The 57671-nt window shown below is 38.9% G+C and carries 54 protein-coding genes and 2 pseudogenes (1 of these 56 running past the window's edge); 15 read left to right on the top strand and 41 right to left on the bottom strand.

The genetic code is table 11. From position 1 onward, the window contains the following. Positions 1-1491, top strand: partial view of a TonB-dependent receptor gene (locus KZZ04_RS16360; RefSeq protein ID WP_257903651.1) — the 3' portion only. It extends 627 nt beyond the left edge of the window; only the last 1491 of its 2118 coding nucleotides appear in the window; its start codon lies beyond the left edge, outside the window; it ends in the stop codon at positions 1489-1491. Between the two features lie 138 nt (positions 1492-1629). On the opposite strand, the gene epmA is transcribed toward KZZ04_RS16360, so the two are convergent. After that, positions 1630-2604, bottom strand: a complete 975-nt coding sequence (epmA, locus tag KZZ04_RS16355) for an elongation factor P--(R)-beta-lysine ligase (protein ID WP_219423254.1) — start codon at positions 2602-2604, stop codon at positions 1630-1632. Between the two features lie 87 nt (positions 2605-2691). Beyond that, on the bottom strand, positions 2692-3258 hold the full coding sequence (gene efp, locus KZZ04_RS16350; RefSeq protein ID WP_219423252.1) for an elongation factor P: 567 nt from the start codon (positions 3256-3258) through the stop codon (positions 2692-2694). Positions 3259-3299: 41 nt separating this feature from the next. Here efp and epmB point away from each other — a divergent pair, with 41 nt between their 5' ends. Beyond that, complete coding sequence (epmB, locus tag KZZ04_RS16345; protein ID WP_219423251.1) at positions 3300-4313, top strand: EF-P beta-lysylation protein EpmB; 1014 nt, start codon at positions 3300-3302, stop codon at positions 4311-4313. Between the two features lie 8 nt (positions 4314-4321). On the opposite strand, the gene KZZ04_RS16340 is transcribed toward epmB, so the two are convergent. After that, positions 4322-4531 (bottom strand): hypothetical protein, encoded by a 210-nt coding sequence (locus KZZ04_RS16340; RefSeq protein WP_058403279.1) that lies wholly within the window; start codon positions 4529-4531, stop codon positions 4322-4324. Positions 4532-4602: 71 nt separating this feature from the next. Here KZZ04_RS16340 and KZZ04_RS16335 point away from each other — a divergent pair, with 71 nt between their 5' ends. Next, a complete protein-coding gene (locus tag KZZ04_RS16335) occupies positions 4603-4893 on the top strand; it encodes a hypothetical protein (RefSeq protein WP_010555634.1) in 291 nt (96 codons plus the stop codon). A gap of 40 nt (positions 4894-4933) precedes the next feature. Here the strand turns inward: KZZ04_RS16335 and KZZ04_RS16330 are convergent, their stop codons facing one another. After that, a complete protein-coding gene (locus KZZ04_RS16330) occupies positions 4934-5425 on the bottom strand; it encodes a DUF3016 domain-containing protein (RefSeq protein ID WP_219423249.1) in 492 nt (163 codons plus the stop codon). A gap of 272 nt (positions 5426-5697) precedes the next feature. Here KZZ04_RS16330 and galE point away from each other — a divergent pair, with 272 nt between their 5' ends. Then, the gene (gene galE, locus KZZ04_RS16325) at positions 5698-6714 is read left to right on the top strand and encodes a UDP-glucose 4-epimerase GalE (protein WP_219423247.1); all 1017 of its coding nucleotides are present in this window, start codon (positions 5698-5700) and stop codon (positions 6712-6714) included. A 46-nt stretch (positions 6715-6760) separates the two neighbouring features. Here galE and zapE read toward each other — a convergent pair whose 3' ends face one another. Continuing rightward, complete coding sequence (gene zapE, locus KZZ04_RS16320; RefSeq protein WP_219423245.1) at positions 6761-7870, bottom strand: cell division protein ZapE; 1110 nt, start codon at positions 7868-7870, stop codon at positions 6761-6763. Positions 7871-7929: 59 nt separating this feature from the next. On the opposite strand from zapE, the gene rsuA reads away from it, so the two are divergent. Further along, a complete protein-coding gene (gene rsuA, locus KZZ04_RS16315; protein WP_058403283.1) occupies positions 7930-8628 on the top strand; it encodes a 16S rRNA pseudouridine(516) synthase RsuA in 699 nt (232 codons plus the stop codon). A 69-nt stretch (positions 8629-8697) separates the two neighbouring features. On the opposite strand, the gene KZZ04_RS16310 is transcribed toward rsuA, so the two are convergent. Then, positions 8698-9471 (bottom strand): YggN family protein, encoded by a 774-nt coding sequence (locus KZZ04_RS16310; protein WP_058403284.1) that lies wholly within the window; start codon positions 9469-9471, stop codon positions 8698-8700. Between the two features lie 148 nt (positions 9472-9619). After that, the gene (locus tag KZZ04_RS16305; RefSeq protein WP_219423243.1) at positions 9620-12049 is read right to left on the bottom strand and encodes a zinc-dependent metalloprotease; all 2430 of its coding nucleotides are present in this window, start codon (positions 12047-12049) and stop codon (positions 9620-9622) included. A 154-nt stretch (positions 12050-12203) separates the two neighbouring features. On the opposite strand from KZZ04_RS16305, the gene KZZ04_RS16300 reads away from it, so the two are divergent. Further along, positions 12204-13172, top strand: a complete 969-nt coding sequence (locus KZZ04_RS16300; protein ID WP_138529534.1) for a class 1 fructose-bisphosphatase — start codon at positions 12204-12206, stop codon at positions 13170-13172. A gap of 62 nt (positions 13173-13234) precedes the next feature. Here KZZ04_RS16300 and KZZ04_RS16295 read toward each other — a convergent pair whose 3' ends face one another. After that, positions 13235-13561, bottom strand: a complete 327-nt coding sequence (locus KZZ04_RS16295) for a hypothetical protein (protein ID WP_219423241.1) — start codon at positions 13559-13561, stop codon at positions 13235-13237. Between the two features lie 43 nt (positions 13562-13604). Here KZZ04_RS16295 and KZZ04_RS16290 point away from each other — a divergent pair, with 43 nt between their 5' ends. Further along, entirely contained in the window at positions 13605-13964 is a 360-nt protein-coding gene (locus tag KZZ04_RS16290; RefSeq protein ID WP_219423239.1) for a DUF5522 domain-containing protein, read from the top strand. Between the two features lie 255 nt (positions 13965-14219). Here KZZ04_RS16290 and KZZ04_RS16285 read toward each other — a convergent pair whose 3' ends face one another. The 8 genes from KZZ04_RS16285 to KZZ04_RS16250 form a co-directional block, all read right to left on the bottom strand. After that, the gene (locus KZZ04_RS16285; RefSeq protein ID WP_138527883.1) at positions 14220-15050 is read right to left on the bottom strand and encodes a sulfurtransferase; all 831 of its coding nucleotides are present in this window, start codon (positions 15048-15050) and stop codon (positions 14220-14222) included. Positions 15051-15130: 80 nt separating this feature from the next. Next, complete coding sequence (locus KZZ04_RS16280) at positions 15131-15526, bottom strand: adenylyltransferase/cytidyltransferase family protein (RefSeq protein WP_219423237.1); 396 nt, start codon at positions 15524-15526, stop codon at positions 15131-15133. Then, on the bottom strand, positions 15523-16590 hold the full coding sequence (locus KZZ04_RS16275; RefSeq protein ID WP_219423236.1) for a CDP-glycerol glycerophosphotransferase family protein: 1068 nt from the start codon (positions 16588-16590) through the stop codon (positions 15523-15525). The genes KZZ04_RS16280 and KZZ04_RS16275 overlap by 4 nt, the downstream gene beginning before the upstream one ends. Positions 16591-16677: 87 nt before the next feature. Continuing rightward, positions 16678-17103, bottom strand: a complete 426-nt coding sequence (locus KZZ04_RS16270) for a group 1 truncated hemoglobin (protein ID WP_058403291.1) — start codon at positions 17101-17103, stop codon at positions 16678-16680. After that, complete coding sequence (locus KZZ04_RS16265; protein ID WP_219423234.1) at positions 17103-17936, bottom strand: DUF3034 family protein; 834 nt, start codon at positions 17934-17936, stop codon at positions 17103-17105. The genes KZZ04_RS16270 and KZZ04_RS16265 overlap by 1 nt, the downstream gene beginning before the upstream one ends. Next, entirely contained in the window at positions 17923-20238 is a 2316-nt protein-coding gene (locus KZZ04_RS16260; RefSeq protein WP_219423232.1) for an EAL domain-containing protein, read from the bottom strand. Before KZZ04_RS16260 ends, KZZ04_RS16265 begins: the two co-directional genes overlap by 14 nt. Continuing rightward, positions 20228-20893 (bottom strand): methylamine utilization protein, encoded by a 666-nt coding sequence (locus KZZ04_RS16255; protein ID WP_219423230.1) that lies wholly within the window; start codon positions 20891-20893, stop codon positions 20228-20230. The genes KZZ04_RS16260 and KZZ04_RS16255 overlap by 11 nt, the downstream gene beginning before the upstream one ends. A gap of 121 nt (positions 20894-21014) precedes the next feature. Beyond that, positions 21015-22118, bottom strand: coding sequence for a phosphoribosylaminoimidazolesuccinocarboxamide synthase (locus KZZ04_RS16250; RefSeq protein WP_219423228.1), 1104 nt, complete (start codon positions 22116-22118; stop codon positions 21015-21017). A 200-nt stretch (positions 22119-22318) separates the two neighbouring features. On the opposite strand from KZZ04_RS16250, the gene KZZ04_RS16245 reads away from it, so the two are divergent. The 4 genes from KZZ04_RS16245 to KZZ04_RS16230 are packed head-to-tail and all read left to right on the top strand — an operon-like array spanning position 22319 to position 25897. Next, positions 22319-23392, top strand: coding sequence for a CDP-glycerol glycerophosphotransferase family protein (locus tag KZZ04_RS16245; RefSeq protein ID WP_219423226.1), 1074 nt, complete (start codon positions 22319-22321; stop codon positions 23390-23392). An 8-nt stretch (positions 23393-23400) separates the two neighbouring features. Next, the gene (locus tag KZZ04_RS16240; protein WP_219423224.1) at positions 23401-24087 is read left to right on the top strand and encodes an ABC transporter ATP-binding protein; all 687 of its coding nucleotides are present in this window, start codon (positions 23401-23403) and stop codon (positions 24085-24087) included. Beyond that, positions 24084-25382: an FtsX-like permease family protein gene (locus KZZ04_RS16235; protein ID WP_219423222.1), complete on the top strand. Its 1299-nt coding sequence runs from the start codon at positions 24084-24086 to the stop codon at positions 25380-25382. The genes KZZ04_RS16240 and KZZ04_RS16235 overlap by 4 nt, the downstream gene beginning before the upstream one ends. Before the next feature lie 14 nt (positions 25383-25396). Beyond that, positions 25397-25897: a DUF3299 domain-containing protein gene (locus KZZ04_RS16230; RefSeq protein ID WP_138527872.1), complete on the top strand. Its 501-nt coding sequence runs from the start codon at positions 25397-25399 to the stop codon at positions 25895-25897. A 64-nt stretch (positions 25898-25961) separates the two neighbouring features. Here KZZ04_RS16230 and KZZ04_RS16225 read toward each other — a convergent pair whose 3' ends face one another. Next, positions 25962-26306 carry a four helix bundle protein gene (locus KZZ04_RS16225; RefSeq protein WP_138527870.1) on the bottom strand — a complete coding sequence of 115 codons (345 nt, stop codon included), beginning with the start codon at positions 26304-26306 and terminating at the stop codon, positions 25962-25964. A gap of 229 nt (positions 26307-26535) precedes the next feature. Next, a complete protein-coding gene (locus KZZ04_RS16220) occupies positions 26536-27009 on the bottom strand; it encodes a peroxiredoxin (protein ID WP_219423266.1) in 474 nt (157 codons plus the stop codon). A 1240-nt stretch (positions 27010-28249) separates the two neighbouring features. Between KZZ04_RS16220 and KZZ04_RS16215 the strand changes: the two genes are divergently transcribed. After that, a complete protein-coding gene (locus KZZ04_RS16215; RefSeq protein ID WP_219423220.1) occupies positions 28250-29692 on the top strand; it encodes a capsule assembly Wzi family protein in 1443 nt (480 codons plus the stop codon). Between the two features lie 888 nt (positions 29693-30580). Here the strand turns inward: KZZ04_RS16215 and galU are convergent. The 5 genes and pseudogenes from galU to KZZ04_RS16190 form a co-directional block, all read right to left on the bottom strand. After that, positions 30581-31501 carry a UTP--glucose-1-phosphate uridylyltransferase GalU gene (gene galU, locus KZZ04_RS16210; RefSeq protein WP_219423218.1) on the bottom strand — a complete coding sequence of 307 codons (921 nt, stop codon included), beginning with the start codon at positions 31499-31501 and terminating at the stop codon, positions 30581-30583. A 140-nt stretch (positions 31502-31641) separates the two neighbouring features. Then, positions 31642-32646: an NAD-dependent epimerase gene (locus KZZ04_RS16205; RefSeq protein WP_219423216.1), complete on the bottom strand. Its 1005-nt coding sequence runs from the start codon at positions 32644-32646 to the stop codon at positions 31642-31644. A gap of 96 nt (positions 32647-32742) precedes the next feature. Then, on the bottom strand, positions 32743-33909 hold the full coding sequence (locus tag KZZ04_RS16200) for a nucleotide sugar dehydrogenase (protein WP_219423214.1): 1167 nt from the start codon (positions 33907-33909) through the stop codon (positions 32743-32745). 181 nt (positions 33910-34090) lie between these two features. Beyond that, positions 34091-35446, bottom strand: a complete 1356-nt coding sequence (gene glmM, locus KZZ04_RS16195; protein WP_219423212.1) for a phosphoglucosamine mutase — start codon at positions 35444-35446, stop codon at positions 34091-34093. A 151-nt stretch (positions 35447-35597) separates the two neighbouring features. Continuing rightward, positions 35598-35957: pseudogene (locus KZZ04_RS16190) on the bottom strand (UTP--glucose-1-phosphate uridylyltransferase); the annotation flags it as partial. A gap of 8 nt (positions 35958-35965) precedes the next feature. Here KZZ04_RS16190 and KZZ04_RS21290 point away from each other — a divergent pair. After that, positions 35966-36641, top strand: a pseudogene (locus tag KZZ04_RS21290) (IS3 family transposase); the annotation flags it as partial. A gap of 133 nt (positions 36642-36774) precedes the next feature. On the opposite strand, the gene KZZ04_RS16180 reads toward KZZ04_RS21290, so the two are convergent. From KZZ04_RS16180 to rfaH, 18 genes are all read right to left on the bottom strand, one after another. Then, entirely contained in the window at positions 36775-37923 is a 1149-nt protein-coding gene (locus KZZ04_RS16180) for an O-antigen ligase family protein (RefSeq protein WP_219423210.1), read from the bottom strand. Then, the gene (locus KZZ04_RS16175; RefSeq protein ID WP_219423207.1) at positions 37910-39139 is read right to left on the bottom strand and encodes a lipopolysaccharide biosynthesis protein; all 1230 of its coding nucleotides are present in this window, start codon (positions 39137-39139) and stop codon (positions 37910-37912) included. Before KZZ04_RS16175 ends, KZZ04_RS16180 begins: the two co-directional genes overlap by 14 nt. Next, positions 39139-39615 (bottom strand): acyltransferase, encoded by a 477-nt coding sequence (locus KZZ04_RS16170; RefSeq protein ID WP_257903650.1) that lies wholly within the window; start codon positions 39613-39615, stop codon positions 39139-39141. Before KZZ04_RS16170 ends, KZZ04_RS16175 begins: the two co-directional genes overlap by 1 nt. Then, a complete protein-coding gene (locus KZZ04_RS16165) occupies positions 39612-40523 on the bottom strand; it encodes a hypothetical protein (protein WP_219423205.1) in 912 nt (303 codons plus the stop codon). Before KZZ04_RS16165 ends, KZZ04_RS16170 begins: the two co-directional genes overlap by 4 nt. 1 nt (position 40524) lies before the next feature. Further along, positions 40525-41214: an acylneuraminate cytidylyltransferase family protein gene (locus tag KZZ04_RS16160; protein WP_219423203.1), complete on the bottom strand. Its 690-nt coding sequence runs from the start codon at positions 41212-41214 to the stop codon at positions 40525-40527. After that, positions 41215-42267 (bottom strand): nucleotidyltransferase family protein, encoded by a 1053-nt coding sequence (locus KZZ04_RS16155; RefSeq protein WP_219423201.1) that lies wholly within the window; start codon positions 42265-42267, stop codon positions 41215-41217. After that, positions 42257-42916 (bottom strand): NeuD/PglB/VioB family sugar acetyltransferase, encoded by a 660-nt coding sequence (locus KZZ04_RS16150; protein WP_219423199.1) that lies wholly within the window; start codon positions 42914-42916, stop codon positions 42257-42259. Before KZZ04_RS16150 ends, KZZ04_RS16155 begins: the two co-directional genes overlap by 11 nt. After that, positions 42909-43979, bottom strand: a complete 1071-nt coding sequence (gene neuB, locus KZZ04_RS16145) for an N-acetylneuraminate synthase (protein ID WP_219423197.1) — start codon at positions 43977-43979, stop codon at positions 42909-42911. Before neuB ends, KZZ04_RS16150 begins: the two co-directional genes overlap by 8 nt. An 8-nt stretch (positions 43980-43987) precedes the next feature. Continuing rightward, complete coding sequence (neuC, locus tag KZZ04_RS16140) at positions 43988-45142, bottom strand: UDP-N-acetylglucosamine 2-epimerase (RefSeq protein WP_219423195.1); 1155 nt, start codon at positions 45140-45142, stop codon at positions 43988-43990. Continuing rightward, positions 45142-46296 (bottom strand): LegC family aminotransferase, encoded by a 1155-nt coding sequence (locus KZZ04_RS16135; protein ID WP_219423193.1) that lies wholly within the window; start codon positions 46294-46296, stop codon positions 45142-45144. Before KZZ04_RS16135 ends, neuC begins: the two co-directional genes overlap by 1 nt. A 15-nt stretch (positions 46297-46311) precedes the next feature. Then, complete coding sequence (locus KZZ04_RS16130; RefSeq protein WP_219423191.1) at positions 46312-47502, bottom strand: UDP-N-acetylglucosamine 4,6-dehydratase; 1191 nt, start codon at positions 47500-47502, stop codon at positions 46312-46314. An 8-nt stretch (positions 47503-47510) separates the two neighbouring features. After that, on the bottom strand, positions 47511-48263 hold the full coding sequence (locus tag KZZ04_RS16125) for a glycosyltransferase family 2 protein (RefSeq protein ID WP_219423189.1): 753 nt from the start codon (positions 48261-48263) through the stop codon (positions 47511-47513). Further along, a complete protein-coding gene (locus tag KZZ04_RS16120) occupies positions 48264-49274 on the bottom strand; it encodes a sugar transferase (protein WP_219423187.1) in 1011 nt (336 codons plus the stop codon). It lies immediately after the preceding gene. A 12-nt stretch (positions 49275-49286) separates the two neighbouring features. After that, a complete protein-coding gene (locus tag KZZ04_RS16115; protein WP_219423185.1) occupies positions 49287-51509 on the bottom strand; it encodes a polysaccharide biosynthesis tyrosine autokinase in 2223 nt (740 codons plus the stop codon). Positions 51510-51524: 15 nt separating this feature from the next. Further along, complete coding sequence (locus KZZ04_RS16110) at positions 51525-51959, bottom strand: low molecular weight protein-tyrosine-phosphatase (RefSeq protein ID WP_058403315.1); 435 nt, start codon at positions 51957-51959, stop codon at positions 51525-51527. Positions 51960-51970: 11 nt separating this feature from the next. Continuing rightward, positions 51971-53083, bottom strand: coding sequence for a polysaccharide export protein (locus KZZ04_RS16105; protein WP_058403316.1), 1113 nt, complete (start codon positions 53081-53083; stop codon positions 51971-51973). Positions 53084-53317: 234 nt separating this feature from the next. Continuing rightward, the gene (locus KZZ04_RS16100; RefSeq protein WP_219423183.1) at positions 53318-53686 is read right to left on the bottom strand and encodes a GxxExxY protein; all 369 of its coding nucleotides are present in this window, start codon (positions 53684-53686) and stop codon (positions 53318-53320) included. Between the two features lie 752 nt (positions 53687-54438). Further along, positions 54439-54924 (bottom strand): transcription/translation regulatory transformer protein RfaH, encoded by a 486-nt coding sequence (gene rfaH / locus KZZ04_RS16095; RefSeq protein ID WP_219423181.1) that lies wholly within the window; start codon positions 54922-54924, stop codon positions 54439-54441. Between the two features lie 294 nt (positions 54925-55218). Between rfaH and KZZ04_RS16090 the strand changes: the two genes are divergently transcribed. After that, positions 55219-56604: an MBL fold metallo-hydrolase RNA specificity domain-containing protein gene (locus tag KZZ04_RS16090; RefSeq protein WP_219423180.1), complete on the top strand. Its 1386-nt coding sequence runs from the start codon at positions 55219-55221 to the stop codon at positions 56602-56604. Positions 56605-56958: 354 nt separating this feature from the next. After that, complete coding sequence (locus KZZ04_RS16085) at positions 56959-57411, top strand: transposase (protein ID WP_219423178.1); 453 nt, start codon at positions 56959-56961, stop codon at positions 57409-57411. The last annotated feature ends 260 nt before the right edge of the window (positions 57412-57671 follow it).

Below are 57671 nucleotides of genomic sequence, written 5' to 3'. Positions count from 1 at the left end.
TACGTAGACAACTTATACTTGAACGAATCAACACAAAATCAAGACGAGCAAGTTGCACGCTTTAAATTAAACTCTCAGCTTACTAAAAACCTAAGCACTGAGTTAAATTTTCATTATATTGATATAAATAATGGTTACGATGCCTTTACGCTCGATAACAGCCGCAACAGTGTTGCTGATGAACCAGGTCAAGATAATCAAAAAAGTTACGCGCTAGGTATTGCTAACACTTACACGGGTTTCGATAAATTTGATGTAAGCCTTAATGTTTCAGCCATCGATAGCGAATTACTTTATAGCTACGATGAAGATTGGGTATGTAATGATGTAAACGAGCCGCAACTATGTGCTGCAGGCTTACACCCTTGGGGTTACAGCTCTACTGATATTTATAATCGCGATCGCGATGATCAATCAGCTAACTTACAGTTTAATGATAAAGCCGGTAACTGGGTTGCGGGTCTTTACTATCAAAACCGCGATGTTGATTTAGAGCGCCAATACACATGGCTTGCAAGCCCGTTTTCCTCTACTTATGAAACCAGCAATATTGCATTGTATGGCCAAGTAGCAACCCCTATTGGCCCAAAAACCACCTTAATAACAGGCCTACGTGTTGAGCAATACCAAGGTGATTACACCGACAGTAACGGGTTTATACAAGAAACCGACGATGTTATGCTCGGTGGTAAAGTCGCGCTTGAGTATCAAGTAATAGATCGCACTATGATCTACGCAAGTATTACCCGAGGTTACAAAGCCGGTGGTATTAACTCAGAAGCGCTTGCAAAAGCAAAAGATGAAGGCTTAAACCTAGACGCTAACTTTTTTCAACAGCACACCAGCTTCGATCCCGAATATTTATGGAGCGGTGAATTTGGTGTTAAAGGATCATCACTCGATGACGCTTTAACGCTTCGCTTAGCGGCATTTTATATGCACCGCGACGACATTCAATTAAAAGCATGGCAAGTTGAAGGCCAGCAGTTTACAGGCTACGTTGATAACGCAAGCTCTGGTAGTAACTACGGCCTTGAAATTGAAGGTAACTACCGACTCACCGACAACCTATTATTAACCGGTAGCGCTGGTTATTTAGACACAGAAATAGATGACTTTGTAACGCAATCTGGTTTAAACCAAGATGGACGTGAGCAAGCGCAATCGCCTAAATACCAATACGCATTCACTGCACGCTATAACTTTACCAATGCTTTTTATGCCATGGTGGGTATTGAGGGGAAAGATGATTACTACTTCTCAGATAGCCATAACTCAAAAGCGCCTAACAGCAACTTAGTTAATTTAAGCCTTGGCTACGAAGCTGATATGTGGTCAGTACGCGCATGGGCACGCAACGTGTTTGACGAAGCTGTGCCAACGCGTGGCTTTGAGTTTGGTAACGACCCACTTGATGGTTATGAAACGCATACCTACACACAATTAGGTGAACCACGTGTAGCGGGCGTAACGTTTACGCTAGAGCTGTAAAATAAAGTTATAAGTTGTCAGTTGTCAGTTGTCAGTTGTCAGTTGTCAGTTGTCAGTTGTCAGTTGTCAGTTAAAGATTAGAAAACACCGCGTTTAATTAAAGCGCGGTGTTTTTTTATCTGAAAACTAATAACTTTTCTAAGCCCTATCTACATCAAATGCTATTACGTCTTTAATTTTGTCTTTGTTTGTTGCGAGCATTACTAGCCTGTCTATTCCCATTGCAACGCCTGCACACTTTGGCAGTCCGTGCTCAAGTGCGCCTATTAAACGGGTATCCATAGGCACGTGGTTTAAACCGTGCGCTGCACGATATTGGTTATCTTCATCAAAGCGTTTTGCTTGCTCTTTAGCATTAGTTAGCTCGTTAAAACCATTCGCTAGCTCCATATTTTTGTAATAAAGCTCAAAGCGCCCTGCCACCCGGTTATCGTGCTCACAAATTTGCGCCAAAGCCGCTTGGGATGCCGGAAAGTGATAGACAAAACAGGGTTTAGTTTGCCCAATACTTGGCTCTACTTTCATACAAAATAACAGCTGCAATAAGGTATCTTTATTTGTTTCGTTTTTGGCTATATCAGCAAATCCATGTTCGCAGGCAAGTGCTTTTAGTTGCTCTAAAGATGCTGTTAGTGGATCTAAGCCTAATACTTGTGTAAACACATCTTGATAAGTTATACGTGTTGCTGATTCAACATCAAGAATGCATTGAATTAACTCATCCATTTCATTCATCAATGCAAATTCGTCAAAACCCGGGCGATACCACTCAAGCATTGTGAACTCAGGATTATGATGGCTACCGGCTTCTTCATTTCTAAAGGCTTTACAAAGCTGAAAAATAGCGCCTGAGCCGGCCGCTAACAAGCGTTTCATTGCAAACTCGGGTGATGTTTGTAAATAAAGCGGCAAACCACCAGCGTGCCCTGGGCCCACAAATGAAGTACTAAAGCTTGCTAAGTGAACGTCAGTGACACTGACTGCACTTAAGCTAGGTGTTTCTACTTCCATTACATTTCGCACGTGAAAAAACTCACGAATAGTGCGTAAAATATCTGCGCGTTGCTTTAATGTTTTTATATCTGCGCTGGGCGCCCAAGATGTTGCTGACATATTTTCTCCAAAAAAAATCCCAGCTTGGGCTGGGATTTATACCTCCCCTTAATTAAGTGGGTTGGTATTTTTAAGCTGCGTTAAATATTACTTAACACGGCCTACATATTCACCGCTGCGGGTGTCTACTTTAATTACTTCGCCAATTTGTACGAATAATGGAACGCGTACTACTGCACCCGTACTAAGCGTTGCTGGTTTACCACCAGTCCCCGCAGTATCACCTTTTAAGCCAGGATCTGTTTCAGTGATCTCAAGCTCTACAAAGTTTGGTGGAGTAACTGCAATTGGGTTGCCGTTCCATAGTGTGATAGTACACACATCGTTTTCAACTAACCATTTGCCTGCATCGCCTAATGCCTTTTCGTCAGCGGCAATTTGCTCAAATGTTTCGTTATTCATGAAATGCCAAAACTCACCATCTGTGTACAAATAGCCAAGGTCGGTATCCATTACATCAGCACCCTCAACCGATTCACCTGATTTAAAGGTTTTTTCAAGTACCTTGCCAGAAATAAGCTTACGGATACGAACACGGTTAAACGCTTGGCCTTTACCTGGTTTTACCATTTCATTTTCTAAGATACTGCAAGGCTCGCCGTCCATCATAATTTTTAGGCCGCCCTTGAACTCGTTGGTGCTATAATTCGCCATCGTTTCCTCTATTTTAATTTTTTCGAGTAATCTACGTGCCAATGATACAAAGAAATGAAGCAAATTTGCATAAAAACTGGCAAAAAGAATTAGCAAATGTAGTTACCTGTCCAAAAACCTTGCTTGAAATGGTTGGTTTATCGAGCCAAGCCCATGAAAACGACCTAAAAGCTCGCAGTTTGTTTCCTGTACGGGTGCCAGTGCCTTTTATAAAAAAAATGCGCAAAGGTGATGCAAACGACCCTTTATTGCTACAAGTTATGCCGCGCCACCAAGAGTTTTTAACTAAATCGGGTTTTAATAAAGATCCTCTGCTTGAGCAAGACAACTCCCAACCAGGGATTTTACATAAGTATAAATCGCGTGTTTTAATTATGTTTAAAACTGGCTGTGCGGTAAATTGTCGTTATTGTTTTAGACGTCACTTTCCGTATCAAGAAAACCAACTTAATAAAAAAAGCCTGCTTGATGCACTGAGTTATATAAAATCAGATACCAATATAAACGAAGTGATTTTAAGTGGTGGCGACCCGCTTATGGCCAAAGACGATGCCATTAGCTGGTTTTTAGATGAGCTTGAACAGTTACCACAAATAAAACGTATGCGAATACATAGCCGTTTACCTGTTGTTATACCTGCGCGTATTACCGATGAGTTATGCGCGAGGCTAAAGCAATCACCGCTAAAAATTGTATTTATTAACCATATAAATCACGCCAACGAAATAGATGACGAGTTTAAAGCCGCCATGCAAAAGCTAAAACATGCAGGCGTTATGCTATTGAACCAAGCGGTTATTTTAAAAGATGTGAACGATACCGTTGATGCACAAATAAACCTAAGCGAGGCATTATTTGATGCCGACGTACTGCCCTATTATTTGTATTTGCTAGATAAGGTAGAAGGCGCAAGCCACTTTGATATTAACGAACAGCAAGCGATAAAAATAATGGCAGAGCTATTAAAAGCCCTGCCCGGATTTTTAGTCCCTAAACTAGTAAGAGAAATAGGCGGTCAAAAAAGTAAAACCCCTATCGACCTCAAACTCGTTTAGAGCAACATTTAAACGTATACGTTTATGTTATTACCAAGTGTGGCAGTCACCGATTTAGTCGGTGTTTGCGCACTTGATGATTGCGCAGCACCTTCAATTAGTGCAAGTGCCGCTGCACCGTCTGCCTGTTGCTGTTTTTTAGCTAAAGAAGCGCTGTAAACTTCACCACTTTCGCTAGCCCCTGACATAACGGGTAAACTTGAACCTGATATATTCATATTACTAACCTGACTTTTAAATGTAATCCACGTATTATATCGGCCATGCAGTACAAAGCTTTAGGAAAACCATGGATTCTATAATTGAACAACTCAACGCTAACTTAAAAATTGTTTATCGTCAGGCACTTGATGCCGACAAAAAATTAGATGAACTACAACAACAAGGCCATGGTAAATTTAAAGCCTTATTTGGAAAAGACGCTGGGTTCGACTTTGAAGCAAAGCGTTTCAAACCCTATGTACTAGACGTTGCAGCCGATGTAGAAAGTTTATCAAACGATGGCTTTAACGAAGAAAAGTTAAAAACTACCGTCATTAAATTACAACAGTTACTAACTTTACTTGCCACGTTTAAGTAATCAGAGTTAATTACTTGCCGCGATTAAGCGGCAAGATAACTTAATCAATACTTGTTAAAATTTGCTCGCCGAACCACTGGGTAATTAAGCGTTTTTCATGATCGAAAGACTCATCTCTTCCTCTTCTGATTCTATCCATAAATCCCATGTCTTTAAGTTCAACATCATTTGCTTCACTTATTACAATTCCTTCTTTATCTACTAACGAATAATTCAGATTGATACGTGGGAAAAAAATAGGCTCAACCACACGAATTTCACTTGTGCCACTAAAACGCACATCGCCAGCTAAATCAACATCTGTAATTTCAACATTCAGCTTATAATCTTTTGGCAATTGTTCAGCAAGCTTTTCAAAGTGCTTTTCAAACTGCTTAACAATTTGCTTATGGTATGACGCTTTAGCTTGGTTTGATGCACGCACATCGCGATAGTCTTTAAAATCGTGCCACTTAACTGCAGACTCACCAGCATGTGCAAACAGTGGCAATGCAACACACAGTGCCATCGAAATTTTTGTTACTGAGTTCATCACTATCTCCATAAAAGTAATCCATAACACAATGTATATGGCGTCACTCTATTGCTCACTTTAATTAAATAATTTTAACAGGTATATATTAACTATAACTTAATTATAGATGTTAAATGTAAATATAAACGAACAAAATGTAATCGAATGTACCTTTTAAAACTACGTTAAAACATCCTCTGTGAAAACTAAAAATTAAATATAAAGCATGTAAAACATGTCATTTTGTGTTGAAATTAAAACAATTGAATAAAGACCCCCACGGAGCTTTCATGACTATTTTAGTTACCGGTGGCGCAGGCTATATTGGCTCGCATACCGTTTTAGAACTTTTGCAACAAGGAAGTGATGTTGTTGTTATAGATAATTTAGCAAACTCATCGCAAGAGTCTCTGGCTCGCGTTAAAAAAATTACGGGTAAAGAAGCAACCTTTTATCAAGGTGATATTCTTGATAAAGCGTTTTTAGACTTAATATTTGCTAAACACACCATAGATAGCGTTATTCACTTTGCCGGTTTAAAGTCGGTTGGCGAGTCTGTTGCTAAACCTGTTGAGTACTATCAAAACAACGTACAAGGTACGCTAACGCTCGTAGATGCAATGCGTGATGCTGGCGTGTTTAAATTAGTATTTAGCTCATCGGCCACCGTTTATGGCGATCCTGCCAGTTTACCTATTAAAGAAGACTTCCCCGTCGGTGGCACAACTAACCCATACGGCACATCAAAGTTAATGGTTGAAATGATGCTGCAAGATATCGCTAAATCTGACGAGCGCTTTGCGTTTGCTATTTTGCGTTACTTTAATCCTGTTGGTGCACATGAATCAGGCTTGATTGGCGAAGACCCTAACGGTATCCCTAATAACTTACTACCATTTATTGCCCAAGTTGCCGTAGGTAAATTAAAGCAACTCGCTGTATTTGGTGATGACTACGACACAGTTGATGGCACGGGTGTGCGCGACTACATTCACGTGGTAGATTTAGCTATTGGCCACTTAAAAGCGCTAGATAAAATTGCTAAAAATAAAGGTGCACTTATCTATAACCTGGGCACTGGTAATGGTTATTCTGTTCTGCAAATGGTTAATGCATTTATTAAAGCAAGCAACCAAGCCGTGCCTTATCAAGTATCACCTCGTCGCCCGGGCGATATTGCGGCCTGTTACGCGGCACCTGAAAAAGCCCTAAATGAGCTAGGTTGGGAAGCGGTACGAGGAATTGATGCCATGATGGAAGATACATGGCGCTGGCAGTCAAACAACCCAAATGGCTACAGCAAGTAAAATAATTAAATTTGCGCTTAGCCATAAACCGTTAAGCGCGTTTATTTTACCAATTTTGCATTTCGACTACCCGCGACTGTGTTCGCGCATATTCAAAGCTTAATTTTTTACCCTCATAAAGCGTTTCAATCTGCGCCTGTGCATTAATTACTAACAGCTTGTGGCAATCGTAAAACTCATCAACCAATGCAATAAAACGCCGTGCTTCGTCATCTAAATAGTGCTCATCAAGCGTTTGTTTTTCTCGTTGATAGCTATCTTCAATCCCGTGCACTATTACCTTACCCGTAGCCCCTACCCCCATTTTAGGCACGTTTGCTATATACAAAACATCAAACTCTTTGGCTAAAAACATATAATCGTGAGCGCTTCTAGGGCCAGAGCACAGCGCCATAAAATCAATCATCAGCGCATTCTTCGCTTTAAATAAATATGGCAAAGCGCGCGAGTGCACCTGTAAGCTTTGATTTTTAGTCGCTTGAGGGTACTGCTTAGTAAACAGTTTATTAAACTCATCATTGGGTAAATTAACAAAGTAATGGCAGTTGTTTTTACCGTATCTGAAACGGTGATCTTCCTGCCCGGCCACACTAACTATGTGGCAGTGATCGTTAATTAAATCGATTGTAGGTAAAAATCTTGCGCGTTGCAGGCCGTTGCTATAAAGCTGCTCTGGCTTTGCATTAGAGGTAGCCACCAGCACTACACCTTGGTCAAACAAGGCCTTAAACAACCTTGCCATAATCATGGCATCGCCGATATCGCTGACAAAAAATTCATCAAAGCATAATACTTTAATGTTTTTAGCCCATTTTTTAGCTATCAATGTCAGAGGATTAGCCTGACCTTGTAAGTCTGCTAATTGACTATGAACATGTGCTATAAAGTGATGAAAGTGCAGGCGCTGTTTTTGTACTATAGGCACATTATTATAAAATAAATCCATTAACATAGATTTACCGCGTCCCACTGGCCCACACAAATAAACCCCGTTTATTTTTGGTGCTTTTTGCCACCATTTTACTGGTGTTTGAAGTTGTAGGCTTAAGGTGCTTAATGCCATAACCGCACGTTGCTGGGCCGCATCATACATCAGCTCACCTGAGGCTACTTTAGCCTTATATAGGTTTAAAATTAGTGTGCTGTGCACTGTCATGGTATTTCACTATCGGCTATAATCGCGCCCATTGTAGCCGACTAAAAATGTGAACAAAAATGAAATTCCCTTGCCGCTTAGATAAATTTATTAGCCACTTAGCAGAAATACCGCGCACGCAAGCTCGCGCCAGTATTAAGCGTAAAGAAGTAAGCGTAAATGGTGAGGCGATTACAGCACATAATTTTCAGCTAGCAAAAGACGATGAAGTATTACATAACGGTGAGCCATTAGTGTTTTTAGGTAAACGTTACTTTATGCTAAATAAGCCTGTTGGCTATGTGTGCGCAAACAGCGACGACTTACACAAAACTGTGTTTGACCTACTTGATGAGCCAAATATGAGTGACTTTCATGTAGCAGGCCGGTTAGATATAGACACAACAGGCTTAGTCATTATCACTAACGATGGTGACTGGTCACATAAAATTACCTCACCACGCAGTAATAAATTTAAAACATACCTAGTTGAAACCCAAGAGCCAATTACCGACGAAGCGCTAACGCAATTACGCGAAGGCGTTATGCTACATAACGAAAAAGACACGACTCGCCCCGCCATTGCTGAACGTTTAGCTAATTACGGTTTGCGTTTATCAATTAGTGAAGGAAAGTACCACCAGGTAAAGCGTATGCTTTATGCCGTGGATAACAAAGTAGTTGAATTACACCGTGAGCAAATTGCGGGTATTACATTAGATGAAAACTTAGCCCCAGGCGAATACCGTTTATTAACCGAAGATGAGATAAAACTATAAGAGCGGTCAGTCATTAAACTAGTCGACTGATGTCTACTTTATCGGGGTCAGTTGAAACTCAATACTTTTTCACGATTTAATCTGCACTAAATCAAAGTCTGCCATACCCGGTACAATCGCTTGTAAGCGAGATTCGGTGACATCTAACGTATTAAGGTATTCGCAATATTCTGACGCTTTAAGTTCTAATTGGTCTGCTTTTTTTTGTAATGACTTATCAATTTCTTTAGTAATGATATCCATACGTTGACCCATATCATTAATACGGTCCTCAATATTGCCTTCACGGGATTTAAACGCATCCCCTAAAGACACTAAAATAGCACCTAATGAACCATGAACCGCCGAGTGAATTTTTTGGCTTATTTCTTTTGTAAAAAAGTCATCTATTTGCGAAAGCGATTGCGGAGCTATAAAAAAAAAGTCGTCGCCACGTTTAAACTTATCCATCAACGCCCGCTCTACGTATTGCAGCTGGGTTTTGAGCACTTCAGGCTCTTTATCCGACATGCCTTCAACCACCTGCTCAATCGCACTCAGCCCTAAATTAACACCATCGGTGGCTAAATTAACAAGCTCAGGCACTGTTTGACGAATGCCTTGGCTAAACTGCTCGAGCACTTTGCTTTCATCGTCACCTAAATCTACCCAGTATCCACGAATAAACAGCTGGTTATTATTGTTAATTTGTACTCGGGTTTGGCCTTTATCTACAATACGTATTACGTCATCGGTAATAATCAGGCCATGTCTGAGCTCTACGTCGCAGGGCTTTTGTGCTAATGCAGTTGTACTTGAAAGTGCAATGGACAGCGATAAAATCGCACGAGATAAAAACGCCATAAACACCTCAAAAAGACAAAAAGTGGAAGGCAGCTAGGTTAACAAAAAACCAATTTTATGCAAGAAAAAAACAGCGCTCGATACTATCGAAGCGCTGTTTATACAGGCGTTCAAGGCTTAAGGCGAGTCAACCTTTGCCCTTAAAAAATTAAATAGGAGAACCTGGCGGGATTGGCAGAACCTTAAAGTTATTAGGCCACTCTCCATTAGCTAAAAAGTGTTTAACATGCATCGCTAAATATTGTTTAAATGCGCTTTCGCCGGTGCTTGTATTACTCAGCATCGTGTTTTGATTAAAGTCTTCACTTAACTTGACTAAGTAATAACGAAGTTGCGCTTGTACCTCTGGACTTACATTATTATTTGCCACTAAATCAGCAAAGGTTTTTGCCGTTAAAAACTGAATACGCTGAGTTATTTTGCCTTTCATTGTATCGGGCGCCGACACATTATAAACATGGCTATATAACTGCTTTAGTAACACATCTAAACTATAAAACTGGTTATTACGCGCTTGTTGTTGCGCTAAACGGTTTAAACGCTGCGGATTTAACAACAACGATAAACTATGCTGCACTGCCACCTCAGGTAAAGCCATTGCATCGAGCGTTAACCCAGTACGTCCAACGATGCTTTCGCGTGTTTTAGACTCACCATATGCTTTTGGCGGAATCAACGATAATACCGATTCAGGTATGACTAAGTTACTGGCTGTAAGCGTGGCTAAAATGGCATTTACAGCCGCTTGTTGTACTTGCTTATCAACAACCTTTGCACCTTGCGCAGGCTCATTACCGCGGGTTTCGTATTCGTAATGTACGCCGGCAATTAACTTAACCGCAGATTCAACTTGAAAACGATGAAATAAATAAAGTGGTACAAGCTTTTCTTCTAATTGAGATAGCGCAACACCCGACTTAATATTATTAAGACCAAACTGCGAGAGCGCCTTTTTACGAACGTCAAGTACACGTAAAAGCTCTTCTGATGGATTAGCGCCGTTATCCCATAAGTGAGCCGTTGGATGAGCGCCTCCTTTGGCACGCGCATCAGAATCAGAAATAAACGCTAAACCTTTAGCTTTGTTCTCTTTTAAAATTTCAGCCAGCTCTGCGCTTTCATCTTGATGAGTAAAATCGCTATAACCGTATTTAATTACTTGGGTATCCCATACGCCCATACCGGTTGCATAGCCACGAGTTACATCAAGCCTACCTTGTTCATTAAAGCTCAATAATGGGTGCGGATAATCCATTACTGACGCTCTATCGTTAACTGATGCGGCAAAGTTATGGGCAATACCCAATGTATGACCAATTTCGTGTGCACTTAACTGGCGAATGCGATCAAGCGCCATCGCGTGTAAGTTTTTAGCCACTTCATCACCTTTAAGATAAGGAGCAGCAAGTGCTTCTGCGATTAAAATATCTTGGCGAACGCGAAGCGATCCCAGCGTTACATGGCCTTTTAATATTTCACCGGTACGCGGATCAATAACCGAGCTTCCGTATGACCAGCCACGTGTTGCCCTATGCACCCACTGAATCACATTATAACGAATATCCATCGGGTCAACATTGGTTGGTAATACTTTAACAATAAACGCATTTTTATAGCCTGCAGCGCTAAATGCATCGTTCCACCACTTACCGCCTTCAAGTAAGGCGCTTTTAACCGGCTCGGGTACACCCGGATCTAAATAATAAACAATAGGTTCAACTGGCTCGCTAATAGGCAAGCTCGGATCTTTTTTTGCTAAACGATGACGCGGTATATAACGGACAAACATCGACTCGCCTAAAGGCGCAGCGTAATCTTTATGTTCAATGCTCCAAAATCCCGATTGCGGATTAAACTGACGGGGTGTGTAGTTATCATCAGGTAATTCAATAAGTGAATGGTGCATATGTACGGTAATAGCGTACGGGTCTGCGCTAACTTGACGTACAAACTCACCCGGTTTTGTCCCTTTAAACGTTAATACAGCTTCAAGCTCGGTGTTTTTTACAAAGGCTTTTGAGCGCGCCATGTAAACTGCACTTCGTGATTCATCAAGGTTAAAATTACCCTGCTTGCGCGCAGCTAATGTGCGGCTTACTCCGTGTACATCGCTCAATAAATAAGGCGTGTAATCAATAAGTGCAGTACTTTTATCCTCTGCAACCACTTTAAAGCCCGCTAATATGCTTGATGCAAATGCTTCTTTAATACTTTGTTGTTCCGCTTTATTTTGGGTGTTTGCACGATAGTAGGTATTTACAGCACGCAGCATCACTTTATCGCCAAAGCGCTCAAATTTTACAAGGTGCGTGTTACCAAGCTGACCTCTATCAAGCCCAATATCGTTTGAGCCGATGCCGTATGGCAAGCTTTGTTGCAGTAAAAATGGCTGCTCAAACTTATCTACTTTTAAATATACCTTACCGTTTTGGGTATCGTAAAAAAACGAGTAGTAGCCCGGAAAGTGGTTCATTTGTGTAGTAAATTCATCAATGGACTTAATTGCTGCGTGCGCTTGAGTTATGATAGAGCACAGCACAGTAAAGAATATGTAACTTAGTAGTGGTATTTTTTTCATAATCTTATCTTTGTTATTGGCGTTTTAGGTACGATTAGGTGCCCCCATTATAGGGCGGTGTTTAAACAATACAGATATTTAAGACGAAATTCAGCGCTCTAAACTAATCTCTCTCACATTATGATTGGTTTTAACACGTTATCAGGAAAATAGAATGCGTAGACTCCCTCCAGTATTACTTGAAGATGGTTGCCCAAGAGAACTTTTATCGTTAATCCGAACTATTTTAGCGGCATGTAAAGAAATATCGTTTCGTGTTGGCCAAGGTGCGCTTTCTGGCGTATTGGGCTCAACACTTGATGAAAACATTCAAGGCGAAACTCAAAAAAAGCTCGATGTATTATCTAACCAGCTATTAAAAGATATTTTACTGGAGTCGGGCACCGTTAAAGCCATTGCCTCTGAAGAAGAAGACTACACCGTTGCAGGTAACCCCGATGCTAAATATATTGTGGCATTTGATCCACTAGATGGTTCGTCAAACACCGATATTAACTCGCTGGTAGGGACTATATTTTCAATTATGGAAGCGCCTGAAGGTTCAGATGCAGCAGACGAAAGTATTTTTATGCAGCCTGGCCATAAACAGGTTGCAGCAGGTTACGTACTTTACGGCCCATCAACTATGTTGGCACTCAGTACAGGTAAAGGCACGCGTATGTTCACCCTTGATAAAACCCAAGGTAGCTTTTTACTAACAGAAGACTTTGCCACAATACCTGCAGATACCAACGAGTTTGCTATTAATGCGTCTAATCAACGCCATTGGCAACCCGCTATGCAAAACTATATAAATGATTTGTTAGAAGGCGATACAGGCCCTCGCGCTAAAAACTTTAATATGCGTTGGATTGCAGCCATGGTGGGCGATGTTCATCGCGTTTTAAGCCGAGGCGGTGTATTTACTTACCCAACCGATACAAAAGATCCTAACAAACCTAATAAACTGCGCTTGCTTTACGAAGCAAACCCGATGGCTATGCTAGTAGAGCAAGCCGGCGGCATTGCCTCAACAGGATCTGAACGTATTATGGACATTCAACCAAACGCTATCCACCAGCGTGTAGCGGTTATTTTAGGATCTAAAAACGAAGTAGAAACCTGCTTGGGATACCATAAGTAAACACGTTGTCAAAAATACTAAAACCGCATTTAATTTGAATGCGGTTTTAAGTTAACCAAACTTTAATCCTTTAACAGTGCCCGTATTTTTTCAAGCTTTTGGTGATCAAGCTCGCCCATTTGTTCGCTGTTGCTTAGCGCATAAATAACGCCTTCGTGTTCAGCACAATCAACATCTTCTCGTGACTCAATCACGTTAGCCCAAAGTTCTAAGTCATCTAGGTCTATTTCACCGCTTAAACAGCGTTCGATTACATCAACTAACACATCTGTTTTTAGTGTATATAAGGGGGCTTGATCATAGGCAGGCGTTGATACAATAACCGATATTGCATCAGCTCTTTGCACTGAAAACGTAATAAATTCTGCTAACGCTTTTTGTATATTCATAATATTTGTTATTCTTGGCGCTCTACTGTTGATAAGAACTAAAATGACTCAAACAAACTGCAGCCAATGTAATACAGCGCTTAACTGTAATGTAAATAATATGACCGCATGTTGGTGTAACCAACTCCCCGCTATTTTACCTCTAGACGCAGCTGCAACAAGCTGTTTGTGCCAACCATGTACACTAAATAAAATTAATCACTACCTTGAAGAGCTATATACCCAACCAATTAAAGATCAAATTGCGTTTGCAAAAGCATTTAGAGGAAACGATAACTTAATTGAAGAACTCGACTACACCATGCAAAATGGCTACATGGTATTTAGTAAATGGTTTTTTTTAAAGCGAGGAACCTGTTGTAAAAATGGCTGTAAAAACTGCCCGTATGGATACAAACTGTAAAAAGTTTCAAAGTGAATAAAACATTATTATCACCACAGAGAAGACAAGGAGCAGTGCAGGAGAAGTGACTTGTAATAGTATATTTTTCTGTGTAGCGCGCAGCTCTTCTATGTTCTCGGTGGTAATAAACATTTAAAGTAACCCACACTTAGGCGTGAAGCTTGCTCACGCAAAAGGTTGTTAACGTAACTATATAAAATTAAACGCGCCAGCAAGCAAGGCGCCTACACAAATTGCTCGTTATGGTATTTTCGCTTATACATCTTTGGTTATCGGCAATGAATCACTTGCGCCCCATTCACTCCAAGAGCCGTCATAAACACTTAAGTTTTTGTAGCCACATTCATCAGCAAATAAAGCTAAAACACATGCCGTAATACCAGAGCCACAACTAAATTGAAGATGCTGTACATTGCCTACAGCGTATGCAAACTTTGCTTTTATATCCTCAAAAGATTTTGCTTCACCATCAGATAATAAATCCAAAAAAGGCAACGAACGGCTTTGGGGTATATGCCCACTTCGCATACCTTTTCGAGGTTCGGTCTCTTCACCAGTAAAGCGTTTATAGGCACGCGCATCTAACAATACAGTATTGGTATCGTCTATTGCTGCTAATACTTGCTGGCTGCCAATAAAGTAGCTTGGGTTATAACTTGCTTCAAAATCACCACCCATTAAAGCCTCACTATAACCTTGCTGCACTGCATAGCCGCAAGCTAACCACTTTTTAAGGCCGCCACTTAATACTTTTACATTGTGGTGCCCCATGGCTTTTAGCATCCACCACGCTCTTGCAGCACTAAATAAGCCTTGATCTTCATAAACAACAATAAACGAATCGTGGTTTACGCCCGACTGCTGCATAACCTGTGTAAACTGCTGTGCATTACACATTGTACTTGGTAGCGGGTTTGATCTATCTGCCAGCTCATTTTTTATGTCAAACCGCTTTGCGTTTGGCAGCATAGCTTCAGGCTTATAAGAGCCTAAAACACCAGGGCGCAGCATACCCGCATCAAACAAAACTAGAGCAGGGTCATTTAGCCTTTTGTGTAATTGTTGGCAGGTTATTAGATTTTTGATTTGATACCCTTTTAATAATGAGGCTTATAAGGTTTGGAGCATTAATCAAAATAGTGCTGAACAATCGCTCTTATAAATTTTTATGAGGGGTTACGAACTACTTCAATTATTTCCGTGGTTGAAATAGAAGGTGTTCTAGTTAAGTATTTTACGTCACATAACGCCTTAAAATTATCGAATTTACCAGCCCAATCGTCCCCCATAACTAACAAATCTGCATCATGTTCTTTTATATAGTCCCCTTTGAGCTCAAGGGAATGCTCTATAAAAATTTCATCAACACAGCGTAAAGAGCTAATTATTTTAACCCTATCGCTTTCACTGTAGACAGGAGCTCTACCCTTTTTTTGCATATTGAGTGCATCTGATGATATGCCAACAATTAAATAATCACCTAAAGATTTAGCGCGTTCTAAAATATTAATATGGCCGACATGAACAATATCAAAGGTACCAAATGTAATAACTCGTTTCATTCATAACTCTCTAAGTAATTAACTATACGCTCAGCGCAATTGCCATCTATTTTGCCTGCAAGCTGCTCAATAATTTTTTTTCGGTTAAATCTGAATTCTTCAGATTCCGAGCCACACAATTGAACTGCAGATACCACATCGCTGAATTGTTCAGCCCTTTGACAAATTTTGTGAAAATAATTTATGTCCTCATCAAGCCGTGCCTTAAAACGATAAGAAAATATGCCTCTATAATTCCATCGTAACTTGTAAAAGTCACACCATACAACAGGCTTATCCAGAGCTGCAAACTCAAATATAGCAGATGACGCGTCTGATAACATTATGTCCGCAATGGCTAAAAAAGGCGTTAAGTTAAATTCGCTTTCGCTTGTTAAATAAACATTATTATATTTTTGCCAACGCATGATTTTATTTTTTTGTTTTTTATAACGAGGTTTAGACAAACTAAAAAAGTGCGGTTTTATAATGATATTATAATCGGGAAAATACTCTGGAAAGTCATCGTTCATACATTCAATAGAGCTAGGATAAAAAGTGGGGGCATATAAAAGTGTTGGCTTATTTTCATCTAAACCTAACCTAGCCAAATCAATTTTTTCGACTGAGTTATTAATAATTGGATCTAATTTCGCATAGCCAGTATCAACAAAATTACCATTTGGGTATAAGTTTTCTAACCGTTTTAAGCGATGCTCACCTTCAACAAAGCGAACAGTAGTCGTTGTGTTTGATACATCGTAGTAGCAGCTTTTTGGACCTATGCCGTGCTGCATTAATACACTTTTATTATTGAGCTTATCAACGTCTAAAAATGCATTACCAAACACAACCCAATCACATTCAACACCCTGATAAAAATCTAATGTATTTGATTTATCTTCCAGCCAAATTGCTTTTATTGAATGTTCAACAGCGAATGTCTCGCAAATATCTATAAATTGCTTCTCTTGAGATCTATAAAATACTAATGCGCATTGATGACCTCTATGTGATAATTTTTCAATTACAGGTATATATTGAGGTAAATAATAAATATGCTGGACGTCGAAATATACAAACATGAAAAATATACAATAAAGTAACAATATTATCCATTGTACATAACTAATGGCTTGTATTGTAGGTAAACAGAAAATAATGTTTATCCGCTATATGTTAATAATATCGGCTCTTAATGGCGCCGTTTTTGACAAAATTTTATTCTGGATAGGGTGAGAAATATTTTGCTCATTCATGGCATTCACTAATAAATCAACAACATGATTAAAATCTTTTTCTGTTATGTTCATCCCGGTGTGTATGTCTACCATTGAATCACCTACATAACTATATTTACACGGGCCATCGGTAAGCATGCACATATGTAAAATAAAACCTTGACGAAAATGCGCTATATTTGCGTGCTCAAAGTAGTGAAATACTTGTTCGTCATTGCCTATTTGATTAATAAAGCTATCAATTAGTTTTTCTATGCCGGCGTTGCCACCGACTTGGTAATATAAAGTAGGTGGCGCTTTATTTGCACAGCCCATTAAAATACCAACACATAAAATCCCAACTGCAATTAACTTCATTACCAATACCCTGTGACAGATAAATACCAACCCGTTTGATCGTCTGCGCCTGCAATACGTCCTAAATCTAAATACGCAGCTGTTACACTGATGTTTTTGTTAGGCATCCAGGCAACAAAAACATCGTTCCAATCCTGCTCGCTCAAGTTTAAATTATTTGCCTTTTGACGATACTCAATACCCACTGCCAATTCGCGACTTAAAAATACCGCGGTGCTACCTTCAAATAAAAACTTGCTCTGTGCATTTGCACCACCAAAGCCTAATAAGCCAAGCTCATTCGCTTCGCTATAGCGTGTTGTTACGTTCCAAAACCAGTTATAACCTGCAAGTGCACCTAAGTGAAGCTTACTGGCAGCCAAGTAATAATCTGTACCGCTTGTATCCTCTGCGCCAACAAGTTTGGCTACGGTGCCGTCATCTAGCGACTTATGTTGGATACCTAAACTTAATTGCGGCCATTGGCTGTAAACAATATCACCATATAAACGTATTTTTGCACTGGTAATAGATTGCTCTATTTCTGTGTTAAGCGCAGGTACGTCAAAATGCTGAATTGCGTAACTTAGCTCCACTCGATTAAATAAGTTTAATTGCGCACCACATACATTTAATGCGTAGTCGCTTACATCGGCTCGACTACAAAAACCATTTACCGAAAATTCATCTTCGCTCGCATACCCGGCAAGCTGAGCCCAAGGCACAATGCCGCCGCCGCCGCTACCTTCAATTTGTGATACGCCAGGTGTTGCTAATAATTTCCCGCTGCTTGCAAAAATAGGCAAACTTATTAGCAATAAAACACAGGCAAATAAAAACCTAATTTTTAACATAGTATTCTTCTAGCCATTGTTCTAGTAACTCTGCTTTTAAAGGCCGGCTAAGGTAGTAACCTTGCGCATGGTCGCATTGCATTGTTTTGAGTAAAGCTAACGACTCTTCGGTTTCTACTCCTTCAGCCACCACCGAAAAACCTAATTGATGCCCCAGCGTAATTGACGATTGCACTATAAATTGATCTTTTTGCGACGCATCTAGCTTTAAAATAAAACACTTATCGAGCTTAAGTTCATCAATAGGCAGCATTTTTAAACGCCCCAACGATGTTTGCCCTACCCCGTAATCGTCAAGCGATATTTTAACGCCAATTTGCTTTAAATCTTTAAGCGCTTTTATGCCCTTTTCTTCGTTTTCTATCATGTCGCGTTCAGTTAATTCAATAGTGATTAACCTTGCATCCACATTATGCTTTTTAAGCGTCGCCACCAACGCGGCATGAAAACCCGGAAACGCAATATCCTGAGCAGATACGTTTATAGCTGCTTGCAGCTCAATGCTCTTCGACTTCCAATCGGCAACTTGCGCAACAACGGTATTTATTACCCATGCAGTTAGCTCAACAATAAGCCCTGAACGCTCAGCTAAATCAATAAACAACTCAGGGTTAACCCAGCTACCATCTTTACGTTGCCAACGAATAAGTGACTCAACCTTGTCTATTTTTTGGGTTTGCATATGCAACTTAGGTTGGTATGTCATAAACAGCTGACCATCGTCGTCGCTAATAGCTTGTTTTAATTCATCAAGCATAATTAAACGATCTAAATGGGCCTCGTCTTCGCCATCTTGGTAATAATGTATATGATTTTGATTATTTGCCGCATTTTCTACGGCAATAAGTACTCGCCTTACCAAGTCGTCACTGGCGGTTCCTTGAGATGGGTACTGCAATACCCCGGTACTAAACTGTAAGTTAATTTTTAACGTTTGAATGGTATAACACTGTTGTAGCCTAGCAATTAACCCCTCTATTCCACATTTTTTCTCGCTAACCGCGGTACTTGGAAATACCGTTAAAAACTCATCGCCGCCAATACGCGCATGCATTCCACCGAACTCATCCGAAAACTCACTAATTCTGCATGCTACAGTTTTTATACACTCATCGCCAATACGTGGGTCCAGCTTATCGTTTATATGTCGTAAACCCTTTATGTCTATTGCTACAAGCGTATATTGGGTGGATTCGCTTAATTCGTTGTCTAGCACTTCTAACATTGCAGAACGATTATAAAAGCCAGTTAACGCATCGTGACGCGCCTGAAAACTAATTTGTTGTTCACGCTTGTTAATGTCGTTACCCATGTTGTCGAACGCGGTTACTAAGGTCGTTATTTCTGTGCTTTGCTTTTTATCTTTAAACTCAAAGTTATAATTACCTTGTGCAAACTGCTTTGCAATCACAACCAACTGAGAAAGCGGCGTTGTTAAGTTGTTAGCCAATAAGCTACTGGTAACAACACCCACAAACATAGTTAAGATAGACAAAATGATAAGAGTAAAAAATAGCTTTTCAAAATCGCTATAGCTTTGTGTTAAATCGGCACTTAACAAAATAATAATGGGATGGGTCGCTAAAGACGCTAAATTAATATCTCGGTTTTGGTAAACTGGGTACTCACCAAATATTCTTGTAGTGGTCGTGTTGTTAAAATAACTCACCGGTTCAAATGGCGTTGGGCGCGCATCTAGCGAGCTAATAACTAAGTTGTCGGCACTGCCTACAAAACTAACGTCCATGCCTGTTAGGCTTTTAAGCTCGCTTGCAACACTGTCGTCTATTTTAAAGCCCACTAAACTGTAAGCTATGGTTCTTGGGGCTTTTACAGGTAATAAAATAACCTGGTAAAGCTCATTGTTTAACACTACAAATGTGGATTGCTCTTGTGCGTTAAATAGCTCTGCGAGTAAAGGGCGCAAGTCGTCTTCAAAGGCTCCCTGCTCTAAATTTGATGAAATTAGCTGACCCGATAAATCTATAAGCAACATTAATTGCGCGTCTATCCGTTGGCTGTGGTTATACAAAACACTGCTTATTGTACCAGCATCGCGTGTTGCAACCGCTTGCTTAAAACCAAAATCGGCGGTGAGTACCTTAGCTGCAGTTAACAATAAGCTTTCTTTTGAGGATAAATATTGCTTATAAACGTTTTGCGCAACACTTATATCTTGCTCTACTTTTTGTTCTTGAAACTGACTTGTTGACCACCAAAAACTAGCAACACTCACCAGCGTTGTTAATAACACTAGCCCTACGCAAAGTATGGTAATTCGGTTTTTTAAACTATGCGTCATTACCAGCCTTAAATTTGCTGCCAAAAGTGTTTCTAGGGGCGGGTGTAGATGTGTTTACAGTAACGGTATGTTTATTTTTAGCATTCAATTTAATAATTTTTTTATTCTCCAATGGCGCGGTTTGCAAAGCGTGCCATACGCTTAACTCAATTGGTAATAGATTATCTGGTAAGGTCACTTTGCCCTGCTTGTTTGTTTTGTAAACATGCTTACTACCTGCCACATATATGTAGCCAACCATAGAGTCGTGAATATTACACCCTAAGACAACCACGCCTTGATTATCAAAAGTAATCGGTGCTTTGGGTTGGCCTGAATATAGCCTTAGCTGAAAAGGCTTAGCTTGCGAGAAAGAATACACATGATGGCGAATGTTATCGCTGTTAGGAAAATCAACTTGTTGCCCTTTTTGTACTATTAAAAGTTCAGGCATAAACTGTTTATGAACTTGATCCATAGTGGCCAATGGAAGGTTTGCTTGAGCTAATTGCTCGGCGTTAAAATGTAGCTCAACAACGGTATTTTCTAATTTATTACCGTGCTGATCTTCTATTACCAACTCCAGTGCAGCGGCGTTAGAAAAGTAACCAAAAAACAACCCCATGGCTAAAAAACGGCAACTTTTAGTTATTTTTTGCAAACCACGTTCAAACATAACACCACCTAACTATTAACGTTAGGTTAAGGTAATTAATTAAAGGGGTTAATTGCAAGGAATATAGCCCAGTAACTAAAAATAAAAATAAGCTACTGGGATTTTCAATACTAAATCATGACTATTTTACAATTAAGCCATAATCAGCATCTAAAATAGAAATAACCTCTTGGCGCGGATCCTCAGGAATAGTAATTGCTTCACCAACAATTTTGCTAGCAATGCCCACATAAGTATTAGACACTTCAAGCATAACTGATTCAGGTAAAATATACTCCTTTGCTAATTTTTCGCGCTCAGCCATGCGATCTTTATTTAGTAATACATCGCTTTCTGGCACATTATTAATTAACAGCTGGCGAAAGCCTTCTTTAGAGTTTTCAACAATGTTACCTTCTCGGTATGCAGCACCATCCCAAATGCGCGACGAATCGGGTGTACCTACTTCATCAATATAAATGAGTTGTTGTGCGCCATTTAAATCTTCTACGTAACCAAATTCAAATTTAGTGTCTACAAAAATTTGGTCAAGCTTGGCAAGCTCTTTACTAATTAAGCCAAAACCCTCTACTAACAGTTTTTCGTATTTAGATACGTCGTCTGCCGACTTAAAATTAAACACATCTAAGTTGTTAGTTATATTTTCGCGGGTAATGTTTACATCGTCTACTGGCGGAATATCGGCAACGCCTTCAATAATACCTTTAGTTGACGGAGTGATTAGTACGTTTTCTAATTTTTGGTTCGCGTTTAAGCCCTCAGGCAACGCTATACCGCAAAAGTTACGTGTCCCTTTAGCGTAATCACGCCACATACTACCGGTAATATATTGGCGCGCTATCGCCTCTACCTTAACTGTGCTTGCTTTACGTACTATCCATACATACGGGTGCGGAATATCAACAATATGATTACCAGCAAGGCCTGCCTCATCAAATAACTTAAACCAGTAAGATGCAACCGTATTAAGCGCTATACCCTTACCTGGCACGCCGTTTAAACCATTTTCACCTTGCCAAATACAATCAAACGCAGAAATGCGGTCCGAAATAACCATAATAGCCAGCTCGGTACCTGCGGGTACTTTGTACTCTTTTTCTTTTATGAGTCGCGCGCTGTCTTCACCTGTTAGCCAATAAACTGAACGGACTTTACCACTGTGTACTTCACCTTTGGTTCGAATGGGTAAATCATCGTTTACGTCTAAAACTTTATAGCTAGTCATGCTATCTCCGGGGTTAGGGATGCTCTATGAGCAAAGTAGAGTATGGGGTTATGTGCGGTATGATAATCCAGCCAACTTCAAAGCTCAATCGTGGGCTAAAAACTAAATAGCCTGAACTTTGGTTAAGAGATTCACCAAGAATATTTATATGGCTGTCACAATCGGGTAAACTGGCTATGCTAACGAGTCGAGGAGCTAGCTTGAACTACCTAACCACCACCAAAAATAAAAAGTACTTAATGTATATATCTCAAAATTATTCATACGCAATTTTGAGACCTATTCAGGCGGCCATATTAGCGAATGGAGGGCAAGTGCGCTGGTTTTTACAAGGTAGTTCAGTAAACCCTAACTTTTTAACACCCGATGAAATACGCCTTAATTCAATAGACGATATTCACAACTGGAAACCCGACGCTACATTCGCACCTGCCAATTTGATTCCTACGTTTTTTCCGGGTATTAAAGTCGGTGTGTTTCATGGTTTTGACGCCGGAAAACTTGATAAAAAAGGCAACAACGACCATCTAAAAGCAAGGGGCTGCTTTGACCTTTACTGCACGCAAGGCCCAAATACCACAGCGCCATTTAAAGCCTTACAAAAAAAGCTGGGGTATTTTAAAGTAACCGAAACGGGCTGGCCAACGCTCGACCGCTTGTTTACCGGTGACTTGCAAACAACTTACACCAATAAAGCCGACACTCGCCCTACACTTTTAATTTGTTCTACTTTTTCAAAACGTTTATCACTTGCACCTAAACTTTACGAGCAAATAAAACACTTTAGCGAAACAGGAAAGTGGCGCATATTAATGCAGTTTCATCCTAAAATGCCGCTTGAACTTGTTAATAAATACAAAGCGCTGAGTAATCAAAACTTAACGTTTATTGAAACCGACGACGTAGTCCCCTTGTTAAAGTCGGCCGATGTAATGCTATGTGATACCTCATCGGTACTTTTAATGTTTATAGTGCAACGCAAGCCGGTGGTGACCTTTTGTAATAACGCCCCAGACAAACACTTACTAAACGTAACAGATCCAAATAAGCTAGAAGACGCGTTAGACCTTGCTTTTACTTACCCTAAAACATTGATGCAAAATATAGAAAGCTATTGCCAACAGCTGCATCCATACACAGACGGTAAGTCAAGTGAGCGAGTAGTCGCTGCAACCAATGAGTTTTTACTGAGTGACGATAAACTAAAACCTAAGCCGTTTAATATTATTAGGCAGTTTAAAACACGCAAAAATCTTAATTATTGGAAATGGTAAACCAAACAATGATAAGCCTTAATGACGTTACTTTTAAATGGCATAAAAACGATAAAACGCCCACGCTAACTATTAGCAAATTAAATATAGAAAAAGGCCAACACGTTTTTTTACATGGCCCAAGTGGTTCGGGTAAATCAACGTTACTAGCCTTATTGGCCGGTATAAATACAGCCTCCAGCGGCAATGTCACGTTATTAAACCACACCTTAAATACCCTAGGTAACACCCAGCGAGATATATTTAGAGCTGACCACATTGGTATTATTTTTCAAAACTTTAACTTACTTCCTTACTTATCGCCTATTGAAAACGTAATACTGGGCTGCCAATTTTCAAAAAAGCGCCAACAAAAAGCATTAAGCCACTCAACTACTTTAAATGATGAGGCTACCCGGCTATTAAACGCACTGGGCTTAACCGAGCAATACCATACTAAAAATGTGGCAGAACTAAGCATTGGCCAACAACAACGTGTAGCTGCCGCACGCGCATTTATTGGTAACCCTGAAATTATAATTGCCGACGAGCCAACCTCAGCCCTTGATACACAAAACCGCGAAAGCTTTATTAACTTATTGTTTGCGCAAGCGAGCAATGCAAACAGTACACTCATATTTGTAAGTCACGACGAAAACTTAAAGCCGCTATTTAATCGCTCAATCGACTTAGTAAGTTTGCAGGGGGCATTATGATCCTTACAAAACTGGCCTTTAAAAGCTTATTAAATAGACGTGCAAGTGTTGTTTTAACGCTGTTTACCATTGCCGTAAGCGTTATGTTATTGCTAAGTATTGAACGTGTTAGAGTTGATGCTAAAAGCAGTTTTAGCAATACTATTTCAGGGACCGATTTAATTGTAGGAGCACGCACCGGCGATATTCAATTACTGCTTTCATCGGTATTTAGAATTGGCCACACCAATAATGGCGTAAGCTGGCAAAGCTACAAATACATAACAAGCCAACGCGGGGTAAAGTGGAGCATTCCCATTAGCCTTGGCGACAGCCACAAAGGCCAAGCTGTTTTAGGTACATCACCCGATTACTTTACCCATTACCGCTTTGCTAAAAAACAACCTTTGAGTTTTAGTGCAGGCAACCCTTTTAGCACTATTCACGGTGTGGTATTGGGTGGCGAGGTAGCTACAAAACTAGGCTACAAACTGGGCGATAGCATTATAATATCCCATGGTATGGGCAATACCAGTTTTCATCATCACAACGACAACCCGTTTGAAGTAGTCGGCATTTTAAATCCAACAGGCACACCGGTCGATAAAACACTGCATATACCGCTCGCCGCTATTGATTTAATTCATGGCGGTAACGCAAGCCATGAGCACGATGAGCACGATGAGCACGATGAGCACGATGAGCACGATGAGCACGATGAGCACGATGAGCACGATGAGCATAACAACTTAATTGGCCACCCAAAACAAATCACTGCATTTTTAATGGGATTTGATTCGCCTTTATACACGCTACAAATTAGGCGCAACATAAATCAGTACAAGCCAGAGGCCTTATTAGCCATTATGCCAACCGTTACGCTAAAAGACTTATGGGAAATGCTCGCCATTGTTGAAAAAATACTGCTACTTTTCTCATTTGTTGTTGTGCTAGTAAGCCTGCTTGGTATGCTAACCACGTTGCTTGCAAACCTTAATCAACGCCGTCGCGAACTTGCTATACTGCGTTCGGTTGGCGCAAGGCCTTGGCAACTATTTACACTTATAAGTATGGAGTCGTTGCTTACAACATTTTTAGGATGCGTGGTTGGGTGTGCATTATTTTATTGCACCCTATTTTTAGGAGCCGACTACCTACAAAGCCATGCCGGCATTAGTGTAAATATAGCCATGCTTTCACGCTATGAACTCACCCTTATAGGCGTTATTATGGCGGCGGGTTTTATTATTGGTTTAATACCAGCCACTCGTGCTTATTTTTACTCACTCAGCGACGGCATGAGTATAAAAACATAATTTTCAGGAATTTTATGACACTTTTTAAAACGGCTTTTAATACCTTATGTGTATTAAGCTTAGCTATTATCACCTTTACAAGTAATGCTAATCCACCCAAAGAAATTTTTTGGGAAGACTTAATCCCTAAAGGTCATGTGCAAATAGATACCCAAGCGCAAGCGAACCACGAAGGCAGCGATCAAAACTGGGTACAACCCGATTTAGATGCCCCCGTAGTAAGAGAGCTAAATGGGCAATCGGTTAGCTTACCCGGCTTTGTTGTACCACTCGAGGGCGATAGCGAAGTAATCACCGAATTTTTACTAGTACCGTATTTTGGCGCCTGCATACATGTACCACCGCCACCACCTAACCAACTTGTGCATGTAACTATAAAAGGCGGCGTACCAATCGAAAGCCTTTACGATGCCATTGTCGTCACCGGTGTCATTACAACAGAAACCTGGTCAGGCGAATTAGCGCAGGTAGGTTACAAAATGAAAGCAGTCGGCGTAGCGCCGTTTGAGCTTTGAAAAAGTTTTCAGTTTTCAGTTTTCAGTTTTCAGTGCGAAGAATGAATAGCTAAACACTCTAAGGTTAACTGTTATCAAACTTATTTTTAAGGCTTGTTAACATGGCAGCTAATTCTTTTGTTTCTGTTATCCATTGTTGGCTTGTTGACTTATTTAGGTAACCTATTTCTGTGCCTATGTATATCTGCGTTCTAGCTTCTGCAAGAGAAGCCCTAGCTATATCTATAAATCTACTTTTCTCTTTATAAATTTCTCTACACACACCTTCTGCGATATTACTGGGTACTGAAAGGCCTGAGCGTGTTAATTGATCTCTAAACCCATAGTCTTTTATATCTGCTGTAAACCTGTAAATATCTACACTGAGACGTGCAGAACGTTTCCATACATCTAAATTTTCAAAATTCATTAGTCTTACTTTTGTTCATAACATTTTTACTAGCTTAGTTTTAAATATATAAATAACAAATAGCTAACTAAATTCGCCTAAAATAAATCTAAAATTTATTAATAACTGACATCTAATCACTAATATCTAAAAACTTCTATCTGATAACTAGCCACTAACCACTAACCACTGACAACTGACAACTGACTTCTAATAACTGATAACTAAACACTGACAACTAAATGCAGCCTTAAAGCTTTTCTAAAACATGCTCTGCGCGGCTTACTGTAAACTCTTTACCTGCTTCTACAAATAGCCCAGTAACAACCGCGTTATCTACAATCATTGCGTAACGTGAAGAACGAATACCACCAAAGCCTGCGGTGTCTTTTTCAAGCCCAAGTGCCTTGGTAAAGCTTGCATCACCATCGGCCAGCATTAAAATTTCTTCAGCGTTTTGCGAGTCGCCCCATGCTTTCATTGCAAATGCATCGTTAACCGACACACAATAAATAGCATCAACCCCTTTTGCTTTAATTTTATCGGCAAGCGTAATAAATTCAGGTAAATGCGCATTTGAACACGTTGGCGTAAACGCCCCAGGCACAGCAAATAAAACCACTTTTTTGCCATCAAACAACTCTTTATTAGTTAGCGTTTGCATACCTTCGCTTGTCAGCTGCGTAAGTGTAACCTCTGGTAAGTTTTGGCCTTGCTCAATCATGATGAATCCTAAAAAATATAAATAACGAATAGCCCATAGCATAGTGGACTTTGCTAATGGGCGCAGCTTTATTATTAAAAGCATAAATACAAACTTTTCACACAACATACGCTAAGATACGAGTTGGAATGCTCATTTATACACTGTATAGCGCCGCGGCTAATTTACTGTAGGCGCCTTGCTTGCTGGCGCGTTTAATTTACATATGGTCACATTAACAACCTTTTGCGTGAGAAAGCTTCACGCAAAGTATAAAGACCAGTACCAGCCCAAATATACAACACCCCACAAAAAAGCGCGGCGTAACGCCACTACTATAATCCAACCCTCTAAAGCGCAGCGTCTCTTACCCTCTTTGTGAATAATCGGCTTTTAAAAACATAATGCACAAAGAGAAGCGAATAAGAAAACCAAAGCCAATTGGTTTAAGTTACTTTTCTCGATACACTACGGCGCGTTTTTTGTAGGCGCCTTGCTTGCTGGCGGGTTTAATTTACACATATTTTATTAACAATTTTCGCGTGAGCAAGCTTCACGTCTTGTATCTACGTTGAGATAATCTAGGAATTTAATTACCACCGAGAACACCGAAGCGCTGCGCTACACTGAGAAGAGCGCAACGGTTGATTGGTTTTAAAATCACTTCTTCTGCACTGGTCCTTGTCTTCTCTGTAGTGATAATAATGTCTTATTCACTTTATAAATTAGGTACAAACCTAACCACAAAACAATTTCTACAACTGAGGGCACCGACGCGCTGCGCGCTACACTTAGAAGAGCGCAACGGTTGATTGGTTTTAAAATCACTTCTCCTGCACTGCTCCTTATCTTCTCTGTGGTGATAATAATATTTTATTTACTTTACCATTTAGGTAAAAAGTTTAACCGCAAAACAATTTTGACCACCGAGGACACCGAGGCGCTGCGCGCTACACAGAGAAAATATACTATTTTCTAGTATCTTCTCCTGCACTGCTCCTTGTCTTCTCTGTGGTGAATAAGTCACTTTTGTAAATAACGCTCATCAATACAAACCTTAATGGTTATTCTAATAACTGCCGCCAACTTAAACTGAAAACTAACATCTATAATTGCCAACTAATATCTAGAAACTTCAACCTTATAACTAGCAACTTAAAACCACTTCCTATAAACGCTTTTTTCTTTCTTACTAACGTATTTATTGCTAACCTCGCATTAACGTATTTACTTACTATAAAAATTGGCAAACGGAATAATTATGCTCAAAAAAACATCGTTACTTATAGCATTAGCATTAAGTGCAAACGCTTTAGCAAAGGGAGGCGTATCGCCATATCTACCTTTAAACCAAGCACCAGAGTTAGAGCATAATGTAGAGCGCCTTTTAGCGGTAAGTAAAAATACCCACATTATGAGCAAGCCCTATAAAGCGCATGATATATACAACGTACTACAAACCATAAGGCATAGTTACCCAGAGCTTTACCAAACTCTGTCGTACCAAATAAGCCCGTATATACAAAGTGATGCAGGCACATTTGCTAAAGCAACCCTTGCTGCTGGTACAAAAAACAAAACACTACCCAATCAACGCGGGCAAACAACTAAAACCAACTTAATTGTTGAAGGTGGCGCTTACGCTAACTTTGGCCGTTACTTTGGTATAAGCGTGGCAGGCATTGCAAACGAAAACGAAATACTCCCAACCCAAAGTTTTATTTACCTCGGTAATAAATACGCACAACTCGATATAGGCTATCGTGAGCATTGGTATTCACCTTTTAACGACAGCGCCATGCTATTAAGCACACACGCTAAAACAACGCCGTCAATAACCATAAGTAATGTTGAACCAATAACCAGCTTTAATATTCGGTACGACATGTTTATTAGTAAAATGACCGAGCAGCGTGGAATTTTAAAAGAAGGCAAACAAAGTGGTGTAGAAAGAGTATATGAACCTGGCAAGCCTTACTTATACGGCTTGCATATTAGTTTTGCAGCAACAGATAACTTAACTATTGGCCTAAGCCGCTTAATGCAATTTGGTGGGGGGCCGCGTAGCGTAACCTTAAAAGATTTTGCTGAAGGTTTTTTTACACCCGGCGCTAAAGATAACGTAGGCAGCAACGATGCTGATGAATTTGGTGAAAACTTTGAGCTTGGTGATCAGTTAGGATCAATCACCTTTGAATACAATAACAGCCTATTTAATTTACCGTATGAGATTTATAGTGAAATAGCCCTTGAAGACACACTCGGTGGCTCTCGTAATAATGCTTATAGTTTTGGGCTTTATTTACCCTTCGTTGCAAACAATCACAGCTTGCGTTTTGAACACAGTAATTGGCAAAAGCTTTGGTATGCTAACGGTTTATACTTAGACGGTAACCGCAACTCAGGCAACGTAATTGGCCACTGGGGGGGGGATGAGCACGACTATACAGACTACACTCCAGCAAAATCGATGAGTATTAACTGGCATTGGCAGCTTAGTGCTAAAGAGGGCTTGAATACAACGTTACGTGGCCTTAAAAATAAATATGACGGCTATAATACAAGTTACGAACTCCAAACAGCTTATATACGTAAATTAAACAAACCTATTTGGGGCGCTAAAAGCCTAGGCGCTGAGCTCTACCTAGGTAAAGATGTGTATGGCGAGGCATTTTCAAGAATCGCTTTCTCCGCTAGCTTTTAAATTTGAAAGCGCGAATTTATTTCGCGCTTTCAAAAGCGATATAATACCTATCCAAAACTAAACTTCCTAAAGACCAGCAGAGTACCCAAGCTTGTTTTTGTAGGCGCGTTGTTTGCTGGCGCGTTTAATTTATACATAGTCACATTAACAACCTTTTGCGTGAGCAAGCTTCACCCCTACGTTAAGATAATTTAGGGATTTAATTACCACCGAGCACACCGAGGCGCTGCGCGCTACACAGAGGGAACATACTATTTTCTAGTATCTTCTCCTTTACTTCCCCATGTCTTCTCTGTGGTGATAATAATATTTTTATTTACTTTATAAATCAGGTACAAACCTAACCACAAAACAATTTCTACCACCGAGCGCACTGAGGCGCTGTGCACTACACTGAGAAGAGCGCAATACAATACACTTTGTTTAAAATGACTTCTCCTGCACTGCTCCTTGTCTTCTCTGTGGTGATAAAAATGTTTTATTTACTTTATAAATCAGGTACAAACCTAACCACAAAACAATTTCTACCACCTAGGGCACCGGGGCACCGGGGCACTGCACGCTACACTGAGGAAACATACTATTTTCTAGTATCTTCTCCTGTACTTCTCCTTGTCTTCTCTGTGGTGATAATAATGTTTTATTTACTTTACCATTTAGGTAAAAAATTTAACCACTAGACAATTTTGACCACCGAGAGCACTGCGCGCTACACAGAGGAAATATACTATTTTCTAGTATCTTCTCCTTTACTTCTTCTTGTCTTCTCTGTGGTGATAATAATGTCTTATTCACTTTATTAACCAAATACAAAACTTGTCTAAAAAACAAAAAAACCGTGTTTAAATTAAACACGGTTTTATAATTTTAGAATAACTAAAGCTATTTTTACAAATTAACCACATTGTTAAGTGTTGGCGCATTTTCACCATTAACCAATGTATTTAAATGCTGTGCAAATTCTTTACCCAGCTTTTCATCGCGCATACCGTACTCAACAATCGCCTTTAAATAACCAAGCTTATCGCCACAGTCGTGCGCGCGGCCACTCATATGAAATGCCTCTACGGTTTCTTGCGTCATTAATGCATCAATAGAGTCAGTTAATTGTATTTCGCCACCCGCCCCTACTGGGGTTTTAGCAAGTAATGGCCAAATATTTTTACTTAATACATAGCGGCCAACTACAGCAAGGTTTGAAGGCGCAGCATCAACATCCGGCTTTTCAACCATAGTTTTAATTTTAGCGCTTTCGCCAGGAGCTAATTGCACACCATTAATATCGGCAATACCGTATTTACTTACATCATCCATAGCCACAGGCTCAAGCATAATTTGGCTTGCTGCTGCCTCATTAAAACGTGCAATCATAGCGGCTAGGTTTTCTGTTTTTTGGTTAGCCGTGTACACATCAAGTATTACATCGGGTAGCACAACTACAAAATCGTCATTCCCTACAATGGGCTTTGCACACAAAATAGCATGCCCCAAACCTTTAGCTTCGCCTTGGCGAACGTGCATAATGGTTACATCACTTGGGCAAATAGAGCGGACTTCTTCAAGCAGTGTGCGTTTAACGCGTTTTTCAAGCGTTGCTTCAAGCTCGTAGCTGGTATCAAAATGGTTTTCAATCGCGTTTTTAGAGCTATGAGTAACTAACACAATTTCTTTAATGCCTGCAGCTACACATTCATTAACAATGTACTGAATAAGTGGCTTATCAACAATAGGGAGCATTTCTTTAGGAATTGCTTTGGTCATGGGTAGCATACGCGTGCCAAGGCCAGCAACAGGAATTACAGCTTTCATGGGTAGTCCTTTATTTTTTAAATTAATTATTTTTAAACTAACAGATTAAATGTAGATAGAAGATGAATAGAAGATTTTTAATCTTTTAACTATAAAAGAGTAAACACCGCTTAAAAAGCAGTGTTTACTTAGCAATAAAGTTACTTGTAAAAGCTTTTATACCACTTAATTAACTCGCTAACGCCTTGCTTAACACCAACTTGGGCTTTATAGCCCGTGGCATTAAACAGGTCTTGCGTGTCGGCATAGGTTTTATAAACATCACCCGCTTGCATTTCACGGAAGTTTTTGCTTGCTTCTGTACCAAGCTCGGCTTCAATGGCTTCAATAAACTTCATAAGGTTTATTGGGCTACCATGGCCAATATTATAAACCGCATAAGGAGCTGAGCTTGTAGCTGGCGAGCCGCTTTCTACACGCCAGCTTGGGGTTGCTTTAGGTATAACATCGGCAGCACGTACAACACCTTCTACAATATCGTCAATATAAGTAAAGTCGCGCCACATATCACCATTGTTGTTTATATCAATGGTGTCGCCGTCGAGTATTTTTTTAGTAAAAATATACGGCGCCATATCTGGGCGACCCCATGGGCCATAAACCGTAAAAAAGCGTAAACCTGTGGTAGGTAAACTATATAAATGCGAATAGCTATGAGCCATTAGCTCATTTGCTTTTTTAGTTGCCGCATAAAACGATACCGGGTGGTCAACACTGTCGGTTGTTTCAAATGGTGTTTTTTCGTTTAGGCCATAAACAGAACTAGACGACGCATAAACAAGGTGCTTAACATTGTTATGCCTACACCCTTCAAGCACATTTAAGTGCCCTACTAAGTTAGAGTCGGCGTAGGCGTCTGGGTTTTCTATTGAATAGCGCACACCTGCTTGTGCAGCCAAGTGTATTACTTTATCAAACTGCTGAGCTGCAAATAACTCACTCATTGCTGCACGTTCGCTTATATCAAGCTTAATAAACGTAAAATTATCGTGGCTTTCAAACTGCGCCAAGCGTGCAAGCTTTAAATTTACATCGTAATAATCGTTTAGGTTATCTATACCTATAACCACATGGCCAGCAGCCAATAATTTTTGACACGTTGCTGCACCAATAAAACCCGCAGCACCTGTAACTAAATACTTCATAATTTCCTAATTTTAGCAAAAAAGCCGCATCAACCTAGATTTAAGCGGCTTTTAAAGCAGTATCTAATAACTGATATCTGATGACTAATATCTTAATCAATCGCTACCAAATAAATCACGCGTATATACTTTATCTACAATATCGCTTAGCTCTTCAACCATACGGTTAGAAACCACAACGTCAGATATTTGCTTAAACTCATTTAAGTCTTTTATTACGCGTGAATGGTAAAACTCGTTTTCTTCAAGCACTGGCTCATAAACAACCACCTCAATGCCTTTGGCTTTAATACGCTTCATAATGCCCTGAATGGCCGAGGCTCTAAAGTTATCTGAACCCGTTTTCATTACTAAGCGATAAACACCCACAATTTTAGGGCTGCGTTTAATTATTGAATCGGCAATAAAGTCTTTACGGGTGGTGTTTGCATCTACAATTGCGCCAATAATATTGTTTGGTACGTTTTGGTAGTTAGCACGCAGTTGCTTAGTATCTTTTGGTAAACAGTAGCCACCATACCCAAACGACGGGTTGTTATAATGGTTACCAATACGTGGGTCTAACCCAACACCTTGTATAATTTGCTTGCTGTTTAAACCGTGTGCCTCTGCGTAGCTATCAAGCTCATTAAAGTACGCTACGCGCATAGCTAAGTAAGTATTAGAAAATAACTTAATAGCTTCAGCTTCAGTTGAGTCAGTAAATAACACTTCAACATATTGCTTAATAGCGCCTTGCTTAAGTAAGTTTGCAAAAATAGTGGCGCGTTCGCTTTGCTCGCCTACAACAATACGTGACGGGTGTAAGTTATCGTAAAGGGCTTTGCCTTCACGTAAAAACTCTGGGGAAAATATTAAGTTTTCAGCGCCTAATTGCTTTTTAATATCGGCAGTAAAACCTACTGGAATAGTCGACTTAATCACCATAACCGCATTAGGGTTATGCGCCATAGCATCTTTAATTACTGCTTCAACAGAGCTAGTATTAAAGTAGTTATTTTCAACATCGTAGTCTGTTGGCGTTGCTATAATTACGTAATCAGCATTTTTGTAGGCAGCTACCTTGTCGGTAGTCGCTGTAAAATTTAAATCACTGCGCGTTAAAAACTCGCTAATTTCAGTATCAACAATAGGCGATTGTTTATTATTGAGTAATGCTATTTTTTGCTCGTCAATATCAAGTGCGACCACTTCATTGTATTGCGATAAAAGCATAGCGTTTGAAAGGCCTACATAGCCCGTACCTACCACGGCAATTTTCATGTTATTCCTTTAATGTTTTCATTGGTAATTAATATGCTTAATTTTACCAGAGTTACTTAATATCATCTATTAGATATTAAGCTTAACCTATAAACATGATTATGCCTGACTTAAAATGAAAGGGTAAAAGATGAAAAATGAAATTTTGCGCGACAAAAACCGCGAAATAAAAATGAGTTTTTTACAGTAACGCTTTAATAGCTTTAGCTATATGCTCCGCCTGTGCCTGAGAGGCCGTCGAGTCTGTTGACTCAACCATAACTCTTATAAGTGGCTCAGTGCCCGACTTACGAAGCAAAACTCTCCCTTTATCGGCAAGCATGGTTTCGGCTTCACTTACTGCTTGCTTCACTGAGCTGGTATTTAATATTTCATCCGCATTATTTTGGGTTAAATGCACATTTAAAAGTACCTGAGGTAACTTTTTCATGCCCGCAACATACTCCTGTAGCGATTGCTTTTGCTGCATAAGCGCTGCTAATACTAAAAGCGATGCAACAATACCATCACCTGTTGATGCATGGTCTAAATGTAAAATATGGCCCGAGCCTTCACCGCCTAACTTCCAGCCTGTTTGTTTAAGCTGTTCAACAACATAGCGGTCACCCACTTTTGCACGCTTAAACGGAATATCTAATTGATTTAACGCCAACTCTAAACCAAGGTTGGACATTAGCGTACCAACTACACCGCCATCCATTTTACCTTGCAGTTTTGCCGCTTTTGCAAGAATATAAAGTATTTGATCTCCATCGATAACAGTGCCACTGTTATCAACAAGCATAAGCCTATCGGCGTCTCCATCTAGTGCAACACCTAAATCAGCACTATGCTCTATAACCGCCTTTTGAAGGCTATCTAGGTGAGTTGCACCACATTTTTCATTAATATTTAAACCATTCGGTTTATCGTTAATACTAATAACGTCAGCGCCTAACTCAGCATATACATTCGGGGCAATGTGATACGCAGCACCATTAGCACTATCAACAACAATTTTTAAGCCTTCAAGCGTTAAATCTTTAGGGAATACGCCTTTGCAAAATTCAATATAGCGGCCAGCAGCGTCATTTATGCGCCTAGCTTTGCCTAAACGTTCTGAGCTTACACATTGCATCGCATCATTATTTAATGCTTGCTCAAGTAGGGCTTCTATTTCAAGTTCTTGTTCGTCATTGAGCTTAGTGCCAAAATTATTAAAAAATTTAATTCCGTTATCATAAAATGGGTTGTGCGAAGCGCTAATAACCACCCCAGCATCGGCCCTAAAAGTTGAGGCCAAGTATGCGACAGCTGGCGTTGGCATTGGCCCAACAAAAGCTACATTTACACCCGCAGCAGAAAGTCCGGCTTCCATTGCAGATTCAAACATATAACCACTATTACGTGTATCTTTACCAATTAAAATTTCTTTAGTACCGCTTGAAGCCAACACAGTACCCGCAGCCCAGCCAAGTTTCATTGCAAAATCGGGCGTTATAGGAGACGTGCCTACTTTACCTCTTACACCATCGGTACCAAAATACTTACGTGACATGATTATTCCTTTATATTTAATCACTTTAAATTATTTAAAATAAAGCAGGGCTGCAAAGTTAAAAGCGCGACTTCAAGCCGCGCCATAACAGTTTTTTACTATATACTAAATAGCTTAGCAGCTCATAGTATCAAACTTTAAACGAATATTATTATAGATTAACGACATTATTAGTTTGTGTCTCAACATCATTCACAAGCGTAGTTAAGTATTTACTAAATTCGTCGCCGAGCTTAGCATCGCGCGTGCCGTACTCAACGATCGCTTTTATGTGACCTAGCTTATCACCACAGTCGTGCGAGCGCCCACTCATGTGAAGCGCTTCCACTGTTTCTTGCTTCATTAGCTCATCAATTGAATCCGACAACGGTATTTCACCGCCAGTGCCTACAGGCATTTTGGCATGTAATAGCAAGATGTTTTTACTTAATACGTAACGCCCTACTACAGCAAGGTTTGATGGTGCTTTATCTGAATCCGGTTTTTCAACCATGGTTTTAATAGTGGCGCTATTTTGAATTAAGCCGTTATCGCACCGCTAAGCTAATGGTTAAACTAAAGCTAGGATCTGCCAAGTACCACAACATCAATATAAAAGGGGTAATAATGAGCACCTTGAAACCCCAAACCTGCTTGATAGACAGTTTGTTGTTGAGCCAGATACCGTGTGGTGTGGTAATTTGACGTATATTTGGACAAGCAATCGCTGGGCTTATTTAGCCGCCGTTATTGATTTATTTGCACGCAAAGTCGTTGGGTAATGTAGTTATCACCAGATACTAATTTAACGTTAAAAGCGCTTGAACTCGCGTATGAAAGCAGAGGAAAACCGTCAGTAACCATTTTTCATTCAGACCAGGGTAGTCATTATACAAGCTTGAAATATCACCACCGTTTATGGTGCTATAAAATCAAACAAAGTATGAGTAGGCGCAGAAATTGCTGGGATAATGCGCCAATGGAGCGATTTTTTAGAAGCTTTAAGACGGAATGAATGCTAAAAGTTGGATATGAAATCTTAAAAGACACTAAATATAGTGTAAGTGATTATATCAACGGATATTACAATAATGTTAGACCATATCATTATAATGCTAGTTCAGCACCGAATGGATCTGAAATTATATACAAGGATTTTAAAACAATGCAAAAATCAGTCAACCACTACACTATAGTTAGCTCCAAGTGCGTATAACTCTAGTTTAATATACTTCATAAAGACTCACTAAGATAGTCAGAGTAGCTATAGGCTGGCATAATGCTCGAAACAAGAAAGAAACATTCTATACACTTCCAAAAAATTTAAGACTTAGTCAAATTAACCTTTACTAATCATCGGGCTTACTCATGTGACTTAATAACACAGCAAAAAAAGCAATATCAGCCAGACTAGCACCCCAAAATAAAAAATATTGTGCTGCTGAATATATTATTAAAGGCATTAAAACAAATAATTTTTCATTTCTTAAAAGCAATAAGGCTAATAGAGGTAAAAATAAAATAAGCCACGAAACACCTCCAACAATATAAAAAATCATTAAATACGAGTTATGAGCGTGCATTTCCCCATATAAATCGAAAGAAAGATAATTTCTAAAACCAAAGTTACCTAAGAAAAAGTTATCAAAGGCAACTTGTATATAGTTAGACCAAATTACATCTCTACCAGATATTTCAACCTGACCTTTACCTCTTGTGAATTGATCAAAAACAGCTGAAAAATCATAAAAAAGTGCTAAAGCCAGGGATATAGAAGAGAAAAAAATGATACCAATGAGTACATTTTTATTTTTAAGTGCTTTAAGGGCAAAAAAGAAAAAATACGCAAAAAATGCAACAAGCCCACTTCTCGAAAATGAAACAACGAGAGCAAATAAAACCATCGTATAAAATAATAACTTTAAAGGAAGTTTAATTTTATTCGCGAAATAAAACTCAAATAGAACTAACGCTATTAATGCATTACCTGCAAAAGAAGAGCTATTATTAGATAAACCGAAGACCCGGTTGTAATAAAGCAATTCACTCTCGTAGCCGGAACCTTGTGAAGTAATAAAAAAGCTTTTAACTCCTAGTGAATATTGAATATAGCCACAAACCACCTCAAGCATAATAAAAAAAATCATAAACTTAGCTACTCTTTCATTTAAGTAAAGAGCGCAAAAAAAAGAAAACAAAAGCGATAATTGTATTGGTAAAAAGTTCTCTCTAAAATTTATATCACCAAAAAATAAAAACAAACTTGCTAAACTAAATATCAATGAAAAAGAAAGGAGGAAGATAGTATATTTTGCTATTTTTTGATCTTTACTTTCTATAGCACCTATAAAAAAAAGCAGAAAAGGCAATAAATAGTAAAAAAAAGCAGGTAGCAAAGCGGTACTCGGTAAGTAAAAGCACAAAGAAATAATAAAAACATTTCCATGGCTCCTTACATTAATTCCATTATACAACTCATTTTCTCTATAAAACCCCACTAGGACTTTCCTTTTTTATGAGATAAAAACTAAAAAACTGACTAAAAAACAGTAGGCTTAACCATGACAAAGATAATGATAAAGCGACCCCATAACTACCAAATTCTTTAAAAAGTACATCCATGGTTAGAATTGATAAAGTTAAGGAAATCAAAGATGATAAATTTATTAATTTATAATACTTTAGAATATACAATCTAGCTGAAAAAATAAGATACAAACCTTGCATAAAAAAAGAAATTAACAACACTGGCATTATTTTAAGTGATTCACTATAACCAACTGGATAAAAATAAGTTATGTATATAAGCCCAATAAAGTACACAACTATAGTTAGTAATAATAAGATAGAAACACAAATAAAATAATGCTTCTTTGTAACTTTAGCTTTATTTGAAAAGTAAAAGGATGCCCAAAACCTATTACCTGAAACACATAAAACACTTAGAATCATAGCCACTTGTATCGCAACATTATAATAGACAAAGCTAGAATCATCAGCTTTTGATGCCATAAAGTATCTGTCATATACAAATCGTATTGAATTAACTAATATATGAATAATTATAGAAGATATAAACACTGCATATAATCGAGTATCTTTAAAGCTCATTCTAAATCTTGATACCACTGCTTTTCTTTCTAATATATAAAAAAATAAAAGCAATGATACCTGAGTAAGAATACAAATAATAAAAAACATTTCATTAACATGATTACCATAAATGAAAAAATAAATTATTAGAGGTACATAAAAGCAAGCTTGAAGAGAAAGCATTATAACCCCATAAAATATACTCTTTTGATCAGCTTGAAATCTAACAGCCATAACTTGACCAATCGATAAGTTAAAACCTATTACTATTAAGTAAAAAATTTCCTCCTTCGAAAGAAAAAACCCATCACCATATATAAAATTAAGAAGTGAAACAGTAAAAGCGGCAATAAAAGATGGTAATAATGCACTGGGAATGTTTAGCTTTTTAGCGTTATTATCTGTAAGGGTAATCAGTACTTTTGTACTCACTCCTAGTGGTAATAAAGTAAGGAAGAAGCTTATTAACAATATATATAAAGAAACAGTTTTAAATTCCGTCACTGTTAATGTTTGAGCAAAAAATGGCAGAATTAAAAAAGGCATTAATTTAATACATATATCAAAGAATAGATATCCAAAAACCTTTTGTATAAATTGATTAAATATAGGTAACTTCATTATTTAAACTTTTCAAGAAGTAAAAGGCGTTCGTAATGTTGAATATTTCTTTTTTTAAAACATTTAGCCGGAGATCCGCCTGCAATTTCACAATAACCTATATTTGACGTAACAACAGAACCTGCTTGTATAATTGCTCCATCATTAATATTAACCCCTCCCAAAATCAAAACATCATCACCTATCCATACATTATTACCTATAACTACTTTTTTATGTATTACTTTATTTCCATAAGGAATGTAGTCATCATTATCGTAGTCATGGTAAGAGGTTATTATTTTACAACCACCACCAGAGTGAAAGTTATCGCCTATAACAACCTCACCAGAACCTCGGATTCGCATGCCATTAAAATGGCAGTTATTACCTAGTTTCGTATTTTTTGACAAAATTGAAAAGCCATTAACAAACACTTTTCCCTCAAAGCTTTTAATTCTCATTTTATTTAATAAAGTATATATAAATCGTTTCATTCTTGTACTTCCAATTCACAAATTCCTGCTAACTTCATAACGTTTTGACATATACTAATTGAATTTATTACTTCATCACTGGGCAAAGTAAGCAAGTTACTAATGAAGTAAAAATCAGAGCCTTTATGCGCATTAAAAATATTTAGAAGTGCCGTAGAATAAAAACTAATAAAAATGCCTTTTGGTGCTTTATTTTCATAAAAGTAACTTTCTATACTAGTAGGTAAAGAAATCACATTGAATCCAGCTACCTCTACCTGTTTAATTTTACTTTTCGATTCTGAGCGATGCATATAGTAATTGAAATTTATGTATTCACCTTTATAAAGGTCTATAATTTTTTTTAGCTCAAATATATATTTATCTTCACTAATAAAGCCTAGTTCGACTAAGTGCTGACCAATAAAAGAAACACTTTTATTGCGTTCGTAATCACTAAATTTGGCTATTTCTTTTTTTAGAACAACAAAGCTACTGTCTTTAGTTTCCTGTATAGGGAGTGAGGTATAAATAGTGCAGTTTACTTCCTCTAACTTAGTAACATGAGATAATAAATACAAACCATCATCTACTAGATAAATTGTCTTATCAAAGTATTTTGAAAGTTTAATTAAAGGGCGGCAAACAATTGAACGAGCATCACCAATAATTAAGCTTTTAGCCGATAACAGTAAATAAAAACACTTAAAATAAAAGTATATTAGTAATGGAATTTTTTTTATTCCTCGAGCTGGTAAATAAAAAAACATTACATCTGCATTTAATTTATTTAACATATACTGTTTTTTTTGTGTTTTATTTCCGTTATCTCTAACTAATATTTTTCTATCTTTATTTTTTATACCTAATGTATCAAACAAAGAGATACTATTTTGTAATTGATAGGGGGATTCTATTATTGCTAACATTTTATCTCTCTTTGAGTACAAGCTCTGCAAACATAAAATCCAGTTTTGTATCAATATCAATTGAGCTTTCAGGAGACATAACAAAAGGATAATAATCATTATCTAAAAATAGCTTTTTACTTGCTAAAAGAGTTTTTCTCTCTATCAAATAAATGGCTCCATTTAGTTGATAGAACGCTTTTAAATCTTGTGAACGAGTATTTGATAAGCCTTTTATAAATTCTTTAAAATCACTGCCTGTTTCAAGAGAAGTAGACCAAAGTGGTGAATGCTCACACTTAGTCATTGATACAACCCCTTTAGCCTGTTTTTCAATATATAAAGCTATTGCAGCGTCTATATCCTGAGCTGTCCTTAATGGGGAGGTAGGTTGTAATAAACAAATAATATCAAACTCGTCAATGCTGCTAGCAAAGTCTACAGCATGTAGCAATACGTCAAGTGAACTAGCTGTATCAGATGCAAGCTCTGCAGGTCTTTTTAATTGGTAGGTATTAGCGTAATGGTTGCTTATTTCTAACACTTTTGAACAATCTGAAGTGACAATAGTTGCACTAATATATTGAGACTTTTTTATAGCCTCAAAAGTATGCGAAATTAACGGTAAACCATTTAATAATTTAATGTTTTTTTGAGGGAGACGTTTACTTCCAGCACGTGCTGGAACAACAGCTAATACTTTTGGTTTCATTTATAAACCTAACTCATGGATGTCTACTTGTGCTTTTTTAAAATCATCATGACGACCTACATCCAACCAATACTCATGGATGGGAAATTTTAATGTTTTGAGTCCTTCGACTTGCTTGTTTTCAAATAAGCTTGGCATGTCTAATCGTTCATTTTTTGAAAGCGAATTAATAATATGATTAGACACTATATAAATACCTGCATTGACAAAGTACCGGTATGTTGGCTTTTCTACCATGCCTGTAATTTCATGCCCTTCACCTTCAATTACTCCAAAAGGAATTTTGACCTCATAGTCACGCACACACATGGTGGCATCGCTAGCCTGCTTAACATGAAAGTCGAGCACTTTAGAAAAATCGACATTCGTTAAAATATCACCATTAATCATAATTAATGGCTCTTTTGGTAAATTATCTGGGAGTAGTGAGAGTGCACCACCCGTGCCAAGAGGTGTTTCTTCATGCACATACGTAATTTCAACGTCAAAATTATCGCCGTTACCAAAGTAATCCATGATTACCTCTGGCAAATAGTGGGTAGAAATATAAAACTTATAAAACCCATGGTTTTTAAAATTATTAATTAGCGTTTCAAGCATGGGCTTACCACCTACTTTTAACATAGGCTTAGGGCAATTATCGGTTAGTGGCTTTAAACGAGTACCAAACCCACCCGCCATTATAAATATTGGGTTTTCACGTTTTTCAATGACAAGGGTATCGTATAATGTTTTAAGCCCGACGAGTTGATCATCATCATTAACTATAGGGAGTGCTAATATTTTACGTGACTGCATTAGGGCTTTTAAATCGGAACTACTTAATGAAGCATTAGCACTTATGGGATTAGTATTCATTACTTCGCTTACTGATGCAGAAAGCTCTATTCCTTGTAATATTCCTCTACGTACATCGCCGTCAGTTACCATGCCAACTAATTTATTTTTATCAACAACTAAAGCCACCCTTAAAGCCTCTTTATCAATAACTCTTAATGCTTCTTTTATTGAAGTTGAAGGCCCTATTACTACTTTTTGCCAGTTAATTGTCATCCGTTTCACCTAAATTTTTAATTACTGAACGCGCACCATAAACAATAGAGTTTGATGGGATTGATTTAGTTATATTCGCACCCACTCCTATTATGGCGTTTTCACCAATCGTAATGTTATTGATAACATTAACGCCGGTGGCGATGTGAGCGTTACCTTCAATTATAACCTGACCACTTAAAGTTGACCCTGGAGCTAAATGACAATGTGCGCCAATATTACAATCATGATCTACAGAACTTGAAGTGTTTATTATCGTATTTTCCGCTATTACAGTGCCAATATTTACTACGCAATTATTCATTACCTGTGCACCACACCCTATACTTGAGTAGTCTGATACTTCAGCAGAATCTGCAATGATGGTTGCAAATGTATACCCTAACTCAGAAAAACGTGTATAGATTTTTTTTCTTAGTGTTTGTCGCGGCATTGCACCAATACCATTAACTAGCAGAACCTGGTCTACTGAAAATTTTAATACATCATCATCATTCAAGTATTGCGGTACAGAATCAAAAATTTTAAGCCCCGCAGTAATTTCAGGTGCCACAACACCTATTATAGTTTTTTTTTGCTTAATTAATATTTCGGCAAGTGCCGCTGCATGCCCGCCACCACCTAAAATTAAATATCCAGGGTTACTCATCTATTAAGTCACCAGCCGTATAACTTTTTACACTTGGTTTATTTAAATAATTCCAATACTTTAATGGGCTTAAACCATTACCTGGTCGCTTCACTGCAAGGTTTTCTTTACTAAACAGTTCACCAGCGGTGATCGTGTTTGCAGCTACAAGGCTTTTACGCGCTACGTTTTTGTTTTTAACTTCCGACGGACGTGGCCCTTTAATACCATCTCCCAGCACCTTTTCAACAATGCGAATACCATCAACCATTGCTTTTAATTCTTCCGGGTCTAGCGATGCTTTATGGTCGGGACCTGGTAGGCTTTTATCGACTGTGAAATGCTTTTCAATTAAAACTGCACCTTTAGATACAGCTGCAACCGGTACAATTATACCCTCACTGTGATCTGAGTAACCAACTTTCAATTTAAATGCGTCCTTCATTGTATCCATTGCATTTAAATTTATATCGCCAAAAGGAGCTGGGTATTCTGTAGTACAGTGTAGCAGTGTCACTTTTTCTTTTAGTAGCTGCTTACCTTGCTCAGAAAAATACGCTGATTGTAATGTTTCATCTGTCGGATTACCTTCTGGGTTTATATAACCAAAGGCAATGACTGATAGCACTTGCTCTATTTCTGATAATGTAGCCATTCCTGTGGAGACAATGAGGTCGCATCCCGTTCTAGCATGCTCAAGTACTAATGGTGCGTTTGTAATTTCACCCGATGGCAACTTTAATCGTGTGATGCCTAAGTCACCAACTAAAAACGAAAGGCTTTCTGAATCGAACGCTGTAGATAAAAACTCTATGCCTAAATCATTACAATGTTTAACTAGCTTATGATGCGTTTCGTAGCTTAGCTCTAATCGCTTTAGCATTGAGTACTGAGACTCTTTTTGACCACTATTAGTAATTTGGTACTCTGCCTGCTGTGCATCTTCAGTCACTAAATTTTTAGCTTTAAATGTTTGAAATTTAACTATATCGGCACCAGCTTGATGCGCAGCGTCAACAAGTGAAAAAGCTAACTCGTCACTACCATTATGGTTAACACCCGCTTCTGCAATAATTAATGTCATAGATGTACTCACTTTAAATCGTAAAAAGGTTTGCTCGGCTCAAACTCTAAAGATTTGAGCATTTGAATTGCTTGAGCACTTGCATTACCAGCGCCATATGGATTTATTATTGTTTCGGCTGGGGTTTTATATTCACCTTTAAGAGCACTTGTTATAGCCGCTTTTATAGCTGCTTTTGTGGAGTCGCAATGCAATACACTCTTAGCCGCTAAGCGCCCTTTTTGTCTAACGCCAATATTAACAGTGGGTACATTAAAGGACGGTACTTCGATTACGCCACTTGATGAATTACCAATCACTACAGCGGCATGCTTAACAGCACTTAAATAACGCTTTTGACCAAGTGATGGAATAGCATTCACTCTTTCAGGCTGTTGCTTAGCGTACTTCTCAATAATTGGAATTATACGGCGACCACCATCATCTGCATTCGGGTAAGTTAAGATAATTTGATGATCTTTAAACTCATCTAGTGCATTGAGCAATGCAATAAAGCTTTGCTCTGGAGGCTCTTCACCTAGCGTTACCGGATGATAGGTAACAAGAAAGTAAGGCTGTTTCAGATTAAAACTTAATGATTTGCCAATTTCATCTACGCTCATAAAATCACTACGTGCTAAGTGATCAAGGCCTATTGCACCAATGTTTTTAACCCGTTCAGGTACTTCACCTAGTTGTATTACACGTTGTCGATATTCCTCAGTAGAGGTTCCGTGTAAATAACTCAACTTAGTAATGGCGTGGCGAATAGCATCATCATAGGCACCTTCGGTGATTTCTCCGCCATGTAGATGTAAAATAGGGATGCGCAGAATCATTGCTGTTTGAGCAGCTGCAAGTGCTTCAAAACGGTCACCTAAAATGACCAAGGCATCAGGCTTTAATCGATTTAATGCATCAGTAAATCCAAGTACACCCAGCCCCATACTTTTAGCGGTACCAACGGCCGTATCTGATGAGAGTAAAATTTCTATTTTTTCATCTATGGTAAAACCATCTTGCTCTATTTGTTTATAAGTTTCCCCAAATTCAGATGATAAATGCATGCCTGAGACTAATAACTGCAATTTAAGCTCTGGATCACTTTGAATATCTTTTATTAGCCAATACAACAGCCCATACTCTGCTCGAGTACCAGTAAATACAGCTATTTTTTTTGTCATTATAACTTGCCTAAACTTTTAACCGGAGAGCTAGGTATATTAACTAAGTGAGCCTCTATAAACTCTGAATGGCTTAAATCGCCTTTTAATGCATTTTTAAACATGGGTAGACGATGCATTAACTGCCATATTGGGCGTGTCATTACACCATCAATATTGCTCTGTTTTAATAGTTTTTCTCGTTCACTTTGATTAGGACAAATGATTGCGTTTAACCAATAATTTGATTTTGCGTAACTAGGTTCAGTAACAAATTTAAAGTCAGTATCTTTAAAAAAATCTGCATATAAGTGTGCAAGGTGACGTTTATTGTCTACAAATGCTTTAAGGCTTTCCATTTGAGCGCAACCAAGTGCTGCGTTTAAGTTAGGCATACGATAATTAAATCCAGCTTCATCATGAAAGAATTCATACGGATGAGGCACTTTAGCTGTTGTAGTTATGTGTTTGGTGCGCAGCCCCGACGCTAAGGTTTTGCATAAAACCATACCGCCACCACCGGTGGTAATAATTTTATTACCATTAAAGCTAATTGCGCCAAAGTCACCTAACGTACCGGTATGCTTATCTTTGTAAAAAGATCCAAGACTTTCTGCTGCATCTTCTACTAAAGCGATTTGCCATTCATTACAAACACTAATTAGCTCATCAAGCTCAATAGGATGGCCAAATGTATGCATTGGAACCACGGCCTGAAAACGTTGCTTTGTAGTTTTATGAATAGGGCCCGATTCAGTTAATACTGCATGTTGCTCTAAAAATGCAGACAAAGCTTTTGGGCATAACCCCAAGCTAACGGGTGATACATCAACAAATGCAGGCTCTGCTCCCATATGATGCAATGCATTGCAAGTTGCTACAAAAGTAAGGGCTTGAGTAATAACTATGTCGTTATTTTTAACTCCTGCCATATACAGCGCTGCGTGCAAGGCTGCAGTGCCATTTACAGTAGCAACAGCTTTTGCGGTCCCAGTGTAACTTTCAATATGAGTTTCGAAATCGTCTACAAATTTACCAACACTTGATACAAATGTACTGCTTATCGTTTCTGATACATACTTTTGTTCATTACCTGAAAAAGTCGGTGCGTGTAGAGGAATGAACTCATTGGTTTGGTAGAGATCTTTCACAAATGAAACAAGCTGTTTAGTCATGATATATTTGCCTACTTACATTTTACCATCAAGGTATTTGCCTGTTTCTTTATGCCCAAAATCAGGAATCATTTTAAAGAAAAGCGAAACTATTTCGTCTTTTGTCCAAGCTTTATTAGTTTTCATTTGAGTAATTTTTTCTTCAAATTCGGCTAATAATTCTTGTTCGAAAATTGCATCATTTTTAATAATGCCTAAATTTTCAAAGCGGTCCATATCCAATGTTTCATTGTCGGTAAAAAATTCTTCAAAGTCCTTTTCGCCTGTGGTGTCACTTTCAGTAAATAAACACGGCCACTTACCTTGAGCTGGAAGCGTTTTTACTAACTCACGTGCTTCGTCTTCAGTTTTACATAAATACGGTTCAAAGCCCCGTTCTTGAAGGTATTTAACAGCAATATCAGCAAATGTAATCAGGTGTAACGCTTCACTCAATTTCGGGAAGAAAATATCGCGGTTATCACCAAAAATACATGACATTAAACATAGCTCACCCGATTCTTGAGGTGTAACAAAGTAGCGTTTTATATCACTCGGTGCGACTATTGGTTGCTGTTTTTGTAACCGCTGATTAAAGCCATGGAGTAATGAGCCATCTGAAAAAGCAACATTTGCAAATCGAGCTGTAGAAATAGCGATTTCTTCGCTTTTACGCATTAAAAACATTTCCATAATGCGTTTTGACGCTCCCATCATATTAACTGGGTTGGCTGCTTTGTCGGTAGATACACAAAAGTATTTTTTTGCGCCGCAATCAATCGATTGTTGAATAGTTTTATCAGTGTTAAACACGTTTACATCGATCATACGCATTAACGTGAATGGATCTTTTTCACTACGCACATGTTTAAGTGCCGATAAGTTCAATACATAATCATATTGCCCGTCTGCTTTTATAAATGCATCGTATTCAACTGAGCCAATGTCGAGCGCGAAAGTTTGAAAGTCCCCTTCGATGTAACCAAATGAACTTCGTATATCGCGAACCAACTCAACCATATTATTTTCGCTAATATCGACAACATGCAGCTTTTTCGGGTTGCGTTTAAAAATTTCTTTGGTGACAGCTTGGCCTATTGAGCCTGCGCCTCCTAATACTAGAAATGAAGAGTTTGTTACAACATTTGTTAGCTCAGTTTCGCTTTGTGATATGTCTTTTAAAAAAAGCTCTTTTGTTCGACCTATGAGTTTAAGTATATTTTCCATCATTTCACTTATTTTTTATATTTCAGATAGCCTTTTAAGGCGTAAACTACAAAATGCTTTGTAGACCTTAAAATATTTAATTTTTGAACTTCTCTATATAAATGCCACTGCCATTTTAATATTTTAAATTTATTTTGAGTCATACCGGAATCAACTCTATACAAAGCTAAAATATCCGGAATGCTGTAAGCTTTAGGTATTTGTTTTAATATATTTAGCCAAAGCCCCATATCCTGCCTTTTACGAATTAAAGGCATGTAATGCTTACCTAATACTTTGCTATCATAAACAGCGGTTAAGCAACCAATTACGTTACTATTAAGTAGCTTATTATAAGTTGTGAATTGAGGTGGCGTAACAGTACCCTTTAGGTTTTCACTTTCTAATTTTTGATATCCAGTGAAAGTAAATGCGTAGTTATTACTCAGCATAAAACTAATTTGAGTAGCAAGCTTTTCAGGTAACCACAGGTCGTCTGCATCTAAAAACGCAATAAAACGACCAACTGATTGCTTTATTGAATTATTTCGTGCAACACCAGCCCCGCCATTTTGCTCATTTATGAACAGTTTTATTCGCGAATCCTGAATTGCGTATTCATTAATTATTTTCTGAGTAGTATCGGTAGAACGATCATCTGTTATTAGCAGCTCCCAATTACTGTAAGTTTGGCTAATAACAGACTCTATAGACTCGGCTATGTGTGATTCTGCATTGTAAGCAGGCATTATTATAGAAACTAATGGTTGTTCCTCACTCATTTAGCGGCCCATACCAAATATAACTGTTCGTACTGTCATTAATAAAATTTTGATGTCCAGTAAAGCTGAATGATGTTTTATGTAATGAATGTCATACTTGTGCTTCCATATAGCGTCTTCAACCGATGCCCCATATGGGTAGCTCACTTGTGCTAACCCCGTTACACCTGGCTTAACTGCGTGCCTAAAGCGATAATAGGGGATTTCTTTTTCTAGATCTTTTATAAATACTTCACGCTCGGGCCTTGGCCCAACTATCGACATAGTTCCTTGTATAACATTTATTAGTTGTGGAATTTCATCTATGCGTGTTTTACGAATAAATTTACCTACTTTAGTAACGCGTGCATCATTTTTTGAAGCCCATTGAGCTCCATTTTTTTCAGCATCGTTTCGCATAGAACGAAATTTATACACTTCAAACTGTTTGTTATATTGGCCGGTACGCTTTTGCTTAAATAATATTGGCCCTGGGCTTTCTAATTTAATAAACAAAGCAGCAAATATTGAAAATGGAATAGTGATTATAAGGAGTAAAATAGCACTCACAATATCTACACAACGCTTTGCCACTTGAGTTCGCTGATTCGATAAAATAGAAAATGCTTTTTGGTGCAAAAAATAACTGCTATGTAGTAAACGCACTTCTGTATATTTTAGCCTGTCGTCTAAATAACTTACTAAAGGCTCAACCCATGCACCACACTCAGTGGCATTAACTAAAAACTTACGTTGTTGCTTACTTAAATGTGCACTTTGATAATGGCATACTACTTTTTTAGTGAAATCAGTAATACTGTAGTCGTTAATTATTATATCGAATGAATAATCATCAATAATTTCACCTATATTACTTGCACACTCCTCTGGGCAAAATACATAAATCACACTTTGCTTTAGTGCTTCTGATTTTGATTTAAAGCTTTCAGTTATGAATATCGATTTTAGCTGTTCTTGATTATTACTAACAGGCTCTTCATTCATATCGGGTGTACCTACTTTCAGGTTCATGTACTGCTCTTTTTATTTATCTGATTTATATTCGTAGTTGTAATAACCGTAATAGCCATAGGCGTTGCTTGCTTTTTTAACCACCCCGTTAAACACAAGCCCTTTTACGTCGATACCGTTTTGTTCAAAGCGATTGCGTGTAAGCTCTATTTCACGCAAGTGGTTTTGGCCAAAACGTGCTACCAATAGCGTAGTGCCCGTATGCGCACTCACTATAGCCGGGTCGGTTACTGCAAGTATTGGTGGGGTATCTATAATTACTATGTCGTATACTGCGCTTACTTCTTCAACTAGTTTGCTAAAGTTGCTGTGCATTAGAAGCTCTGACGGGTTTGGCGGTATTTGCCCACGGGTAATTACATTTAAGCCTTCAACTTTAGTTGGCTTGGTTACTTGTGTTAAGTTTAAACGGCCCGAAAGGTAATCACTTAAGCCATTGTCCCACTTTAAGCCAAACTGGGTTTGTAAGTAGCCTTTGCGCATATCGGCATCAATAATGAGTACTTTTTTGCCGCTTTGTGCGAGTACTGCCGCCAAGTTAACCGATATAAACGACTTACCCACACCTGGGCTTGGGCCCGATATAGCAATAATGTTGTTTTTAGCTTCCATCATCGCAAAATGTAAGCTGGTACGTAAGCTACGCAAGGCCTCTATTGAAAGGTCGGCTGGGTTATCAAGCGCGAGTAGGCTTTTAGCTTTACCTGTTTTATTTTTGCGCCCTGTAAAGCCGGTTAGTTTATCTTGATAGTCTGAGTGGGGCACGCTTGCGTATACAGGTATGCCCAGGCCTTCAATTTCAGCTGGGTCTTCAACCCCTTTGTGCATGGCTTTTTGTATAAGTACAATAGCCACTGCAAGCATGCCACCTAGCATGGTTGCCATTACCACTATTAATGCTTTTTTAGGCTTAACTGGTTTACTGGTATTTACCTCGGCGTAGTCTATAACACGTACGTTACCTACGGTACCAGCACGTACTATGTCAAGCTCTTGGGTTTTGCTTAAAAGCAAGGTATAAATTTGGTTGCTTACCTCAACATCGCGTTTTAGGCGTAGTAGCTCTTGTTGGGTTTCAGGCAGGCTCCCCACTTCGCCAATGAGTTCATTTTTTTGGCTTTCTACCGCTTGTATTTGCTCAATTATACCTTGGTATGCAGGGTGATTTTTTTTAAACTTACGGCCCAGCTCTAAGCGCTTTAGGTTTAGCTCTTGTAGTTTTGTTTCAAGCTTTACTACTTGCTCAAGCACACCTTGAGTCTCAAGCGTTATGTTTATTGATTGGCGCTTTATTTGGTAGTCGTTAAAGCGTTGCTCGGCGTATTCAAGCTGTTTTTTAATTTCAGGTAATTGTACTTCTAAAAATTCAAGCGACTTTTGTGCCTCTGCGCTGTTGCGCTCTACATTACGGCGCACGTAAATAGCGGCTACTTTATCTAGCACTTTTTCGGCGTAGCTTGGTTTTGTGCTTTGTAGGCTTAAATTGATTATGCCTGAGTCTTTACCTTTTTCGCTTGCACCAATAGCTGCTTGTAAATCGAGTATTGTATTTAATCGGTCTTTACGAGTAATTATAAACTCGGTACCTGGGCGCGCATTAAGCTCACGTATTGTTAGGTTAAATTTACCTTTAGTAAGCTCTTCACCTACTTTACCGGCCAGTATTTGGTCTCCATCATCATTTAAAAGCGCCACACTATTACCTGCTTGTGCTACAAGTACAAACTCTTGGTTTACCGCTGTGCGGGGTACGTCAAACCTGAATATGTTTATGCTTTCGCCGCCCCATGCATAACTGCTTGCACCAAAACTTGGTTCGGCTAAATCGCCCTCTTCCACTGGGGTAAACTTACGGTACGCACGGTTACCAATAAACGGGAATAGTTTTGGTTCGGCTACAATGTCTAGCTTTAGTGAATCTACCGCCTCACCAATTACACTGCGCGATTTAAGGAGTTCTATTTCGGTTACCGCAGCCGATGTGCTTTCGAACATGCCAGCCATGTCGTCAAACCCGGGGACCGATGCGCCGCCGTCTTCCACTTGTATCATGGCGGTGGCTTGGTAAACTGGCGTGCTTAATATCGCATAAACCACACCTATAAACATAAACAGTGCCGTTATGCCTGCTATAAAGTATTTGCGGTCGAGTAATGCGCCTAGCAGTGCCATTAAATCGATTTCTTGTGTGGGTTGTGCGGTGTTTTTATTTTTATTTTCAGGCTGGGTATTCATTAAATTAGCCATTCCTTATAAATACTTTTGCCAAGCGCTGCATGCGCTATCGATTAATGTGTAAACGTGCTCAAATGCTTCGGTGCTTTGGCGGTATGGGTCGGGTATTTCAGCGTTGTTAATCCACTTACCTAGTAAAAATGTTTTTCCGCGTGCCTCGGGGTAACGTGCGTGTACATCGTTTAAATGGCGTTCTTCCATAACCAGTATTACGCTATTTTGCGCAACAAGTGCAGACGACAACTGCCTGCCTTGGTGCTCGTCCATGTTTACACCATGTGCTTGCGCAATTTGTTTTGCTTTTGCATCAGCCGGTTTGCCTTCAAGCGCAGTTAAACCAGCCGACGACACTTTAATATTTTTACCTTCAAGCTTTTGCTTTAATACATATTCACCGGTAGGGCTGCGGCAAATATTACCAGCACATACAACTAATACAGAATCGAACATTGCTATGCGCCTTAGTTATTTATGTCGTTTAGGTTATCAACGGTAGCTACCGACGGTAATAATAAGCTTATTACGCGGTTCCAACGGGCCAATGGTGCCGATGTTACGTATACAATGTCATGCGGTTGCAGCTCAAACTGCTCGGCTAATACCATTGCAGTAATGTTTTTAGCATGCAGCTGGTATACGTTTGCAATAACACCTGTTTGTTCTACGTTACTTTTGCGCAGTACAAACACGCCGTTGGCGTCGGCTGTGGTTTCGTTTAGGCCACCGGTGTCGCTAAGTGCTTCGGCTAGGTTTAAGCCGTATCGGTTTAATACAATAGAGCCTGCACGTTTTACATCGCCCAGTACAAATACTTTTTGTGCGTCGTTACGCGTTACATGAATTATGTCGCCGTGTTGCAGTAAACGGTTTTGCGAAATATCACCCTGTGAATAAAAGCTGTCGAGCTGTATGGTTTCTGTTTTGTTACCACGAGTAAACGTTACTGTGCGCCAATCGGCTGCCTCGGTTAGGCCACCTGCTTGGTTTAGCGCGTCAATTAGGGTAAGTGGTATTTCGGTAACTGGATATACGCCTGGTTTGTTTACTTCGCCGGTTACGTAGGCTTTTTGGCTTCTAAAGCCTACTACTTTTATGTCTACTTGCGGGTCTTCAATTACGCGGCTTAGGCGTTTAACTAGGTCTTCGCGTACTTCGCTAATAGTACGTCCTGCTGCAGGAATATCTGGCGCGTAAGCATAGGTAATGGTGCCGTCTTTTTGTACGCGAAAGCCATCAAACTCTGCGGTACGTTGTACTGCTGCGGGTATTGTAAGTTCGGGATGATCCCATACGCCTATGGTTAGTACGTCACCTACACCTAGTTTGTATTCGTAATTGCTTACGTTTACACCAGTGGTGTTCGATATTGGCTTTGCAGATGCACGTGCTTGTTTTTGTTGTTTAATTAGCGTCGAGTCGATAATTTGAATATTTACTTTTTCGAGATCTTGCTCAAGGTTTTGTGTTTGCTCGCCAGATTCTAAGCCTTCAAAATGGCTGCCTGGTACTATGGTGCAACCGGTAACTGATAGTAATGCGAGTGAGGTGATGAGTGATTTACAGCTTAACGCCATTGTAGAATCCCAAAATTATTTTAAATATTTTGTTCCTCACCGACCTTGGTGAGTACTTGTATTTTTGTGCGGTAATTAAAGCATGAGAGGGCTTTTCGCGCAAGCCGAAACGCGCTTTTGAATTACTGCTTTCTTTTAAATAAGTATTTAAGCTTACTCAATGTTTTACAAAATGTAGGTAGCAAACAGGGCTGACTTTATTTTGCGATATTTTAACTTTTTTGCACTTTTATATTAAACGCTTATTCGCTTTATACCTTCAATAAGCTTTACTTGGTTAAAGTTTATGAGTAATCCTGTTTTTATGCCGCTTAGCTTTAAGTATGTTATTAGCTGTGCTGTATGAATTGGCAATAATTTTTCAACTGTTTTTATTTCTATTATTAATTGCTCTGGAATTAATATATCGAGCCTATACCCTGCATCAATGGTTGTGTTTTTATACTTAATTGGTAATTTTATTTGGCTTTTTGTTGATAAACCTGTTTGCTGTAGTTCATATACTAGGCAGTTTTCATAGCTTGATTCTAATAAACCTGGCCCAAGGTTTTTATGTACTTCAATGGCGCAACCAATTACTTTTTGAGTTAGTAAGTCTTCCATGGCGATCCTTTGCAAATTTGTCACTTTGGAATATAGACTAATTATTTTAGTTGCACATATTTTGTACGCCAGTTAGGCGTTTCGCGCTACACAGAGTAAATTTTTTCTATTTACTAGTCACAATGATGATAATGTTTTATTCCTTTGATTAGGTACAAACCCTAACTATAAAACAATTTTGACCACCGAGAACACTGAGGCGCTGCGCGCTACACTGAGAAGAGCGTAAAATAATGAATTAGTCTAAAACCAATTCTCCTTTACTTCTCCTTGTCTTCCCTGTGGTGATAATAAGGTTTTATTTATTTTAATAATTCGGTTCAACACCTAAACACAAAACAATTTTGACCACCGAGAGCACCGAAGCGCTGCGCGCTACACAGAGGAAAGATACTATTTTCTAGTATTTTCTCCTTTACTTCTTCTTGTTTTCTCTGTGGTGATAATAATTTTTTACTTTACCATTTAGGTAAAAAACCAACCTACAAAACTTTTGCTTGTCTAGCCCTTCGGGCACGCTTCACGTTCCAGTTCGTCGCAGAGCTCACTTATATTAGGGGCACAACTTCTTATGCTTTTACAAAGCAGTTAACATCGTAAAAGCGTTGCTTTTAAACGCCAGCAAGCTGTGCGTCTACGAGCTTGTCTAGCCCTTCGGGCACGCTTCCGCCCCTAGGTTGCAGTTCCTACTTACTGATGAATTACCTATATTTATAAACACCATGCTAGTAGGCTACACGCCTACAAAACCCTTAACCAAATTCAATATCTGTATTATCTACGCTCATTTCTACCTGCTTATTAAGCAAGTTAATTAACAAAATACTGCGTAGGTCGCCGTCTGGCTCTTTGTATATTGCGTCTATATTTTTAAACGAATTATTATTTACACTTACTGCATCGCCCTGTTTAGGTAACTGCGATTCAACCGTATATAAATTGTGATTATTTAAATGTTCAATTATTGCTAGCGGTACAACCTGATAATTAGCGCCATATGTTACAAAGCCACCTATACCGCGGGTATTTTTTACAGCAGCAAAGCACCCATTTTTTGAGTTTAGGCAAACAAATAAGTAATTTGGAAATAAAGGGACTTGTTTGACGGTACGACGACCTTTAACCAGCTTTTCAGTGGTTAATATGGGGTAAAAAGCTTCTATTCCTTGATTATTCAAGTTGGCTTTTGCCCGCTCTTCTTGGCGCGGCTTACACGTTACTAAATACCAACTTTCCATGGCAACCTTACTACTTACTATATTGCAATAAACACAAGATTAAACTAAATCGAGTGCCATTATAGCCAGCGTATAATGCCTATGTAAATATGCTTGCTAAGTTATTGGTTACTTACATAACCTAAGTACATTGTTATTGTTTATGTAACAATTACTTAACCAAAGTTGAAGTTTATGACTACCACACTGTCACCGTTCACTTTTCATTCAAACAATGCATTTATTTTATATTTTGCAAATTACAAAAGTGTTATCTACCTTAGGTAATTAACAAGTTTTTAAGAGTAAATGTATATGGATATACTTCACCACGGCGCGGTTAATGGTGTTACAGGCTCATGCCATGAGCTTTTAATTGATGATCAATCAAGCGTACTTATTGATTGCGGGTTGTTTCAAGGAGAGGAATCAAAAGAAGACTTATCAATAGAGTTTGACATTAGCCACGTTACTGCGCTTATTGTTACGCATTGCCATATTGATCATGTGGGCCGAATTCCCTATTTATTTGCCGCGGGTTTTAAAGGGCCCATATTTACCTCGCAAGCTTCAGCAAGTTTGCTGCCACTAGTAATAGAAGATGCACTAAAAATAGGCGTTACACGCGACCCTAAAATTATAAGTGCCTGCTTAAACCTACTAAAGCGCCGTATTGTACCTGTAGATTTTAAAACGTGGTTTGACTTGCCATGCAATGGACAGCAAAAAGCGAAAGCCCGATTTCAGCGTGCTGGGCACATTTTAGGCTCGGCCTATGTTGAAATTGATATTAAAACTCATAAGCAAGGTACTAAACCAAATGGTACTCATCGCGTTGTATTCTCGGGTGATTTAGGCGCACCCTACACCCCTTTACTTCCCTCGCCCAAAGCACCTTATAAGGCCGACACTTTAGTGATTGAATCCACCTATGGTGATAAAAACCATCAAGGCCGTAAACAGCGTACCCAAACACTTAAAAATGTAATAGAGCGCGCGGTTGCCGATAATGGAGTGGTGTTGGTGCCTGCGTTTAGTATTGGCCGAACCCAAGAGCTACTTTACGAATTAGAACAACTTATACATAGCTCTGGTAAGCATTCAAAATGGCGAGATATTCACGTAATACTCGACTCCCCTATGGCGGCAAACTTTACCACTCAATATAAAAAATTTAAGCATTTATGGGATAACGAAGCAAAACAAAAAGTAGCCAAAGGCCGGTACCCTCTTGATTTTAAAAACCTAACCACGGTTGATACGCACAAAGAGCATATAGCCATTATTAATTACTTAAGTACGCGCCAAACGCCTGCCATTATTTTAGCCGCCAGCGGTATGTGCACCGGTGGGCGAATAATTAATTACCTAGAACGATTTTTGAGTGATACAACGACCGATGTTTTATTTGTAGGCTACCAAGGGCGAGGCACGTTAGGGCGCGACATTCAACAATACGGCCCACGTAATGGTTACGTTTTTATAAATAATAAACGCGTTACAATAAATGCCAAAGTACACACCATTAGCGGCTACAGTGCGCATGCCGATCAAAACGGATTAATTAAGTTTGTAACGGGCATGCGTAAAAAGCCAAGCCATATAAAAATTGTGCATGGTGATGATGATGCAAAAGCCGCATTAGCCAGTAAGTATAAAGAGGTGTTGGGTGAGAGCGTTAAAGTTGAAATAGGAAGTTAGCTTTTAACGCGCCAGCAAGCAAGGCGCCTACGTGGTGTTAAACTTTACTATTAGTGGTTTGAGATACCTTTTTAGGCGTGAAGCTTGCTCATGCGAATTATTAAATGTAAGGCTATTCTTTTAACGCGCCAGCAAGCAAGGCGCCTACGTGGTGTTAAATCTTAGTATTAGTGGCTTTAAATAACTTTGTAGGCGTGAAGCTTGCTCACGCGAATTATTAAATTTAAAAGCTATGCTTTTAACGCGCCAGCAAGCAAGGCGCTTACGTGGTGTTAAACTTTACTATTAGTGGTTTGGGATACCTTTGTAGGCGTGAAGCTTGCTCACGCGAAAGGATTTAAAAGGTAAAATTATATGGTAAACACACATAAACGCTTAAAGGGACGATGCCCAACAATTAATGCCTTTTACTCTATCACTTTATGTTGCGACCATCGCAAGCCATTATTTTCTAACTACGTAAATGCACGTCTAATCACTAAAGAACTGTTTTTATTTTCTAAAAGTAATTCAATAAACACTATTTGTTACGTAGTTATGCCTGATCATGTTCATTGGTTCTTCCAGCTTAGTGGTACTGCGAACCTATCAGGTGTAGTTAGAAAGTTTAAAAATATTACAACTCATAATCTTAATAAACAAAACAGTACAAGCGGAAAAATATGGCAATCAAATTACTATGATCACCAAGTAAGAGATGAAAGGGACTTAATAGCTCAAGCTAGGTATATAGTAGCAAACCCTTTACGCGCAAAGTTAGTAGACAACATAAGCAAATATCCGTATTGGGATTGTGTTTATTTATAGATTTTAACGCGCCAGCAAGCAAGGCGCCTACGTGGTGTTAAACCTTAGTATTAGTGGTTTTGGACCCTTTGTAGGCGTGAAGCTTGCTTACGCGAATTATTAAATGTAAAAGCTATACTTTTAACGCGCCAGCAAGCAAGGCGCCTACATGGTGTTAAACCTTAGTATTAGCGGTTTGGGGTACCTTTGTAGGCGTGAAGCTTGCTTACGCGAATTATTAAATGTAAAAGCTATACTTTTAACGCGCCAGCAAGCAAGGC

It is taken from the genome of Pseudoalteromonas sp. CR1 (assembly GCF_019392235.1).
Lineage (GTDB): Bacteria > Pseudomonadota > Gammaproteobacteria > Enterobacterales > Alteromonadaceae > Pseudoalteromonas.
Note: the sequence above shows the minus strand (reverse complement) of the source record. Positions and strands in the feature narration are given on the sequence as shown.

Coding starts and splice junctions, on each gene's coding strand:
- KZZ04_RS16330 (WP_219423249.1), bottom strand. CDS start 5,425: ATGAACTCAGTAACAAAAATTTCGATGGCACTGTGTGTTGCATTGCCA.
- KZZ04_RS16160 (WP_219423203.1), bottom strand. CDS start 41,214: ATGAAACCAAAAGTATTAGCTGTTGTTCCAGCACGTGCTGGAAGTAAA.
- KZZ04_RS16300 (WP_138529534.1), top strand. CDS start 12,204: ATGCGTAGACTCCCTCCAGTATTACTTGAAGATGGTTGCCCAAGAGAA.
- epmA (WP_219423254.1), bottom strand. CDS start 2,604: ATGTCAGCAACATCTTGGGCGCCCAGCGCAGATATAAAAACATTAAAG.
- KZZ04_RS16265 (WP_219423234.1), bottom strand. CDS start 17,936: ATGTTAAAAATTAGGTTTTTATTTGCCTGTGTTTTATTGCTAATAAGT.
- KZZ04_RS16155 (WP_219423201.1), bottom strand. CDS start 42,267: ATGACAATTAACTGGCAAAAAGTAGTAATAGGGCCTTCAACTTCAATA.
- neuB (WP_219423197.1), bottom strand. CDS start 43,979: ATGACATTAATTATTGCAGAAGCGGGTGTTAACCATAATGGTAGTGAC.
- neuC (WP_219423195.1), bottom strand. CDS start 45,142: ATGACAAAAAAAATAGCTGTATTTACTGGTACTCGAGCAGAGTATGGG.
- KZZ04_RS16250 (WP_219423228.1), bottom strand. CDS start 22,118: ATGACTAGCTATAAAGTTTTAGACGTAAACGATGATTTACCCATTCGA.
- galE (WP_219423247.1), top strand. CDS start 5,698: ATGACTATTTTAGTTACCGGTGGCGCAGGCTATATTGGCTCGCATACC.
- KZZ04_RS16220 (WP_219423266.1), bottom strand. CDS start 27,009: ATGATTGAGCAAGGCCAAAACTTACCAGAGGTTACACTTACGCAGCTG.
- KZZ04_RS16215 (WP_219423220.1), top strand. CDS start 28,250: ATGCTCAAAAAAACATCGTTACTTATAGCATTAGCATTAAGTGCAAAC.
- KZZ04_RS16255 (WP_219423230.1), bottom strand. CDS start 20,893: ATGTTTGAACGTGGTTTGCAAAAAATAACTAAAAGTTGCCGTTTTTTA.
- KZZ04_RS16280 (WP_219423237.1), bottom strand. CDS start 15,526: ATGAAACGAGTTATTACATTTGGTACCTTTGATATTGTTCATGTCGGC.
- KZZ04_RS16175 (WP_219423207.1), bottom strand. CDS start 39,139: ATGAAGTTACCTATATTTAATCAATTTATACAAAAGGTTTTTGGATAT.
- KZZ04_RS16110 (WP_058403315.1), bottom strand. CDS start 51,959: ATGTTCGATTCTGTATTAGTTGTATGTGCTGGTAATATTTGCCGCAGC.
- KZZ04_RS16200 (WP_219423214.1), bottom strand. CDS start 33,909: ATGAAAATTGCCGTGGTAGGTACGGGCTATGTAGGCCTTTCAAACGCT.
- KZZ04_RS16130 (WP_219423191.1), bottom strand. CDS start 47,502: ATGGAAAATATACTTAAACTCATAGGTCGAACAAAAGAGCTTTTTTTA.
- KZZ04_RS16310 (WP_058403284.1), bottom strand. CDS start 9,471: ATGGCGTTTTTATCTCGTGCGATTTTATCGCTGTCCATTGCACTTTCA.
- KZZ04_RS16105 (WP_058403316.1), bottom strand. CDS start 53,083: ATGGCGTTAAGCTGTAAATCACTCATCACCTCACTCGCATTACTATCA.
- KZZ04_RS16100 (WP_219423183.1), bottom strand. CDS start 53,686: ATGGAAGACTTACTAACTCAAAAAGTAATTGGTTGCGCCATTGAAGTA.
- KZZ04_RS16135 (WP_219423193.1), bottom strand. CDS start 46,296: ATGACTAAACAGCTTGTTTCATTTGTGAAAGATCTCTACCAAACCAAT.
- KZZ04_RS16170 (WP_257903650.1), bottom strand. CDS start 39,615: ATGAAACGATTTATATATACTTTATTAAATAAAATGAGAATTAAAAGC.
- KZZ04_RS16290 (WP_219423239.1), top strand. CDS start 13,605: ATGACTCAAACAAACTGCAGCCAATGTAATACAGCGCTTAACTGTAAT.
- KZZ04_RS16090 (WP_219423180.1), top strand. CDS start 55,219: ATGGATATACTTCACCACGGCGCGGTTAATGGTGTTACAGGCTCATGC.
- KZZ04_RS16225 (WP_138527870.1), bottom strand. CDS start 26,306: ATGAATTTTGAAAATTTAGATGTATGGAAACGTTCTGCACGTCTCAGT.
- KZZ04_RS16150 (WP_219423199.1), bottom strand. CDS start 42,916: ATGAGTAACCCTGGATATTTAATTTTAGGTGGTGGCGGGCATGCAGCG.
- KZZ04_RS16240 (WP_219423224.1), top strand. CDS start 23,401: ATGATAAGCCTTAATGACGTTACTTTTAAATGGCATAAAAACGATAAA.
- KZZ04_RS16270 (WP_058403291.1), bottom strand. CDS start 17,103: ATGAAGTTAATTGCAGTTGGGATTTTATGTGTTGGTATTTTAATGGGC.
- KZZ04_RS16125 (WP_219423189.1), bottom strand. CDS start 48,263: ATGAGTGAGGAACAACCATTAGTTTCTATAATAATGCCTGCTTACAAT.
- KZZ04_RS16230 (WP_138527872.1), top strand. CDS start 25,397: ATGACACTTTTTAAAACGGCTTTTAATACCTTATGTGTATTAAGCTTA.
- KZZ04_RS16120 (WP_219423187.1), bottom strand. CDS start 49,274: ATGAACCTGAAAGTAGGTACACCCGATATGAATGAAGAGCCTGTTAGT.
- KZZ04_RS16340 (WP_058403279.1), bottom strand. CDS start 4,531: ATGAATATATCAGGTTCAAGTTTACCCGTTATGTCAGGGGCTAGCGAA.
- rsuA (WP_058403283.1), top strand. CDS start 7,930: ATGAAATTCCCTTGCCGCTTAGATAAATTTATTAGCCACTTAGCAGAA.
- glmM (WP_219423212.1), bottom strand. CDS start 35,446: ATGTCACGTAAGTATTTTGGTACCGATGGTGTAAGAGGTAAAGTAGGC.
- KZZ04_RS16165 (WP_219423205.1), bottom strand. CDS start 40,523: ATGTTAGCAATAATAGAATCCCCCTATCAATTACAAAATAGTATCTCT.
- KZZ04_RS16305 (WP_219423243.1), bottom strand. CDS start 12,049: ATGAAAAAAATACCACTACTAAGTTACATATTCTTTACTGTGCTGTGC.
- KZZ04_RS16115 (WP_219423185.1), bottom strand. CDS start 51,509: ATGAATACCCAGCCTGAAAATAAAAATAAAAACACCGCACAACCCACA.
- KZZ04_RS16260 (WP_219423232.1), bottom strand. CDS start 20,238: ATGACGCATAGTTTAAAAAACCGAATTACCATACTTTGCGTAGGGCTA.
- KZZ04_RS16295 (WP_219423241.1), bottom strand. CDS start 13,561: ATGAATATACAAAAAGCGTTAGCAGAATTTATTACGTTTTCAGTGCAA.
- KZZ04_RS16275 (WP_219423236.1), bottom strand. CDS start 16,590: ATGTTTGTATATTTCGACGTCCAGCATATTTATTATTTACCTCAATAT.
- zapE (WP_219423245.1), bottom strand. CDS start 7,870: ATGACAGTGCACAGCACACTAATTTTAAACCTATATAAGGCTAAAGTA.
- efp (WP_219423252.1), bottom strand. CDS start 3,258: ATGGCGAATTATAGCACCAACGAGTTCAAGGGCGGCCTAAAAATTATG.
- rfaH (WP_219423181.1), bottom strand. CDS start 54,924: ATGGAAAGTTGGTATTTAGTAACGTGTAAGCCGCGCCAAGAAGAGCGG.
- galU (WP_219423218.1), bottom strand. CDS start 31,501: ATGAAAGCTGTAATTCCTGTTGCTGGCCTTGGCACGCGTATGCTACCC.
- KZZ04_RS16085 (WP_219423178.1), top strand. CDS start 56,959: ATGGTAAACACACATAAACGCTTAAAGGGACGATGCCCAACAATTAAT.
- KZZ04_RS16205 (WP_219423216.1), bottom strand. CDS start 32,646: ATGAAGTATTTAGTTACAGGTGCTGCGGGTTTTATTGGTGCAGCAACG.
- KZZ04_RS16235 (WP_219423222.1), top strand. CDS start 24,084: ATGATCCTTACAAAACTGGCCTTTAAAAGCTTATTAAATAGACGTGCA.
- epmB (WP_219423251.1), top strand. CDS start 3,300: ATGATACAAAGAAATGAAGCAAATTTGCATAAAAACTGGCAAAAAGAA.
- KZZ04_RS16335 (WP_010555634.1), top strand. CDS start 4,603: ATGGATTCTATAATTGAACAACTCAACGCTAACTTAAAAATTGTTTAT.